This window comes from Mesorhizobium caraganae (assembly GCF_016836705.1).
Lineage (GTDB): Bacteria > Pseudomonadota > Alphaproteobacteria > Rhizobiales > Rhizobiaceae > Mesorhizobium > Mesorhizobium caraganae.
In genome coordinates this window covers 1-55,423 of sequence record NZ_JAFCGY010000009.1, presented here as the reverse complement: position 1 = coordinate 55,423, position 55,423 = coordinate 1, and the positions used below count along the sequence as shown (strand labels likewise).

Here is a 55,423-nt window from a genome sequence, read left to right as displayed (position 1 = left end):
CGGAAATCGCCTACATTGAAAAGTTGAAACGGTAGGTGGTCGAGACACCGACGGTGAACTGGTCACGCTGGCCGCGCTCCTTGACCAGGCTGGAATCGGCGGCCGGCCCCATCAGGCGGGAATATTCGCCGAACAGGCTGGCGGTCATCGGCTCCGTCACCTTCCAGGTGATGGCGCCGCCGAGACCGGTCGATTTCAGGCCGCCGCCGGGATGGTATTCGCTGAGGCCCGAGGCCGCGGCCTCCTTGGCGTTGACGCCGTAATAGGAGTCGAAATAGCCCGACGAGGCGAACGACACGCGCGGGCCGCCCGAAATCCTGACCGTCGGCGTCACATCGTAAAACGCATCGGCGGCGATGTCGGCAACAAAGCCGTCATGGGCACGGATGCCGTGGCGCAGTTCGGCGCGGGCGCGCAGCCAGTCCGTCGGGTAGAATTCGAAGAAACCGCCGACCTCGCCGCCCCAGCGCACCGGGTCGAGGCCTTTCAGCTCATCCTTGCTGCTGCGCGAAAACAGGAACTTTCCAGTCAGGCCGGCGCGGACGCCGCCGTCGTCGACCAATGCCAGCGAAATGTTGTCATTGCGCGAGGCGAAGCGGGCGGCGGGGCCGACCTTGCCCAATGAGATGATCGGCGTGGCGCTGAGCAGAAGACTGTTGGAGCCCTCGAATTTCGGCGCGACCATGCCGGTTGCGCCAAGCGTCAGATACCAGTCGCCGTGGAACCAGCCGAAGGTCCCCTCGCCTGCGTTTGCTACCGTCGGCGCACCCAGCATGATAACCGCCACAATCGCAGACATTTTCCTGACCGGACTCATGGTCACTCCACTAACACAACACAGCCGCGCCCCGGCCACAGCTTTGACGGCCGTTTGGTAAAATTTGATTTAAGTCCGAGACAGAGATCGCGGTTGTCCGCAGTCGCTAGACGGGTGCCGACGCCGGGACTAACCTCAGGGACGGCGACAAGCCAGGCGATCTTTGATGCAAAGTGACTTTGAGGAGATGCGGCTATGACCCTGCACGGCGACACCCTGAAAGACGCGATCGGCCGGACACGAGACAAATGGGGGTGGTTCGTCGCGCTCGGCGTGCTGCTGCTCATTTTCGGCGGCATTGCCTTCGGCAATCTGTTCATCGCCACCGTCGCCTCGGTCTATGTCGTGGGATGGCTGATGCTGATGGCCGGCATCATCGAGATAATTCATGCCTTCGGCGTGAAGACCTGGAGCCGCTTCTTCTATTGGCTGCTCAGCGGCCTGCTCTATGCCGTTGCCGGCTTCTTCGCCTTCGACAATCCGCTGCTGGCATCGACGGTGCTGACCTTGCTGCTGGCGGTGGCGCTGGTCGCCTCAGGCGCGCTCAGGGCCTGGGTCGGCTACAGCCACCGGCCCGAAAATGGCTGGGGCTGGGTCGTCGCGGCGGGCCTGATCAGCGTGCTGGCGGGCCTGACCATCGCCATGGGCTGGCCCGTCAACAGCCTGTGGGTGCTCGGGCTGTTCCTGGCCATCGACCTGATCTTCCAGGGCTGGAGCTTCATCGCCCTCGGACTGGCCTTGAAGAGGTAGGCAGCCGGACGCTCAAAAAGCGATCGCGCTGTCCAGGTCTGAAAGTGGCCTGACGCCGGCCAGCAGCGCGCGCGCCTCCGCCTCGTCGCGCTTGATCTGCGCCACCAGCGCGTCGAGCCCGTCGAACTTCACCTCGGGGCGCAGGAAGCCGAAGAACGAGACTTCGCAAATCTCGCCATAGAGATCGCCGGAAAAGTCGAAGACGAAGGTTTCGAGCAGCGGCGCGCCATTGTCGTCGACGGTCGGGCGGCGGCCGAAGCTGGCCACGCCGTCATAAAGCGTTCCATCGGCGCGGCGGAAGCGGACGGCATAAATCCCTTCCTTCAGTTCAGCTTCCGCAGAAAGCCTCATGTTGGCTGTCGGGAAGCCGAGCGTGCGGCCGAGCCGCTGGCCGCCGATGACTTCGCTTTCGACGGTGAAGCGGTAGCCGAGCAGGCCAGCGGCCTCCGCGGCTTCGCCCTCGCACAACAATGCGCGGATGCGGCTCGACGACACCACCTCGGCGCCTTCGTCGCGAAAAGCGTCGACCAAAGTGACGCCGAAACCGTGGCGCTCGCCTGCCGCCATCAGAAAGGCCGGGCCGCCTTGCCGGTCCTTGCCGAAGTGGAAATCGAAGCCGGTGACGGCATGGGTGATGCCGAGGTTCCTTTCCAGCACATCGGTCACGAAAGCCTCGGCCGACAGGCCGGCAAAGGCGCGCGTGAATGGCTGTTCGACGAGTGCTGCAAAGCCCAGATGCGACAAAAGCCGCGCCTTCATCGGCGGCGGCGTCAACACGAACAGCGGCATATCGGGCCTGAACACCTGGCGCGGATGCGGCTCGAAGGTCAGCACCAGCGCCGGCACGCCGCGCCGCCTTGCTTCGGCAAGCGCGCGTTCGAGCACGGCCTGGTGGCCACGATGAACGCCGTCGAAATTGCCGATCGCCACCACGCCGCCACGCAAGTGCGCCGGCAGCGGCGCGGTCGCGGAAATATGTTCGAAGGCTGCGCTCATGGAAGCGACCCTACTGCAGTCTCGGAATGACGGCGACCGGCCGGTAGCCGTGCTTTTGCAGAAAGGCTGCAAGCCTGGCGGGGTCCGGCTGCATAGGATCGCCATAGTCGCGCGCGTGAATGCCGCCCGACACGTAAAGCACGTCGATGCCATTGTCGGCGGCGCCCTTGACGTCGGTCATCATGCCGTCGCCGATGGCCAGCACCTCCGAGCGCTCGACGTCACGGCCAAGAAGCAAGGCGATCTCCCGCATTGCTGCGTCATAGACCGGCGCATAGGGTTTTCCGGCAATCAGCGTGCGGCCGCCGAGCTGGGCATAGTCGCGGGCCAATGCCCCGGCGCACCAGATCATGCGCTCGCCGCGCTCGACCACGATGTCGGGGTTGGCGCAGACGAAAGGCAGGTTCCTGGCCCGCAGCCGGCGCAGCAGTTCGGCGTAATCCTCAGGTGTTTCCACCTCGTCGTCGAACAGGCCGGTGCAGACGACGCCGGAGGCTTCGAACTCCTCGACGAGATCGACGTCGAGGCCGTCATAGAGGGTGAAGTCGCGGTCGGCGCCGATATGGAAGATTTTTCGCGGGCCTTCGGCGATGAGGTCGCGGGTCACATCGCCCGAGGTGACGACACGGTCGTAGGCAGCGGCGGGGACGCCGATCGCATTCATCTGCGCCACCACATCGGCATTGCGGCGTGGTGAATTGGTGATAAGGACAACCGGAACCTTCGCAGAACGCGCAGCGGCAAGCGCCTCGGCGGCCGCCGGGAAATGCCATTCGCCATTGTGGATCACGCCCCAGACATCGCACAGGATGGCCGAGTAGGCTCCCGACAAATCCCCGAGCGAGCCGATGATGTCAGGCGAATCCGCCATGCCGTTTTCCTGATGTGACGATCGTTGCGAGAGCTGCAGCCGACGGTCCGCCGCAACCGGCCCCGCATTAACCGAAGCGTTTCATCCTGTCACCAGCTTTCGGCGTTTTCGACGCCGTCGCGCCACGGGCTGATGGCGATTGCATCTCGATTCAAGCGCCCCTTCCCCAAGCTTCGGTCGATCGAAAAATGTTGCTTCGCCGATCACCAGGGCCGAGTGGTTAACGAGCCGTGACATGATGGGCCGATCTTGAACGCATTTCAGCAACCTGAAATTTAACGATTTGTGGGCATCTTCGCGCCGATTTTCGATATTTGGATCCTGGCAGGGGTGCTGAAGGCATGATCCGCAGATTTCTACGCGACAGACGCGGAAATTATGCCTTGATGACGGTGATAACCTTGGTGCCCTTGATGGGCGCCCTGGCACTCGCCATCGACTACACCGAACTGATCCGCCAGCGCCAGGACACGCTGAACGCGCTCGACGCCGCGGGCATCGCCACTGCCCAGCAGATCGTTTCCGGCGCGACCGACGATGCGGTCAAGGCCTATGCCAAGGACTTCTTCGAGGCCAATCTCGGCCACGTCCAAGCGGCCAATACGGCGTTGACCGTGACATTGCCCAACAACAACGCCGGCGGCGGCACGCTGAAACTTCAGGCGACGCTGACGTTCAAGCCATACTTTCTGCCAGTCGCGGCCTGGATGCTTGGCAAATCGTCGAGCGACACCGATGTCCATATGACCGCCACCTCGGAAGTTCGTCTCAAGAACACGCTTGAAGTTGCCTTGGTGCTCGATAATTCCGGCTCGATGAGCATCAACGGCTCTGGCACCGGGCAAGAGCGGATAGAACTGCTCAAGGACGCGGCGACCGAACTTGTGAACACGCTGGCCAACCAGGCCCAGCAGATGAAGCAGGCCACCAAGCCGGTGCAGTTCGCCCTCGTTCCATTTTCGGCTTCGGTCAATGTCGGTGTCCCGCCCCCCTCGGCTCCAATGCCGACGTGGATGGACACGACCGGCATTTCACCGATCCATCATGAGAACTTCGATTGGTCAACAATGACATCAGCAGCCAATCCAAACAAATATATCGAAAAAGTAGGCAGCATGTACTACCAGCGCGGTACGGGCTGGGGCGCGGACCAAGACAAGCCGATGACGCGCTTCAGCCTCTATCGAGACATGATGGCCCAGACCTGTACGAAAATGAACTCGAACGGTACTTGCCAGACTTCTGTGGTCGCCCCGTATGAAGCCTGGAAGGGCTGTGTGGAAGCAAGGCCGTACCCCTACAATGACGACGACACGACGCCGACCACAGGAACGCCCGCCACCCTGTTCGTGCCGATGTTCGCGCCGGACGAAGCCGGCAACTTCTGGCGCGACACCAATGGTGACGGCAACAACGACGTCAACAGTACATCCTGGGGTTACCCGAACAACTGGTGGGTCGATTCGTCCGACTTGTTGACGAAAGCTGCCCCGCGCCAGAAAGACATGCGCAAATACTTTATGGTCAAACCCTGGAACGCACGAGTCGCGGCTGCCGATGATGGTCCCAACGCAGCGTGCACGACCGGTCCGATCACCCCACTACAGGACATAACCACCACCGCCGGCAAGAAGGCCATTACCGACGCGATTCAAGCCATGGTGCCGACCGGCAATACCAATGTTCCGGAAGGCCTTGCCTGGGGCTGGCGAACGGTCTCGAGCAAAGAGCCCTTCACGGGAGGTCGGCCAGAGACTGAGAGAGGCAACGACAAAGTGGTCATCGTGCTGACCGACGGCGCCAATACCTATAGCATTGGCCCTACCAACGACATGACCGCCAACTATGCCAACAACGGATCGACCTACGCCGCTTACGGTTACACCGGCCCGAAGGTGGGCGAAACCGCGACCCGCATGTTCGTAAACACGAGCGTCGCCAAGACCACTTATACCGCGGCCAATTACACCGCCGCGCTGGACCAGCAGATGCAAACGCTCTGCTCCAACGCGAAGGCCGGCAACATTCTCGTCATGACCGTTTCTCTCGACTTGGTTGACACGAAGCCTGCGGAAAAGAGTGCAATGGACGCGCTGAAGAAATGCTCCTCGGATTCGCGTTTCCGCAAGGATAAGACCGACCCGACGGGCAAGACCCCCGCCAAGCTCTACTGGAACGCGACCGGTGCCACTCTGTCGCAGAGTTTCAAGGAAATTGCCGACGAATTGTCCAACCTGCGCATCGTCGGCTGACCGGCGCAAGTCTTTGGCGCCCCATCTCCGGTGGGGCGTTTCTGCGAGCAGCGATCATCCACCCGCCGGCCCCCATTTGGTTAGCGCTTGGTGAAGCGCTCAGCGCACAATCGAGCGGTTTCCCAAACCCGTCCTTCAGCGTTTTGTGAAAGTGTGGCGGCATTGAAGAATCCGCAGGCGGGGGCCGCTTACATCACATGCGCAAATTCTGGCGTGACTTCTGGCGCGACCGGCGCGGCAATTATGCTCTCATGACCGTTCTGGCCATGGTGCCGCTGATGGGCGGCGTGGCGATGGCGGTCGACTTCAGCGGCATGGTCAGCGAGAAGCAGAAGGTGGTCAACGCGCTCGACGCCGCCAACTTCGCCACAGCGCGCCGGCTGGTGGAAGGCGCCACCGACGACCAATTGCGGGCCTATGCGCTCGACTTCTTCAAGGCAAACCTCAACGACGTCGATCCCGCCAACACGACGCTTGACGTCACGCTGCCCAGCAGCACCGCCGGCGGCGGCATCGTAAAGCTTTGCGCAAGCCTGGTCTACAAGCCCTATTTCCTGCCGGCAGCTTCGATGTTGATCGGCAAGACGTCAGGCGACATCGACTACTCCGTGTGCTCGCAGGTGCGGTTGAAGAACACGCTGGAAGTGGCCATGGTGCTCGACAATTCGGGCTCGATGTCGAACAACGGCACCGGCTCCGGACAAAAGCGCATCGACCTTCTCAAGCAGGCCGCAAAGCAGTTGGTCGACACGCTCGCCTCGCAGGCGGCGATGATCAAGCAGATCGACAAGCCGGTGCAGTTCAGCCTGGTGCCGTTCGCCGCATCGGTCAATGTCGGCGCCAGCAACGACAATGCGTCATGGATCGACGCCTATGGGCTGTCGCCCATCCATAATGAGAACTTCGACTGGTCGACGCTGAACGCCGCTGACAAATATGCCCAGAAGATCGGTGGCATCTGGTACAAGAAAGGCACCGGCTGGGGTGAGCAGGAGGGACAGATGCTGACCCGCTTCTCGCTTTACCGTGACATGAAGGTGGTCACCAGCCACGAACGAATCGTCGGCAGCAAACGCGTGGTCTGCGACAAATACCGTGCCAATCATACATGCTCGGACAGCCACGACGAATACGACTACACCGACACATACGGACCGTTCGCCAGTTGGCAGGGCTGCGTCGAAGTCCGTCCCTATCCCTATAATGTCAACGACGCGCCGGCCTCTGGCGGACCGAACAACACCGGCACCGGCGTCGGCGACCCCGCGACCATGTTCGTGCCGATGTTTGCGCCAGACGAGCCGGGCAACCACTGGTATATCACGCAGGATCCGGATGAGCCGAAGCCGGTGACCTATGGCGCGGTCAACAGTTGGTGGAACGACGATCCGTCGAGCACCACCGGCAAGACCAGACAGTCCAACATGGCCAAGTATTTCCAGCCGCGGCCGATCAATGCGCCGGTGCTGTCGAAAGGCGCCGGGCCTAATTACAGCTGCACCACGACGCCGATCACGCCGCTGACCGATGTCACCAACGCCGACGGGCTGGCCAAGATCAAGGCTGCGATCGACCTGATGGCACCCAACGGCAACACCAATGTGCCGGAAGGCATGGCGTGGGGCTGGCGCACCGTCTCCAGCACCGAGCCCTTCACCGAGGGACGCCCGGAGACCGAGCGCGGCAACGATAAGGTGGTCATCGTGCTTACCGACGGCGAGAACACCTATTCGGTGCCCAACAGCGATCCCGCCGGCAACAAGTCGACCTATGCCGGCTATGGCTATACCGGCGTCGGCTACAACGGCACCGCGGTCACCCGCCTGTTCGGCGGCACGTCGAGCGCCATCGGCCAGCTCAACTATTCGTCGAGCAACTACACCGCCGCGCTCAACGAGCAGATGGCGACGTTGTGCAACAACGCCAAGGCGGCCAACATCATGGTGATGACGGTGGCGCTCGACATGTCGACGACCGATGCCGGCGACAAGAGCGCGATGGACGCGCTGAAGACGTGTTCGTCCGACTCACGCTTCCGCAAGGATCCAACCGACCCGAGCAAGCCTGCGAAACTGTTCTGGAATGCGACGGGCGCCACGCTGTCGGACAATTTCAAGGAAATCGCCAACGAACTGTCGAACCTGCGCGTGGTGAGCTGAGGCAGAAGCTGCTCATCTCCCCTCGAGGGGAGATGTCGCCAAAGGCGACAGAGGGGGTCGGTTCGACGGGACGCGACCCCCCTTCGTCGACAGACGAGGCTGGCTCTCCACGCGAGACGACCCCCTCTGGCCTGCCGGCCATCTCCCCCTCAAGGAGGGAGATCAACAGCGTCGCAGCCCTCGCCAATTTTCGACGCTGGCGCAAAGGCTCCCGCCATCATGCCCTTGCGGTGAGTCAGAGCGCATGGTGAGTATCGTCACCGATTCCCGGAGACATACCCGTGCCCGAAACCGCCAACCATCTCGCCTTCGCGCTGGTCTGCCTTGGCATGGTGCTGACGCCCGGGCCGAACATGATCTACTTGATCTCGCGCTCACTGTCGCAGGGCCCGAAGGCCGGGCTGATCTCGCTCGGCGGCGTGGCGGTCGGCTTTTTGTTCTATGTCGTATCGGCTGCGCTGGGCATCACCGCACTGCTGCTTGCCGTGCCGTTCGCCTATGACGCGCTGCGTATTGCCGGCGCGCTCTATCTGTTGTGGCTCGCCTGGCAAGCGGTGCGGCCCGGCGGGCGCTCGCCGTTCCAGGTGCGCGAACTGCCGAAGGACAGGCCGCGCAAGCTGTTCGCCATGGGCCTGATGACCAATCTCCTCAACCCCAAGGTGGCGGTGCTCTATCTGTCGCTGCTGCCGCAGTTCATCTCGCTGGGCAAGGGCCATGTGCTGTCGCAGCTTCTGGTGCTCGGCGCCACGCAGATTTCAATCAGCCTGACCGTCAATGCGATCATCGCGGTGACGGCCGGTTCAATCGCTACCTTCCTCGCCGGGCGGCCGCTATGGATGGTCATCCAGCGCTGGATGATGGGCACGGTGCTTGCAGCGCTGGCGCTGAAAATGGCAACCGACGCCCAACGCTAGGGTGCGTTGCCATCCGGGTGATGTCGGCCTGACCTGGATATCAAAGCACGCTATGGCTGGGTGAATGCTACATCGGTCGCCGTGTCTGCTGCGCGCGCTCCGGCTCCACCACCTTGCGATAGAGGTGCCAGGTGGCATGGCCAAGCACCGGCATGACGACAGCGAGCCCGGCAAACAGCGGGATCGAGCCGATCACCAGCAACACTGCGACGAGCAGCCCCCACAGCAGCATCTGCAGCGGATTTGCCATCACCGCGCGCGCCGAGGTCTCGATCGCCGATACGGCGCCGACGTCGCGGTCGAGCAGCAGCGGAAAGGCAACCACCGTCGTCGCCAGCACGATCACGGCGAAGACGAAACCGGCGGCATTGCCGAACAGGATCAGCGTCCAGCCCTTGCTGGTCGTCAGCACCTCGCTCAGAAATCCGGCGATCGAAGCCGGCGGCTGATCGCCGAACAGGCTGGTGTAGATCGACTGTGCGGTGAACATCCACAACAGGAACAGCACCATCAGCATGGCGCCGATGACCGCGATCGACGGCAGCGCCGGCGAGCGGCGCACGTCGAGCGCATGCCACCAGGAGGTGTTCATGCCGAGTTCGCGCCGGCGGCTGATCTCGTAGAGACCAATTGCCGCGAACGGGCCGACCAGGGCGAAGCCCGACATCAGCGGATAGACCAGCTGGATAGCGTTGGAGCCGGAGGTCCACCGCGTCAGGATCAGGCCGACGACGGGATAGATCAGGCAGAGGAACACGTAATGCGAAGGCTTGGCCCAGAAATCGTCGAAACCGAGCTTGAGCGCATCCCAGAGGTCCGCGGTGGTGATATGGCGCACCGTGGGCTGCACATGCATACCGTGCGCGTCCGCCATGACATGAAAGCCGGCCATAACCTTCCTCCCTTATGTCGGGGCGGTCACCGCCTGGATGGCCGCCCGCAGCTGCCACATATACCTGTGGCAGCATAGCCGATTTGCCAGGGGTTGTCCTCGCGGGGATGGCATTTCGCCGGTCCTCACGCGATTTTCATCGCCCTGCCCGGCAAAAGACATGATCACCGGTATCAGAGGTCGCATGAGCATAGCGACCATCGAAGCCGACCAGCCCCAGATCAATTTCGAACGACGCACGCTGCTAAAGGCCGCCGGCCTTGCCGCGCTGGCCGGGCTTGCCGCCTGCAGCACCGTTTCTCTGCCGACCGGCGAAGGCGCCGGCGTGTCTTCCTCCGCCACGGCCACTTTGGCTGGCATCCGCGCCTCGGCCGGGCTCGGCCCGCTGGCGCCGGATGCGCAGCTCGAACAGGCAGCGCTCCAGCAGGCCGGCTACATGGCCCAGCGCGGCCGCATGAGCCACACCACCGGCTGGGGCAAGGATTTCGCCTCGCGCGCCAGGGACAATGGCATAGCGGGCGCCGCCGGCGAAAACATCGCCGAGGGCCGGTTCGACCAGCGGAAACTGTTCGACATCTGGATGCATTCGGCTGGCCATCGCCACAACATGCTCGACCCGGATTTCTCCCGCTTCGGCCTCGCCTATGTGCGCGACGGCCGCGACTCCAGCCTGCGCTACTGGAGCCTGGTGCTCGGCAAATAAAGGTCTTCAGGCAAACGGTTCAGGGTTTCGCTATTTGGTCGTCACCTTGAACCAATATCAAAGACACGCTTCGGCAGCTTATAAACGCGTCATCATCGGCTGCGGCGGTTGCTTTTAAGACATTGCTAATTGCTTAATAGGATTGATTAGCTGGTATGCTAAGCAACCGTCTGGCTGGTCAGAATGCGCTATCATCGCTGGCGAGAGAACGCCTTCCTTGGTCGGTCAGATTTTCTTTTCTCGAAGGTGCCGCATATCGTTGCCGGCATTTATGCGCTGGTCAGCGCGGTATGGATTGCGTTCAGCGATAGGGTTCTGGTCAGCCTGGCCGGGGGCTACAGCCAGTATCAGCACCTGCAGACGTACAAGGGATGGCTCTTCGTTTCCGTTTCGGCGCTGGTAATGCTTCAGTTCCTCCAAAGCGCGTGGAAAGCTATCTTTGCCGCCTATGAAACCGCGCTCGAAAGCGAGCGCCGTCTTGAACTGGCGCTGGCCAGTGCGGATGGCGGCGTCTGGGAACTGAACCTGGCTGAAGGTCAGGAGACGATTGCTTTTGTCTCTCCGCAACTCACCGCTCGACTGGGACTTACATCCACTCAGCGGCTTACCATGGACGAGTTGCTGCGCAGAAGGCATCCCGATGACGTCGAACGAGTCGACCAGACCTTTGAGGATTTCATCAAGTCTGGCGGCACGCGTTCGTACGATGATCGCTATAGGGTGCGAGCAAACGACGGATCCTTCCGCTGGGTGCATTCACGCGGAAACATTGTCTCCGATAAGGACGGCATCGCCCGACGGATGGTCGGCGTCTCCCTGGACATTACCGGACAGATGGAGACCGAAGAGCGCGTCCGACAGCTTCTGCGCTATGACCCTCTGACCGGCTTGGCAAAGCCGCAGAAGTTTCTTTCGGATATTGATGACGCGCTGGCCAAGATGAGTCCCGGCGGCATGCTTGGAATTGTGCAGGTAAAGCTGCTCGACTTGGACAAACTCATCGGCGACTCGGAGACCCTGGAGGACGCAACGATCATTCGGATCGTCGGCGATCGTCTGCAGGCGCTGGCGGAAGCCGGCTTCATCGCGTGTCGCGTTTCAACGGACATTTTCGCAGTCGCCACACCTGCAATGAAGACCCCAGAAGCAGTCCAAAACTCGACACGACAAATTCTGAGCGTCTTTTCGAAGCCACTGCAAGTGGACGACAGATGCGTGCGACTTCGTTTTCAGATGGGCGGTGCGCTCTCTCGGCAGGACGGCGACAATGCGCACATTCTTCTGCGCAACAGCGGCCATGCCCTCGGTAAGGCCGACCGTACCACCGACGCCGGCATTCGATGGTTCACCGAAGGACTGGACACCGAATCGCGGAAGCGAAACGATCGTCTGCGAGATCTCGCCAGTGCTGTGCCCAATGGCGAGATTGAGTGTTATTTTCAACCCATTGTCGACCTCGCGACAGGCCAAACAGCCGGGTTTGAAGCGCTGGCACGTTGGCATAGAAGGGATGAGGGGCTGGTGCCTCCTGATCAGTTTATCGGCGCCGAGGAGTTCGGTCTCATATCGGAAATCGGAGAAGAGGTTCTCAAGCAGGCATGCCATGCCGCGGCACAAGTGGCATGCGGGTTCGGAACAGGCGCCGTTCGTGGCGGTCAATGTCTCACCCATTCAACTCGACGACCCTGTTTTCCCCGCCGTCGTTGCGCGCGTTCTTGCCGAAAGCGGGTTGTCTCCCAACCGACTGGAACTGGAGATCACGGAGAGTGCCCTGTCAAGCAACCCCACGGTGGCGGCGCAACGACTTGCGGCCTTGAGGCAGCTGGGTATTTCGATTGCGATCGACGATTTCGGCACCGGATACTCGTCCCTGGCGCTCTTGAGTAGATTTCCCTTCACTCGGTTGAAGATTGACGGGTCCTTCGTCGCCGGCTACGGCCAGCGGCATGAGGCCACAACCATTGTCGACATGATCATTGATCTTTGTCGACACCTCGATCTGTCTATCACCGCCGAAGGAGTGGAATCGAGCAGGCAAGCCGAACTGCTTTCCGCCAAGGGCGTTGCCCTCGCGCAAGGCTATCGATTCAGCCGTGCTGTCCCAGTTGAGAACGTGCAGGCTCTTCTTCGTAGAAGATGGCGGGTCCAAATGGCGCTTCCAGCGCGCGATCGGCAACTTCTCGCCTATAAGAGCTGAAAAATAGCGGCGAGAGTGCACGCCGAGTTAGAGCGAGAAGCGGTTGGCCTGCCAGGCGGTACGGCCTGCCATGCCCAATCCATATGCGCTCAGGCGCACCGTGCCCTCATTCCTTGCGCGCGCCGCCGAGCAATTTCGCGATCTCGGGCGCGGAAATGGGTTTGCTGAAATAATTGCCCTGCATTTCGTCGCAATTGTTCTTGCGCAGGAAGGCAACCTGGTCATCCGTCTCGACGCCTTCGGCAAGGACCCTCAGGTTCAGCTTTTGACCCAATGAGATGACGGCACTGGTAACCGCCTGATCGTTCTCGTCGGTCGCGAGGTCGTCGATAAAGGACTTGTCGATCTTCAGCCGCTGCACAGGAAAGGTCTTGAGCGCGCTGAGGCTGGAATAGCCGGTTCCGAAATCGTCGATCGATATCTGCACGCCGAGCCCTTGCAGCCCGTTCATCGTTGCGACCGCCAACTCGAAATCCTGCATGATCAGGCTTTCGGTCACCTCGAGCTCGAGATACCTGGCCTCCAGGCCACTTTCCTTCAATGCGTTGACGACGCGGTCGATCAGATTCTTCTCCCTGAACTGCCGCGCCGACACGTTGACGCAGACGGTGACGGGCGGCAGACCGGCACGCTGCCAGGCTTTGTTTTGCCGGCAGGCTTCGTGCAGGATCCAGTCGCCGATCGGCACGATCAGCCCGGTCTCCTCGGCGGTCGGGATGAACATCATCGGCGACACCAGGCCTCGCGCGGGGTGGTTCCAGCGTACCAACGCTTCGACGGCCAGGATCAGACCCGACCGCAGATCGACCTGCGGCTGGTAGAGCAGCGCGAATTCCGAACGGGCGAGCGCGTTTCGCAATTCCCCCTGAAGCAGGAATTTTTCGTGTGCGCTTGAGTTGAACTCGGGGGCATAGAACTGGAAATTGTCGCGGCCGAATTCCTTGGCGCGAGACTTGGCGGCATCGGCATTGGCCAACAGCTTGTCGGGGCTCGTCCCGTCCTTCGGGTAATTTGCGATGCCGATGCTGGCCGTTAATCGCAGGCGGTGCTCGGCGACAGGAACCGGCTCGGCAATCGCATCCCTGATCGTCTGCAGGGTTTCCGAAATGACATCGACATTGGTGGGTTGATCGAACAGGACGATGACAAATTCGTCGCCGCCAACCCGCACGACGGTGTCAGTCGCCTTCACGCATCCAACCAAACGGCTCGCGACAGTCTTGAGCAGTTCGTCGCCGGCATTGTGGCCCAACGTATCGTTCACCAGTTTGAAATTGTCGAGATCGATGAACACCACCGCCACCCAGCGATTGTATCGCTGCGCGTAGAGGACCGCCTGGGAAAGCCGATCTTCCAGCAAAGCGCGATTGGGCAGCCCGGTCAGCGCGTCATGGTTGGCCATGAAGTGGATCTGGTCTTCAGCCCGTTTGCGCTCGATCGCGATACCGGCAATGTGGGTGGTGAATTCGATCAGGCGAGTCTCGGCCTCGGTCGGCTCGCGCACGCTCATCGAATACATGGCAAAGACGCCCAGCACGACGCCCTGATGCGACAGGATCGGGGTCGACCAGCACGAACGGTAGCCATAGGGCGCCGCGAGTTCGCGGTAATCCTCCCAGAGCGGATCCTGCAGGATGTCGGCGACGACGACCGGCTCGCGCCGGTAGGCGGCGGTTCCGCACGACCCTGTCTTGGGGCCGATGGCAGATCCATCGATGGCGCTCATATAGGCTTTGGCCAGGCTCGGCGCCGCACCGTGCCGCAAATGGATGCCATCCTTGTCGAGCAGCAGGACGGAACCGAATATCCCCTTCAGTTGGGACTCGACCAGCCGCATGAGGCTGTCGAGCACGTTCTCGAGCGGAGCGCTCGTCGCAATCATCTCCAGGATGTTTGCCTGTCCGCTGCGCAGGACATCGGCCTGCTTGCGGGCCGTAATGTCGCGGGCGATGCCGACCAGACCGAAAATTTCGTTTTGAGCATTGCGCAACGGCACCTTGGTCGAGGAGAACCATTTTACGGTGCCCGACGCATCGACGACAAACTCCTCCGCATCGATCAAGGGTTGTCCGCTTTCGAGCACCGACTGTTCGACTTGCCGGAACCTCTGCGCAACTTCCGGGGGATGGATATCGAAATCGGTCAAGCCGATCATGTCGGCGGTCTTGTCGCGGCCACTGTCAGTCGCAAGTGCGCTGTTGACGACGACGAAGCGGCTTTGCGTGTCCTTGACCCAGAGATAATTGGGCACCCAGTCGATCAGCGCCTGCAACGAGATGCGCTCGTCGACGATCTGTCGACTGGCGGCAAGATCGGTAATGTCCTCATGTGTAGCTACCCAGCTGCCGTCGGGCATCGGCTGGTTGTAAATCTGGATGGCCCGGCCGTCGGCGAGTTTGGCGGTCCAGGTCCTTGGAGCCTTGCCGGAATTGACCGATCTGGCCATCGCCAGATAGGCGTCGGTGGCCAGCGCCGCCGTGCCGGCGGCGCTGCGGCGCTCGACGATTTCGCTCAGCGTCAGACCGGGCCGCAACTGCTCGGGTGCGAGGCGGTAGATTTCCGCATAACGGCGATTGCTCAGGATCAGCCGCTCATCGCGGTCGAAAAAGCAGATGCCTTGCGAAATGTTTTCGAGCACCGTCTCGAAGCGCAGCGCCTGTGCTTCGAGTGTCGTGATCGTCGCCCGGAGGTCACGCTCCAGCGACTCATAGGAAACATCGGCCAGTTTTGCCAACGCGGCCAAGCCGACAGGCTGAGTCGTTTCCGCGGATTTCCTGGATGATTTCGTAGCCAAACAGACCTTCTCCCAGCTGGGTCTGAAGGAACGCAACGATCATTTATGTGCCATGCGACAGTCTGTTGATAGTGTTAGATATGTACTAACAGCATACAAGCCGAACCGAAATCAGACGAGAGGGTTTCTGGTTACCTGAAACTTAAACGCCATTTCCAAATCACCATCGCAGCTACAGAATCGACATTCTTGGATATCTGGAGAGTTTTGCGATCATCCCGGCAACCGTCCGACCTTGCATATTCGCAGGCGCCCGCGACAACGTCATCTGATATCGACAAATATCGACGCGCGTCTCAATCCATATGTGCCGCCGGCGCGGCGCCGGCAGCCGGGGCCGTTTTCGGCTTGCGCAGCAGAAACACAAACGGGATGGCAATCAGCGTCATCATCATCAGTATTTTGAAGTCGTTGACGTAGGAGATCATCATCGACTGGATGTTGACCATGCGATCCATCTGCGAAAGCGCCATCGGGTCGCCACCAGCTGCCGCCGGGGAGAGCGCCCACAGATTTGGGTTGAACGGGTTGATGAAGGCCGACAGCTCGGTGTGATTGACCTGCGTGTTGCGCACCAGGAGAACCGTCACCACCGACACACCGATCGAGGAACCCAGATTGCGCACCAGGCTGAACAGCGCCGTGGCGTCGGTGCGGAAGCGCACGTCGAGCGTGGCGAAGGCCACCGTCGACAACGGCACGAACACCATGCCCATGCCCAGCCCCTGGATGACGCCGGAGCTGAGGATCAGCCAATTGTCCATCTGCGGTGTAAAGCCGGCCATGGTGTAGAGCGACTGGGCCGTGAGCAGAAAGCCGATGACGACGAGAATCCTGGCGTCGATCTTGCTCATGAGCCGCCCGACGACAAGCATCGAAATCATCGTGCCGACACCGCGCGGCCCCAAGACGATACCGATAGTGATGGTCGGATAGCCGAAGATGGTCGACAGCATCGGCGGCAACAGCGACATCGAAGCCAGGATCAGCACGCCCATGACGAAGATGAACGCCAGCCCGGTGACGAAATTTTGGTCGAGGAAAATCTTGGGGTCGATGAAAGGACGTTCCGCCGTCACCGTGTGAATGATGAACACCCAGAATCCGGTGATCGAAAGAGCAAGCTCGATCCAGATTTCGACCGAGGAAAACCAGTCGACCTCGCCGCCGCGGTCGAGCAGCAGCTGCAGCGCGCCGACGCCGAGCGAGATCATGGCGAAACCGAAGAAATCGAAGCTGCGCACCCGCCGGGCAACGACCGGCAGATAGGCGGCCATGCCGAGAAAGGCGATGATGCCGACCGGCAAGTTAATGAAGAACACCCAGCGCCAGTTGAAATTCTCGGTCAGCCAGCCGCCCAGCGTCGGGCCCAGGATCGGCCCCAGCATGATGCCGGCGCCCCAGATGGCCATCGCCTGGCCGTGGCGTTCCCTGGGATTGATATCGAGCAGGAAGGTCTGCGACAGCGGCACGATGGCAGCGCCGAACACGCCCTGCATCAGCCGGAAGAACACTATGCTCTCCAGGCTCCAGGCGATGCCGCACAGCATCGAGAACACGGTGAAGCCGACCACCGCCGCCAGGAACAGTTCCTTGCGGCCGAAGCGGTCGGCCAGCCAGCCGGTGACCGGCGTCATGATGGCGGCGGCAACGATGTAGGAGGTCAACACCCAGTTGATGTTGTCGGGCGAGGCGCCGAGATCACCGGTCATGGTCGGCAGCGCGACATTGGCGATGGTCGTGTCGAGCGCCTGCATGATCGTCGCCAGCATCAACGCCACGGTGATCAGGCCGCGATGCGGCACTTCCTTGAACGGCTCTGGCGTGCTCATGATACGGAACTTCCGACAGGTAACAAAAACGTGTACACTAGGCTTCCGGGCGGCGAGGCCTTCTCTGGTGAAGAGACCCTCATCGCGGTGGGACGCGATCTATCGATGTGGGGGTTACATCGACCGAACGTCTCAACACATCAGGCGCTTGCCGCCCGGAAATCCAAGGACCGAAGGATCAGCGTCGAGATGGCCAGGCGCTGGTCAGGCCGCGATGCGGCCCGGTCCAACCCCACCCGTCGCGCAACCTGCCATCGGACCAATCCTGTCATCTCATCTCGCCTGAGCGAGCATTCCCTGCCCGGCCGTGATCCTGCTTTTCAGGATCACGGTCCATTCACAGTCTATTGTGCCTCGCCCGCGGTGGCGTGGCCGAAGATGGCCGGCAACCCGCGGGCAACGCCGGTGTCCACCGTAACCGAGGCGCTCATGCCGGTGCGCAACGCCATCTTGGCATCGGCATCGGTGAGTTCCAGGCGCACGGGAATGCGCTGGGTGACCTTGACCCAGTTGCCGGTGGCATTCTGGGCCGGCAACAGCGAAAACTCCGCGCCAGTGCCGGCGCCGATTGCCTTGACGGTGGCTTCGAACGTGCGGCCCGGATAGGTGTCGACCACGATCTCGGCCTTCTGGCCGGTTTTCATGTGGGTAAGCTGGGTTTCCTTAAAATTGGCATCGATCCAGGTGTCGCCGGTCTCGACCAGCGCAAACAAAGGCGTGCCGGAACCGACATACTGACCGACCTTGAAAGACGAGGCCTGGCTGACGACGCCGTCAGCCGGCGCCTTGACCGTGGTCTGCGCCAGATCGTAGGCGGCCTTGTCGCGCGCGGCGAGTGCGGCCATCACCGTCGGGTGCTTGTCGGTCTCGATATCGGGATTGCCGGCGAGAGCGGCCTTGGCGCTGATGATGCCCTGCTCAGCCACCGCCAGCTGCTGCCTGGCCTTGTCGAGATCGTTCTTGGCCTGATCCAGCGAGGATTTGGCGTTGATGCCCTTCTGGGCAAGGTCGGCCGCGCGGTCATACTGCGACTGCGCGTAGTCGACTTCGCTGGCGTCGGACTTCTCCTGCGCCATCGCCTGGCTGTAGGCAGCGCGCAACTGTTCGATGCCGACGCGTGCGACCGCAACCGCCGCATCGGCCTGGGCCAACGCGATCCGGTAGGGCTCGGGATCGATGGCAAACAGCACATCACCTTGCTTGACCAGCTGGTTGTCTGAAATGTCGACCTGAACGATGCGCCCGGCCGTATCCGAGGCGATCGACACCTTGGCCTGCTGCAAATTGGCGTTCTCGGTCTCCTGATAGCGGCCGCCGGTCACCCAGACATAGCCGCCGCCAATGGCCAGTGCCGCCGGCAGGACGACCATTAGAAGCAAGCGGCCGAGGCGGCGCGGCTTTTTCGGAGTGGGAGCGGGCTGCGCGGACGGAGCCACCGCGACCGGCGCGGCGGTCGGCTGGACCGGCGCTTCGGCGGCCGGTTGTGCCGGCGTTTCGAGCTTGGTCACATTCTCGTCTATCTTGGCTGCCGCGTTCATGACGCTGCCCCTTCCGTACTCTTCAAGGACGACGTCTCACCGTCCGCAAGGTTTTGCACAATGGTGTCCAACGCCCGGATCAGGACGCGGCGATCTTCCGGCGAAACGCCGACCAGCGATTCCTCATAGACCTCGCCGGCAAGGCTTTTGACATTGGCATAGGCCGCATTAGCCTTGTCGGTCGGGAAGATCATGCGCACGCGCCGGTCGGTTGCGTCAGGTCGACGTTCGATCCAGCCGCCCTCCTCCATGCGGTCGACCAAGCGCGAGACGCTGATCGGCTCGATTTCGAGCAGTTCGGCAAGCCGCGCCTGAGCGACGCCCGCTTCCTTGGCAACGCGGACCAGAAGCCGCCATTGCGCCGAGGACAGACCAAGCCCGCTGGCGCGCGCCTCGAAGCGCTTGCGCATCAGGCGCTGCACGTCGTGGATCAAAAAGCCCAGCCTATCTATGCCGTCGGAAACCATGAGCGGTATATATTATAAGCGTGCTTACCATTCAAGGTGCCGCATTGCGCCAGAGCTGCCAAACAGGGAAGCCACGCCGCTCGTCAGGCGGCAAAGGTGCCTATTTCCCCAAAACCGTGTTCCGCTCTTCCCAAGAACGGATCCTGCTTTGCCTCTAAGGCAGGCCCTCAATGGTCGTCGCCACGCGTGGAGCGATTCAGGCCAAAGCGGTTAAGTGAGCGGAGCAGACCAATGCAACCCTTGAACTATGCGATCGTCGGCGCCGGCATAGGCGGCATTGCGGCCGCGCGGCTCGGATCTGTTCACTAGCGATCTCGGCTGGGTCGAGGGCGCGGTTGCGAGCGCCGAAAGTGCGGCGACCTTTTTGGCCCGCGAATCCATGCGGGTCTGCAAGGCAGACATTACGGCGGCCGCATGCTGAGCAGCGGCTTCGCCATCTGATCCCAGGCGCCAGCGCGAGCCGCCCCGTACCTACTCCACGAAAGCAAAATCCTGCTCGCTCGCATGCAGTATGCCGGCCAGCGTGCGCAGGGCCTCCTCGAGCCGCTCGATCGGCGGCGCGGCAAGCGCCAGCCGCACGGCGTTCGGTGCATGTCCCGGAGTCACGGCGAAGGCACTGGACGGTGTGATCGCGATGCCGCGGCGCGCGGCGACGGCGACGAAGGCCTGTGATCGCCAGTGTTCCGGCAGGCTGAGCCACAGATGATAGGCGCGCGGGTCGGCGTGCACCTCGAAGCCTGAGAGGCAGTCGGCGGCGAGACGCTGGCGGCGCTTGGCATCCTCGCGCTTGGCTGCGACCAGCTCGCTGACAACGCCATCGGCGATCAGCCGCTGCGCGGCGTTGAAGGCGAAACCACCGGCGCCCCAGCCGCCCGAGCGGATCGAAGCCATGACGCTTTCCCTGAGTCGCGGCGGCGCGCTGACGAAGCCCAGCGTCAGCCCCGGCGCGACGCGCTTCGACAGGCTGTCCAGCACCACGCCATGGTCCGGCGCCAGCGCCGCCAGTGGCGCCTCGTCGGCGAGGAACCCGTAGATCGCATCCTCGATTATGACGAGGTCCAGGGTCTCGGCGAGGCGGGCCAGCTCTTCCCGCCGGCTGGCTGGCATGGTGACGCCGAGCGGGTTGTGCAGGACCGGCTGCACGTAAAGCGCCGACAGCCGCGCCTCGCGATCCGCCTTCTCGACGGCATCTGGGCGCACCCCGTGCTCATCCATGGCCAGCGGCACCAAGATGACGCCGAGCCGCGCCGCAATGCCTTTGACCAGCGGATAGGTCACCGCCTCGACGCCGCAGCGCGCGCCGGTCGGAACCAGGGTGGCGATCGCCGTGGCAATTGCCTGGCGACCGCCGCCGGTGAAGGCGAGCCCATCGGCGCGCGGCGACCAGCCGCCTCGCGTGAGGAAACGGGCACTGAGCTCACGCGCCGCCGGCGTGCCGCCGCTGGTCGCCGGCCTCAGTGCCATCTGCAAGGTGTCGGCATCGGAAAGTCCGGCGAGGCTCTTCGCCATCAGCTGCGATTGCCCCGGCAGGATGGGGAAATTGAACTCCAGGTCGACACGGGCCTCGCCAGGATCAGTGGTCGCCGCGGCGCCGCGGCGCGATTGCCCCGAGACGTAGGTACCGCGACCAACCTCTCCGACGACGAGGCCGCGCTTCAGCAACTCGGTATAAACGCGGCTCGCGGTCGATGCGGCGATGCCGCGCTGATAGGCGAAGCTGCGCTGCGGTGGCAGCCGCTCGCCCGCTTTCAGACGGCCTTCCGCAATGTCCAGGGCGACGCCGTCCGCAAGCTTCAGATATTCGTTTACCGACATAATTGCACCGAGAGCAATGTTTCTATTGCACCGAGACAATTAGCATGCGATTTCCATAGTCGCAATACAAACATTGCACCGAGGTCGAGATAACTCGAAGCCAGATGCAGTGCAAAACCCCTTGATGAACCGGCCGCGGCGGCGGCCAATGGGCGTCGTGCCAGCGGCACGCGCAACCCCCGCGCTCGTTCTGATGGCGGCGCCGATACCAAAGGAGAAAGGACATGACCCAGATCGTTCGGACCACCACCGCAAGGCACGCTCCGCTGCACCGGCTCGCGCAGTCGATAGGGTGCAGCCTCGGAGCAATTCGTCACGAGATGCGAGCGCGCAAGGCAATGCGCGCGCTTCGGGAACTCGACGATCACATGCTGACCGACATGGGCCTGGTGCGCAGCGAGATCGCCCTCGCCGTGCGCGAGGGCCGCTAGTCAGACCAATTCCAAACCGCTTGAGGACCCTGCGAGGTCGCCATGATCACCCTCATCTTTGCCGCCGAGCTTGCCGCCGCCGTGCTCGCAACATCGTTCATTTCTGGCATCTTCGGCATGGCCGGCGGCATGATCCTCATCGCGGTGCTGATGGCGATCATGCCATTGACGGTGGCGATGGTGTTGCACGGCATCACCCAGCTCACCGCCAACAGCTGGCGGGCATGGCTCTGGTGGAGCGCGATCCGGTGGCGCATCGCAGCCTGCTATGCCGGAGGCGCGCTCACTGCCGCGCTGCTGCTTGCGGCAGTCGAACTGGTGCCGAGCAAGCCGGGCGCGCTGATCACGCTGGCGCTGCTCTCCTTTGCGGGGCTCTGCGTGCCGCGCACCATTGCGCCCGACATCCGCAAGAGCGTCCACGGTGTCTGCTGCGGCTTCCTCTGCACAGCGCTGCAGCTCACCGCCGGGGTTTCCGGGCCGGTCCTCGACGTCTTCTTCGTCCGCTCGGGTCTCGACCGGCGACAGACAGTGGCGACCAAGGCAGCCATCCAGGCGCTCGGGCACTTCCTCAAGGTCGTCTATTTCGGTCAACTGCTCGTGGCCGGAACCGACGTCCTGGCGCCCACGGCGGTGGCCCTGGCGATCACGCTGGCGGCCATCGGAACGCAGCTCTCTCGGCGCGCCCTCGATGCCATCAGCGACACGCATTTCATGCGTTGGAGCCGTTGGCTGATCGTTGCCACCGCCGCCACCTGCCTGATCCAGGGCATTGCCCAGCTTGGCGCCGATCTCGGGCCGCTCGCGACGCCGGCGCAAGCTCAGACCGGTCGCGACGACCAGACCGCAGCACCGGCGCCCGCCGGCGAACACCGGCCTCGGTCGCTCCAGACATCCGACCTCAATCCCCGCACCTGCGGCGCACGGACCCTTACTCGGTCCGCCTGAAACAGCGCCGGGCACGACAAGAAGGACAACGGAAATGAACCTTGGAAAGCAATCGAGCCGACGGGCTGCCGCCTGGCTCGCCTTTCAGGCAGCGGCAAAGCTGAGCTAAACGTCCGACGTGCGAAACAGCGCTGAGTTGGCAAATACTGCCCCGGAATGAAGCGAACTGCTTTTCGCTTAAACATCAGAAAATTTTCAGAAACCGATCGGGATTTCGGCGACCAAAAAACCGATTGAGAACGTGCTGGTGAAACGAGCCGACCGACCGAACGTTTTCAGGCAGGACGCGCCCCTTCTCCAGCCAGGATCATTGCCGGCTGCCGCGCCGTCCTGGCGCTGGCTGCAACATGGACAGGAGACGAAATGACTGCCGTACCTCGTAACAGATTGAAGCGTGGCCTCCTTGGCGTATCGGTCGCGGCCCTGGCCTGCGCTGGCGCCGTCACCTGGCACGCCGCCCAGGGCGAGGCCGCCAACGCAAAGCCGGAGGCGCCCGAAGCGAAGCTGGTCAAGGCCGTGAGGGTCAAGCCGGCGCCACAGGCCGACAGCCGCATCGCCATCGGCGAGATCCGCCCGCGTCGCGAAAGCGATCTCGGCTTTCGCATCTCCGGCAAGCTGGTGAAGCGCTTTGTGTCGGTCGGCCAGAGCGTCCGCAAGGGTGACATCCTCGCCCGTATCGACGACCAGGATTGCCGCAACCGGCTGCGCAGCGCCGAGGCCGATGTCGCGGCCGCACAGGCGGTGCTGGTCGAGGCCAGCGCCGGCGAGAGCCGTATCGGCGCGCTGCTGCGCAAAGGCTATGCGACGCGCGCCAATTACGATGCGACCTTGAAGAACTTGCGCTCGGCGCAGGCCAAGCTGGACTCTGCCAGGATCGGCTACGAGATGGCCAAGGATCAGCTCGCCTATACCGAACTGCATGCCGATTTCGACGGCGTGGTGACGGCGACCGGCGCCGAGGAAGGCCAGCTCGTCAATGTCGGACAGATGCTGGCGCGCATTGCCGATCCGCAGGCTCGCGACGCCGTGTTCTCGATCGCTGAGGCGGTGTTCTCCGATGAACACAGGTCCGGACAGCCGCCGGAGATCACAGTCTCGCTGCTCAGCAAACCGGCGATTTCGACCACCGGCATCGTGCGCGAAATATCGCCGGTGGCCGATGCCGCGACCCGCACTTTTCAAGTCAAGGTCGCGCTGCAAAATCCACCTGATGAAATGCGCTTCGGCTCCAGCGTTGCCGGCCGCGTAAACGAGGCCGGTGCGCCGGTCGTGGTGCTGCCGGGAAGCGCGCTGTTCGACAAGGATGGCGAGCCGGCGGTGTGGGTCGTGAGCGCCTCATCGGCCGTCGAGCTGAAGAGCGTCGTCATCGCCCGCTACGAGACCGACCGCGTCGTCGTCAGCGACGGCCTTTCCGAAGGCGACATCGTCGTCACCGCCGGCGTCAACCGCTTGCGCGAGCATGAGAAAGTCCGCACTCTCCAGGGAGAAGCAAAATGAGCACGGCTCAAACAAAGGTCCTCATTGCCGGCGCCGGCCCCACCGGCCTGACGCTTGCGCTTTGGCTTACCCGTCTCGGCATTCCGGTCCGCCTCTTCGACAAGGATGCCGGCCCCGGCGAGACCTCGCGCGCGCTCGCCGTCCAGGCCCGCACGCTGGAATTCCATCGCCAGATCGGCATCGTCGATGACATGATCGCCGCAGGCGTGAAGATCGAACAGCTTACCGTGCACACGCCAGCCGGCGTTGCCGCAAAATTGCCGCTGGCCGATTTCGGCCGCGGCATCAGCCCTTACCCGTTCGCCTTCGCGCTGCCGCAGGACATCCACGAGCGCATCCTGATCGTGCATCTGGAGCGCGCCGGCGTCCAGGTCGAGCGCGACACCGAGCTTGTCGCCTTCGAAGACAAGGGCAATTCGGTCATCGCCACCTTGCGCAAGAACGGCACGGACGAGATCGTCAGCGCGGCCTATCTCGCGGGCTGTGACGGCGCCCGCAGCGCGGTGCGCCACGGGCTCGGCATCGGCTTTCCCGGCGGCACTTACGAACAGGCCTTCTACGTCGCCGATGTCGATGGGCGCGGCGACGTCACCCGCAACGGCATGGACACCGTCATCAGCGCCTATGGCTTTGCGATCGTCATGCCGGTGCGGCAGTCGGGCTCGCTGCGCCTGATTGGCATCGTGCCGAAGGCGCATGAGGCCGAGGAGACGATCACCTTCGAGGCGATCCGCGCCGATATCGAGCGCGATACCGGCGTGACGATCGCCAAGGTCAACTGGTTCTCGACCTACCGCGTCCATCACCGCGTCGCCGACCGCTTCCGCGTCGGCCGCGTCTTCCTCGCCGGCGATGCCGGCCACATCCACAGCCCGGCCGGCGGCCAGGGCATGAACACCGGCATGGGCGACGCGGTCAACCTCGCCTGGAAGCTCGCCGCCGTGGTGCAGGGCCGCGCCGATCAGCGCCTGCTCAACAGCTACGAGCCGGAGCGCATTGCCTTTGCCCGCAAGCTGATCCACAGCACCGACCAGGCGTTTCGGGTCGCCACCAGCGGCTCGCGGCTGGTCGGCCTGTTCCGCCGCTATCTGATGCCGAAGATCCTGCGCTTGGGCCTCGGGACGACATTGGGGTCGCGCAGGTTTTTCGGACTGATTTCACAGACCCGCATTCAATACCGCGAAAGCGCGATCAGCAGCGGCAAGGCCGGCACGATCGAGGGCGGCGACCGCCTGCCTTATGTCCCGGCGGCGAACGGCGACAATTTCGAACCGCTGCGCTCGCTCGACTGGCAGGTGCATGTCTATGGCGAGGCCAATGGGGAATTTCGGGCGATGCTCGCCTCGACCGGTATTCCCGTCCATGTCTTCGCCTGGTCGGACATTGCGGAAGCCGCCGGCCTGCAGCGCGACGGCGCCTATCTGGTGAGACCGGACGGCCATGTCGCGCTGGCCTCGCCCGTCCAGGAGGCGGCGGCCTTCCAGCGCTATCTCGCCGGACTGGCGATCAAGCCGAGGCTCGCCGAGCGCGCGCCCTATCGTATCACGGGCACCATGCACAGCCTGGCCTAATTGCTAGCGCCGGCCGAAACGGCCGGCGCTGACCAAAAATCCGAAACCCGAAACGTCAGCCGGCGCAGCCCGGCCGCGCGGGAAAGCGCGCGCCTAGACACAGGAGTTGCATCATGACCAGCTTCAACCTTTCCGAATGGGCGCTGCGCCACAAGAGTTTCGTCATCTATCTGATGGTGGCAGCCGCCCTTGCCGGCCTCTTCGCCTATAGCGGTCTCGGCCGCGAGGAAGACCCGCCCTTCACCATCAAGACCATGGTGGTGAAGACGATGTGGCCCGGCGCCACGACCAGCGACACGGTCAAGCAGATCACCGACCGCATCGAGAAGAAGCTCGAGGAGCTTCCCAAGCTCGATTACGTCAAGAGCTACACCAAGCCTGGCGAGTCCGTGGTCTTCGTCAACCTGAAGGACACGGTCGCCGCCGACGAGGTGCAGCCGCTCTGGTACCAGGTGCGCAAGAAGCTCGACGACATCAAGCCGATGATGCCGTCCGGCGTCCAGGGTCCGTTCTACAATGACGAGTTCGGCGATACCTATTCGCTGATCTATGCGCTCACCGCCGACGGCATCAGCCATCGCGAGCTGAAAGATCTCGGCACCAGCCTGCGCGCTGGTCTGTTGACCGTGCCCGACGTCGCCAAGGTCGAGCTGATCGGCCAGCAGGACGAGAAGATCTATCTCGAATTCTCGACGCAGAAAGTTGCAGCCCTCGGCCTCGATGTCGGCGCGCTGACACAGGCGCTGCAGGCGCAGAACGCGCTGGCGCCGAGCGGAACGGTCGACGCCGGTCCCGAGCGCATTGCCATCCGGGTGTCGGGCAGCTTCACCTCCGAGGAGAGCCTGAAGGCCATCAACTTCTATGCCAATGGCCACTATTTCCGGCTGGGTGACGTCGCCGAGGTCAAGCGTGCCTACTCGGATCCGCCGCAGCCGATGTTCCGCTTCAACGGCAAGCCAGCGCTTGGCATCGCGGTCTCGATGACCGCCGGCGGCGACGCGCTGGCGCTGGGCGAAAACGTCAAGGAGAAAATGCATGAGATGTCGGCCGGGCTGCCGCTCGGTGTCGAACTTGGCCTGGTCGCCGACCAGTCGCAAGTGGTTGAGGAATCCGTCGGCGAGTTCACCAAAAGCCTCGGCGAAGCCGTCGCCATCGTGCTCGCGGTCTCGTTCCTGGCGCTGGGCTGGCGTCCAGGCATCGTGGTCGCCGTCGCCATCCCGCTGGTGCTCGCCATCACTTTCGTCACCATGGCCTATTTCGGCATCTCGCTGCAGCGCATCTCGCTCGGCGCGCTGATCATCGCGCTCGGCCTGCTGGTCGACGACGCCATGATCGCTGTCGAGATGATGATCTCACGCATGGAGGAAGGCTACGACAAGATTTCGGCCGCGACCTATGCCTACACCTCGACCGCCTTCCCGATGCTGACGGGAACGCTGGTGACGATCGCCGGCTTCGTGCCGGTCGGCTTCGCCAAGAGTGGTGCCGGCGAATACTGCTTCTCGCTGTTTGCGGTCGTCGCTATCGCGCTGGTCGTCTCGTGGATCGTGGCGGTGCTGTTCACGCCGCTCACCGGCGTGGCGCTGCTGCCAGACCGCCTCAAGGGCCATGACAGCCACCAGCCTTCGCGCATTGCGCGCGGCTTCCAGTCGCTGCTCGAAGCGGCGATGCGGGCGAAGTGGCTGGTGCTGTCGGCAACCGCTGGGCTGTTCGCACTCTCGGTCGTGGCGATGGGCTTTGTTGGCCACGAGTTCTTCCCGAAGTCCGACCGGCCGGAAGTCATGGTCGACCTCACTTTGCCGCAGACGGCGTCGATCAAGGCGACGGATGAAGTGGTTGCGCGTGTCGAAAAGCTGCTCGCGGCCGATCCGGATATCGACCATTGGAGCTTCTATGTCGGCCAGGGCGCGGTGCGCTTCTATCTGCCGCTCGATGCCCAGCTTTCGAACGATTTCTTTGCCCAGGCCGTGGTGGTCACCAAGGGCCACGCCGTGCGCCAGGCGGTGATCGACCGGCTGGAGAAGGAGCTGTCCGACGGCTTCGACAATGTGATGGCCCGCGTCACGCCGCTGGAGCTTGGCCCCCCGGTCGGCTGGCCGCTAAAATTCCGCGTCAGCGGTCCGGATGCGGACAAGACACGCAGCCTGGCGCAGCAGTTTGCGCAGGTGCTGGGTAGCGATGCCGCCGTGCGCAACATCAACTACGACTGGAATGAACCGGCCAAGGTCATCAAGGTCGAAGTCGACCAGGACCGGGCGCGGGCGCTGGGCATCTCTTCGCAGCAGCTGTCGGAGACCATCAACGCGGTGCTGTCGGGCTCGACGATCACGCAGATGCGCGACGACACCTATCTCGTCGACATCGTCGCCCGCGCCGTCCAGTCGGAACGCGCCGATATCGACACGCTGCGCACGCTGACGATCAGCGCCTCCGGCGGCCGCCGCGTGCCGCTCGATCAGGTGGCTGTTCTGAGCTACCAGACCGAGCCGCCGCTGATCTGGCGCCGCGGCCGGCTGCCGACGGTGACGGTCCAGGCCGACATCGTGCCGGGCACCGACGCCGCCTCCGTCACCAAGAAGCTTGGCGGCGCAATCGCTGCCTTCAAGGCGGAGCTGCCGGCGCGCTACAGCGTCGAACAGGGCGGCGTGATCGAGGATAGCGCCAAGGCGCAGGCCAGCATCTTCGTGGTCTTCCCGCTGATGCTGTTCATCATGACGACGGTGCTGATGGTGCAGCTGATGAGCTTCCAGCGCCTGGTGCTGGTGCTGCTCACCGCCCCGCTGGCCCTGATCGGCGTCGCTGGTGCGCTACTGATGTCGGGCGCCCCGATGGGCTTCGTCGCGATCCTGGGCGTGATGTCGCTGATCGGCATGGTGATCCGCAACTCGGTCATCCTGATCGCGCAGATCGACCAGCACATCGCCGCCGGCGAGGAGCCGTGGGCGGCGGTGATCAGCGCCACCACGCACCGGTTACGGCCCATCCTGCTCACGGCGGCCGCCGCCATCCTCGGCATGATCCCGATCGCGCCGACCGTGTTCTGGGGGCCGATGGCCTATGCGGTGATGGGCGGCCTGATGGTGGCGACCGCGCTGACGCTGATCTTCCTGCCGACGCTCTACGTCGCCTGGTTCCGCATCAAGGCCCCGGCTCAAACCCGGCAAGCGGCGGAAGCCATTGAGGTGTCTGCCGAGCCACAGGCCATTGCCGCCTGAACCCCAACGCATCCTGACAAGCCACGGCGGAAACGCCGCCGTGGCGACCCCACTCAACCAAAAGGAAATCGACCATGGACCCCTTCTTTGGAAAGATTCTCGTGCGCTTCAACGCCGGCTTTCTGATCCTGGCATCAGTCGGCGGGCTCGCCACCGACATTGCCGGCTCGTTCTTCGGCACCGGTGCCGAAGCCGTCCTGCTTGGCAATGCGCCGGGCACCGGCATCGGCTTCATCGAGGCGCACGGCCTGGCCCTGATCATCGGCGTGACGCTCTGGCGCATCGCCTACTCCCGCACATGGCATGCCTTCCTGGCTGCCGTGCACCTGCTGCTTGGGACCGCAAACCTCGCCTTCTGGCAGTTCTTCATCGCCGCCGACGTGCTCGTCGTCGGCTACGTCACAACCGCGGCGCACTTTCTGTTCGTGGTTGCTCACCTGGCGGCATTGGCGGGCTCGGCCCGGCTTGCCGCTTCCCACTAGACTTTCAACATCTGGAGAAATGAAAATGTCTATGAATTCCCTAAAGAAAATCCGCTCCCTGGCTGCCGTTCTGGCCATAACATTCAGCGCCCTCGAGACCGTCGGCGCCGCCGTGCCAGCACTCGCGCTGGTCGGCGAGGCGCAGGCCCGTGTCGGTGCGCCGTGGACACCGCGCAGCGCCGCCGGCGTTGCTCGCCGCACCACCGCATGGCGCGTGCTGCGCCACACCACGGCTTGGGTCGCCACGCTGCCGGCAGGCTGCGTGCGCACCAAGGTCAACGGCTTCGACGTCTGGCGTTGCGGCGGCACCTATTACAGGGCCTATCAGGGCCGCTACATCGTCGTGGTCGTTGATTGACCCGGCTCGATCTCGCCGAGGGCCAGCCTGACGCCCTCGGCGAGATGCTCGGCATCGGCCTTGTTCTCGAACGGCACGCCACGCAGCGCATAGTCGATCGGCGAAAATGGATCGCCCTCCTCGATCAGGGCGATCTGCCGCCGCGCCTTCTCCATCTCGCCCATCTGGGCATAGCAGGCAGCCAGCCTGGTGCGGATCCAGGGCGCCGGGCGCGTTGCAAGCTCAAGCGCATCCGCCGCCTGCCGGTATTCCCCCATCATGTAGAGCGCCAGCGCGCGGTCGAACTGGTACCAGTGCGGGTGCAGGGGATCGATGCGGATGCCCCGCGCCAGCCAGGTCAGCGCCTCGAGCGGCCGGCCGCGCATGGTGAGCAGCATGCCCATCTGCTCGATGCTGTCGGCGTCATAGGGGTTGAGCTGCAGCGCGATGCGCATGTGCTGCTCGGCGGCTTCATGCTCGCGCATATAGAGCCGGATCAGCGACTGCACGCGATGCCCGGTCGGCTGGTCCGGAGATAAGGCCAGGCCCTTGTCGGCGAGATCGCGCGCATTTTGCAGCACCGCATCGCTGGCGCGCCCGAACTCTCCATCCAAGGCCCGCACCAGAGCGAGATAGGTGTAGGCAAGGCCGTAGCCTGGATCCTTGGCGATCGCCGCCTCGAACAGGATTTCGGCGCTGCGTTGGTCGGTCTGGGCCGGATCGCGCAACATCGCAAAACCGCGCAATAGAAGCTCATAGGCCGCAAGGCTGGTCACCGGCTTGCGCGAGGCCTGTTCGAGACCGGCATTGGTGACGCGCGTGACCAGCCGGCTGACAATCTGCTCGACGATCTCGCGCTCGATTGCAAACAGGCCGTCGCCCTGCGACTGGAACCGGTCACCCCAGAGCTGGCGGGCGGTGGCGATGTCGACGAGGCTGACGGCCACGACGACATGCTCGCCCTGGCGGCGCAGCGACCCTTCGACCAGATAATCTGCGCCGATGCGGGCGCGGATTTGCGACCATTCGGAACGGCCGAAAGAAGCGAAGGAAAAGCTGGAGTTCCGCGCAAGCACGGTAACCGTGCCGAAGCGCGCGACGCCGTTGATGAGGTCCTCGGCAAAGCCATCGACCATAGCCTCGTCGGCCGGATCGCCGCTTTCGTTGCGGAAGCGCACCACCGCCACCACCGGCTGCGCGCCGATCTCGGGCGCGGTCTGCGCTTCGGCGGCAAGCATATAGCCGCGCTTGGAAACGGTGCGCACCATGTCATCGCCCAGCACCTTGCGGATTTCGCGCACCGACTGGGTGAGCGAATCCTCGGTGACGAAGACGCCCGGCCACACCACATCCATCAGCTCCGATTTCGGCACGACGCGGCCCATGTTGCGGGCGAGATGCGACAGCAACGCGTAGGCCTTGGGGCGCAGGAACAGCGGCTCGTTGACACCGCGCAGCGTGCCCATGGCGAGGTCGAGCGTGAACCCGCCAAACCGGAAAAGCTGATCGGCAGCCGTCGCTGTCATCGGGAACACCCCTCCCCGGATCGGGCCGTCTCGATTCCCACATCGACACGGCATGGACATGCTGCATTATTGCCCAGTGCGCAATTTCGATCAAACTGTCGGTTGGCGCGATGGATAATGTTGGTCCGCCAAATGCGAGGTGCCATGAACCCGACCGAGAAAGCGCTGTGGTTTGTCGAAAGCCATCTGCCGGAAGCGATCTCGCTCGACGATGTCGCGCACAGCAGCGGCGTGTCGCGCTTTCATGTGACGCGCGCTTTCGGCGCCGCCACCGGCCGTTCGGTGATGGGCTATATGCGCGCGCGCCGGCTGACCGAAGCGGCGCGCAAGCTGGCCGGTGGCGCGCCCGACATCCTCTCAGTCGCGCTTGATGCCGGCTACGCCTCGCATGAGGCCTTCACCCGTGCCTTCCGCGACCAGTTCGGCACCACGCCGGAACTGGTGCGTGCGCAGGGCAGCCTCAGCAACCTCGACCTCGTGGAACCGATCCTGATGGACCAGTCCTTTCTCGCCTCACTGCAGCCGCCACGCTTCGAGGCTGGCCGGCCGTTCCTCATCGCCGGACTCGGCGAGCGCTACAGCTGCGAATCCAGCGCCGCCATTCCGATGCAATGGCAGCGCTTCGGTCCCTATATCGGCAACATTCCGGGCGAGACCGGCGATGTCGCCTATGGCGTCTGCGTCAACGGCGACGATGCCGGCAATTTCGATTACATCGCCGGCATCGAAGTCCTGGATTTCTCCGACCTGCCGAAAGAGCTTTCCCGGGTGCGGGTGCCGGCACAGAAATACGCAATCTTCACCCATGCCGAGCACATCTCGACCATCCGCCGCACCGTCAACACGATCTGGAACAAATGGCTGCCGGCCTCCGGCCACGAGATAGCGGACGGCCCCGAATTCGAGCGCTACGGGCCGGAGTTCGATCCACGCAGCGGAAATGGCGGGCTGGAGATCTGGATCCCGGTCAAGGGCTAGCCGGGCTTCGAAGTGCCCAGGTTTCTCGAAACGTTTTTGGGCGCGCATCTGAAGGGCCGAGGCCTAGCAGGGCAGGAAAAATGAAATACTGAGAAGACATGATGTCGAAGCTAGCGATCTTTCTGGATACAAGTTACTTGATGGAAGTTGCTTGGAACTGAATTCCAGGAGATTATCGCCGCGATGACACAGTCTCGAAACGAACGGGTCTGGGCCAGTCGCGCCTTCATGGACTCATCACGGATCAAGGGGTTCACCGCTGACCCGTTGCCGACGGGAATGAACCTTGGCCAGATGGCCGAGGCGAACGAAGCGGGCGAACGGATGTCGGCCGAGCATTTCCCGAAGGAGATATTCGCCAACTACCCGGACAAGAAAGAAAAGAAGCAAGCGGATCTCGTGCTTGCCGCCGGCGCGGTGGTGGTTTCGGCAGCCTGCGCCGATGTGCTGCGGCAATTCGATCTCGGCCATTCCTCACTTTATCCGATCAAGCTTTTCCAGCATGACCGCAAGACGCTGGTGGAGGGGGGGTATTTTTGCCTCAACATCGGCGAGCGCAAAGATGCTTTTCTGCGCGAACATTCACAGAGGGTTATTGAATATGGTATCGGCGGTTTCAGAATGCCGCCAAATCTTCATGACGATGACGTTGCGGTTAGCCGGGCCGCCCTTGGGGGCCCCGATCTGTGGGTGAGTCCGCCCTTAAAACGGATTTTTTTCCTGAGCGACAAGCTGACCCAGGCGCTACGAGCGGCAAAAATGGGCAGGGTCTTTGGTTTCCACGCCTGCCGTATTGTCGAAGGCGACTAAAATCATCCGATGGGAAGGGAAAGACGCTACAGCTCCAGGTTCCAGTTCTGGCCGACCAGATCCTTGCCGAAGGCGTGGTGGCGCTCTTCGTCGGCCAGCTTGAAGCCGGCGCTCTCATAGATGTGGCGGGCTGCGGTCAGGATGTCGTTGGTCCACAGGGTCAGCATCTTGTAGCCTTTGGCGCGGGCAAAGCCGATGCACTCTTCGACCAGCCGCTTGCCGATACCGAGGCCACGCGCCGAAGGCTCGACATAGAGCAGGCGCAGTTTTGCTACGTCGTCCGACTTGCGCACGACGAAGACCGAGCCGACCACCTCGCCTTGCCGCTCGGCGATCCAGCTGCGCTCCCATTTTGGATCGAAGGATTTTACGAAGGCGCCGAGGATTTCGGCGACCAGCGCCTCATAGGTTTCGTCCCAGCCATAGTCCTGCGCGTAGATCTGGCCCTGACGGCGGACAATCCAGCCGATGTCGCCGACCTGCAAGGGCCGGAGCATATAAGGGACTTTGGGCTCTGTGCTCTCGCCCAGGAGCTGCTGCACCGTCTGCATGGCCTTGACCAGCCGGTCCTGTTCGGCAGCCGGGAGCCGCCCCAGCAAGGCCGCGACCTGGTCGTGCGAACCCCGGTTCAGCGGCGCGAAGGCCTGCCGCCCCGCCGGCGTCAGCGTGATCGACGATTGCCGCGCATCCGACGCCAGCGCCGTGCGCGAAATCAGCTGCAAGTGCTCGAACTTCTTCAGGAGCCGGCTGATATAGCCGGCGTCGAGGCCGAGATCGCGAATGAGATCCGTGGCCGTCAGGCCGTCGCGATGCGCCAGTTCGTAAAGCACCCGCGCTTCGGTCAACGAGAAGGCACTTTTCAGCAGGCCTTCGTCGAGCAGACCAATCTGGCGGGTGTAGAAGCGGTTGAAAGCCCGTACCGCGTCGATGCGTTCCTTGCCGGGTTGATGATGGATCGTCATGGTCAGCCTCCTGCCCCAGAACGATCGATCATTTATTTGACTTAGTCAAGTATCGTGACTGAACGCTCACGCCATCGTGTCTTCGGAACGAATGGTTTCGGTCAGGCGATGGCGCGGCGGCGGCGCGCGACCAGTATGAACAGGCCGAGCATTGCGACGCTGGCCGCGGCACTCGCGGCGGCGAATTCCGGTACCGGCCGAAAATCCTTGCCGTCGATCAGCAGCGATGCCGCGATCGGCCCGATGGCCAGACCGAAGAGTTGGGCAGCCGGCACCAGGAGCACTGCAGTGCGCGTCTCGTCGGCGGTGATCGCCAGCCGGATCTGATAAGGCACGATGAACAGAAGAATGAAGCCCATGACCAGCGCGGCGGCCCAGAATATCGTCAGGGTTGGACTACTGGCCAGCACCGCGGAACAGGCGACAGCTACCACGCCGATCGCCACTATGGCGAAGCGGTAGCCGATGCGCGCTTCGAAGACGGTCGCCGTCATCGCGCCCAGCACCTGGATCGCAAGGCTGGCGGAGACGATCAAGCCGACGGTGCGCCCGTCAATGCCGTATTGCGCGCCGAGCGGCTCGAGAAAGGCCCAGACCGAGCCGAAGAACATGAAGTAGCAGAAGACGCACAGCAGAGCGGTGAGCGAAGGAACGGTCAGCACATTGCCCAAATTCTCCTCCTTCGGCAGGTCGGCATAGTTGTCCGGGACGATGAAGGCGACCGCCAGCGAGGCGATGCAGACGACGGCAAGAACGATGAAGCCGCCGGCCGATCCGGCAGCCGGGATGACGTAAAGCGCCAGCAAGAGCGCCAGCGCGCATTGCGCCAGGGTCTGGATGGTGACGAAATAGCCGCCGATGCGCTCGGCCCGGCGCGATCGGGCGATCAGTTCGGTGGCGACCGCCACCAGGCCACCTTCGGCGAGACCGGCGACAGTGCGGGCGCCAATCAGCGAATTCGGGCTGACCGCATAGGCGGTTGCCCAGTTCGCCAGCGCCAGCAGGGCCAGAAGGACCGCACTCTTCCAACGCATATTGCGCGCGGAGAGCAGCATCGCGATGACCGCCGAGCCGATGCCGATGGCGATCATCTCCGCCGTGGCGACCAGCGCGAGTTCGTCGCCGCTGACATGGCCCTCGGTGTAGAGCGCGCCGAGCAACACCGGCTGCAGGCCGAGGATGAGCAGGCCGACCGAACCGATCCACAGCGCCGAGGCCAATTGCGCGGCGGTCGGATTGCCGACCAGCCAGTCGCCGTTTCCGGCATCGGCGTTACCAACAGAAGTCACGGGCGTCTCCCAAACGTCCTTGCCTGACGGCACAAAAACTGACAATCTGTCAGTATTTAGAAACTGATACTCGATCATATTCGTTTGTCAATCATTGGTGAGGCGCGGCATCAGCAAGGCTGGGGATCGAATGGACTTGGCGATCGAGAGGGTGGCGGCATGAACGAAGCAGTGAGAACGGCGACCGAACCGAGGCGCAGGCCGAAGCAGGAGCGCAGCCGCGAGCGTATCGACGCCATCCTGTCGACGACCATGCGGCTGATCGGCGAAAAGGGCATCGACGCCGTCACCATGAAGGAAGTCGGCGCGCTGGCCGGCGGGCCGATCGCCACCGTCTATCATTACTTCCCAAACAAGTCGGCGATCCTGGCGATGCTCTACGAGCGTTTCTCGGAAGTGAGCCGCGCCCGGCTTGCCGTGATCGTTGCCGACATTGGCGGACTGAGCGACGTCATCGCCGCCGCCGACCGGCTGCTCGACGATTACTATGAACGTGTCGCCGGTGACCCGGCCATCCAGGACCTGCAGAATGCCATCCAGGCCGACAAGGCGCTGCAAAATCTAGATATCGCCGAGACCCGGCGCCAGGCGGCGATGTTCTGCGACCATGTCGGCCCGTTTCTCGCGGCCGAACGGCGCCAGGAGTTCGGGCGCATGGTCTTCCTGATCTTCCAGCTTGCCGGAGGCGTCGTGCGCATGGCGCTGACCCAGGACGAAACGGAAAGCCGCCATACGATCGAGGACTATCGGTCGATCATTCACACGCAGCTGCGCCAGTTTCTTTAGGCGAGAAGGCCTATCGCGCCCGGTGCATGAGGCCCTCGAAGCCGTCGGCCAGATGGGCGGCGCCGGCCGCAAACATTTTCACCAGGTTTTTGGGACGGCCCGGCGTCTTGTTGGCATCGAGCAGGATCGCCCTGCCCTCATGCATGACGAAATCGAATTTGCCGTAGTCGAAGCCGAGTTCTCGTCGCCGCTCGCGGATCTCGTCAGGAACAGGGACAGGCTCACGTCGGATCGTTTCAGATGCCTTGACGAGGCCGTTTGGTGACACGTAGCGGGTGCAACGCTCGCTCTCTCCGCAAAACACCCAGAACCGCATTGCGAAGCCATCGGGTTCCCGTTCGGCAATGAACTTTTCCACGACCAGATCGTCGTCGCCGAAGACGCCGTCCGGGACGTCGCCAACAGACTCGTAGACCTCGTAGGGCTGCAGCCCCTGCACATCGGGAAAAGGTGGCTGCTTGCCCGCGCGCCTGGATCGCCGGTTGAGGAACGTCTCCGGAATGCCCTGATTGTTGAGATTGGTTTTGACGATGACCGGGCCTTGCCAGGCGTCGTCATGCGTTAGCAACGCGCCGCTGACCCGTCGCTTGGAGATGTCGGCCGTTGCGAGATTGAGGCAGAGTGGAAAACCCCGCGCATAGTCGAGATAATCCGCCGGTGTGACGGTTGCATCGACATGTAGAATTGCGATGTCGGCACTGTGCGTCATGGCCGGGCCTTGCTGAACCCGGACCGAATGGCCGCGCCTTTTCAGTTCTTCGAGAACATCGAAAAGCATATAGGGGCTCGACCTGCGCAGTAAGAGGTTGCGACCGCTCTGGAACCGATCGTGCTCATGCGTTACGACGACAATTCGTGCCACAGACAGCCTTTTGATTTCCTGCAATTTTCTAATAGGCGACTGTGAACACCAAAAGCCAGACGTCTCGGACTCTGCAAAGGCAGCATGACAAATCATTGGGACAATTATCACCGTCACTGGAGGCTTCTGGACGCGCCGCTTCGGCCGACGCCGGAAACCGTTGGTATATTCGAGCGCGAAGTCAGCCTGGCAAATGCCGATGTCCTGCTCCTGGGGGTGACGCCGGAACTTGCCGTGCTCGGCAGATCGATGCTGGCAATCGACCAATCGGCGGCCATGATCTCGGGCGTATGGGCAGGCGACAATGCCTCGCGCAGCGCGATGGCTGGAAACTGGCTGGATCTGCCGGTTGCCGGGGCCAGCACCGAGGCAGTCATTGGCGACGGATGCCTGTCCGCCGTCGCCTCGAAGGCGGCGCGCAATCGCCTGCATGGCGAAATCGCCAGGGTCCTGAGACCCGGCGGGCGTGCCGCGATCCGCGTTTTCGCCGCCCCGGAAACGACCGAGGATCTGGCCAGCATTGAAGCCCAGGTGCTGGCCGGTGCGATCGAGAATTTCCACGCGCTCAAATGGCGGATCGCCATGGCGTGCACCACGGGCGGCCCGGATTTCGCGATCCAGGTGCGAATGATCCGCGAGACATTCGACGGCCTGTTCCCCGACCGCGAGGCCCTTGCCGCGCGGACGGGATGGAGCATCGCGTCGATCAACACGATCGACGTCTATGCCGGCTCCGACGTAGGCTACAGCTTCGCGACGCTGGCCGTGCTGGTCGATGAGGCGAGTGCGTGGTTCGGCGACGTGCGCGTCGTGCCGAGCGGCTCCTATCCGCTGGCGGAACGATGCCCTCTGCTGGTGCTTGGATCGCCGAGGCGTCGCTAGGCTTCCCGTCAGACCACGGCAGGGCTCAAATTGGAGCAAATTGAGCCCACCGCTCGCCTTGACTCTCGAAAGCCACGCGCCTATTTCAGCGCCACGTTAGCACTCTCCCTTGGTGAGTGCTAACGCATGTCCGGCATCGCCGGATGGAGGAACTGTTCTCACCGTTCTCATTCGAGGAAGAAAAAATGGCAAAGTCGAAGTTCCGCCCGCTTCATGACCGCGTGGTCGTTCGCCGGGTCGAATCCGAATCCAAGACCGCCGGCGGGATCATCATCCCGGATACGGCAAAGGAAAAGCCGCAGGAAGGCGAGATCATCGCCGTCGGCTCCGGCGCTCGTGACGAAGCTGGCAAGCTGGTTCCCCTGGACGTCAAGGCTGGCGACCGCATCCTGTTCGGCAAGTGGTCGGGCACCGAAGTCAAGCTCAATGGCGAAGACCTTCTGATCATGAAGGAATCCGACATTATGGGCATCATCGGCTGATTATCGGCCTCACCGTCAACTGAATTTCGGGCTTGATCGCAAGCCCCTGCCAGGAGCTAAAACATGGCTGCCAAAGACGTAAAATTCTCCCGCGACGCCCGTGAGCGCATGCTGCGCGGCGTCAACATCCTCGCCGACGCGGTGAAGGTGACGCTCGGCCCCAAGGGCCGCAACGTCGTCATCGACAAGTCGTTCGGGGCCCCGCGCATCACCAAGGACGGCGTCACCGTTGCCAAGGAAATCGAGCTTGAAGACAAGTTCGAGAACATGGGCGCGCAGATGGTCCGCGAAGTTGCTTCGAAGACCAACGACATCGCCGGCGACGGCACCACGACCGCGACCGTTCTGGCGCAGTCGATCGTCCAGGAAGGCCACAAGGCTGTTGCCGCCGGCATGAACCCGATGGACCTGAAGCGCGGCATCGATCTGGCTGTGAGCGAAGTCGTCGCGGCTCTCGGCAAGGCTGCCAAGAAGATCAAGACCTCCGAGGAAGTTGCCCAGGTCGGCACGATCTCGGCCAATGGCGACGAGTCGGTCGGCGCCATGATCGCCGAAGCGATGCAGAAGGTCGGCAACGAAGGCGTCATCACGGTTGAGGAAGCCAAGACCGCCGAGACCGAGCTGGAAGTCGTCGAAGGCATGCAGTTCGACCGCGGCTATCTCTCGCCCTACTTCGTCACCAACGCCGACAAGATGGTTGCCGAGCTCGAGGACGTCTACATCCTCCTGCACGAGAAGAAGCTCTCCAACCTCCAGGCCATGCTGCCGGTTCTCGAAGCCGTCGTGCAGACCTCCAAGCCGCTGCTCATCATCTCGGAAGACGTCGAAGGCGAGGCTCTGGCCACGCTGGTCGTCAACAAGCTGCGCGGTGGCCTGAAGATCGCCGCCGTCAAGGCACCGGGCTTCGGTGATCGCCGCAAGGCCATGCTGGAAGACATCGCCATCCTCACCGGTGGCCAGGTCATCTCGGAAGACCTCGGCATCAAGCTCGAGAATGTCGGCCTCAACATGCTCGGCCGTGCCAAGAAGGTGTCGATCTCCAAGGAGAACACCACCATCGTCGACGGCGCCGGCAAGAAGGCCGAGATCCAGGGCCGCGTTGCCCAGATCAAGCAGCAGATCGAAGAGACCACGTCGGACTACGACAAGGAGAAGCTGCAGGAACGTCTCGCCAAGCTGGCGGGCGGCGTTGCGGTGATCCGCGTCGGCGGCGCGACGGAAGTCGAAGTCAAGGAAAAGAAGGACCGCGTCGATGACGCCCTCAACGCGACCCGCGCGGCCGTGGAAGAAGGCATCGTTGCTGGTGGTGGCGTCGCTCTCCTGCGCGCTTCGGCCAACATCAAGGCTGCCGGCGTCAATGCCGACCAGGCTGCCGGCATCAACATCGTTCGTCGTGCTCTGCAGGCTCCGGCCCGCCAGATCGCCTCGAACGCCGGTGCGGAAGCTTCGATCGTTGCCGGCAAGATCCTCGACAACAAGGGCGCGACCTACGGCTACAACGCCCAGACCGGCGAGTATGGCGACATGATCGCCATGGGCATCGTCGACCCGGTCAAGGTCGTTCGCACGGCTCTCCAGGACGCGGCTTCGGTCGCCGGCCTGCTCGTCACCACCGAAGCCATGATCGCGGAGGCTCCGAAGAAGGAGTCGGCTGGCGGCGGCATGCCCGGCGGTATGGGCGGCGGCGGCATGGGCGGCATGGGCGGCATGGACTTCTAAGAAGTCCATAAAGCACGCCCATGAGCTAAAATTGCTCAAGCCCGCAAGCGGGCTTGAGTGGCGGCATGGATTTCTAATCCAAACCCTATCAGCCTTCAGATACGGAAAGGGCGCCGAAAGGCGCCCTTTCTGCGTTTAGGTTGGCTACCGAGGTTCAGACGGCGGCATCCGCACGTCGCTGCGTCTCTCCTCTGGTCAGCACAGCGCTTTTAACGAGAGCCGCGACCTCGTCGGCCACCACCATCACCGGGGCGCGGTCGCGGGTGGCCCGCGCAATCACCATCAGCCCTTCCAGCGAGGATTCGACCAGCAGCGCCAAAGCATGCGCGCGGCGCTCGGTCACCCCTGCTCTGACAAAGGCCTGTTGCAGAAGACCTATCCATTGCTCGAAAGCCGATCGGCAAAGTTCCGCCAGTTCCGGCACGTCGGTCGGCGAATCCAGCACCACAGGCGCGATCGGACAGCCCAGTGAAAACTCGTTTTCCTCCAGCATGCGTCCTACCGACTGATAGATGTGGTGGACGGCCACCGCCGGGTCGCTCTCGGCGGCAAGCGCCTCGCCCAGCCTTTTCGTCACGTCGGCGACGCTGTCGCGCGTCACCTCGATGACCAACTGGTCCTTGCCGCCAGGAAAATGGAAGTAGAGCGAGCCGCGCGGTGCAGCACTGGCGCTCAAGATATCGTTGAGCGAAGTGCCGTGATAGCCGCGCTGCCTGAGCAGCAGCGCCGTCGTCTCGAGTATGCGGGTGCGGGTGTCGTTTGCCATGTCAGCCTCTGTCAGGAGCGGCCATTATAGGCCTTGCGCAAAATATGACAACCGGTCTACATAATATGTAGATCAGTCTACATACTTTTGGAGAGCGACATGCGCAGCTACCGTCTCGAAGGATCCGGCGGGGCCGATTCCTTGGCGATGCGGGACGAGGCTCGGCCAGAACCGAAACCGCATGAGATTGTGATCCGCGTTCGTGCCACCTCGCTCAACCGCCGTGACACGATGATCCTGGGCGGAACCTATCCGCTGACGCCGCGCCAGGGAGTCGTGCCGCTCAGCGACGGCGCCGGTGAGGTCGTCGCTATTGGCGATCAGGTCACGCGCTTTGCCGTCGGCGACCGTGTCACCGGCAGTTATTTCGCCCGCTGGATCGACGGCCGCATCAATGCCGGGCTGATCGACCAGCTCGGCTGCACGCTGGACGGCATGCTGGCGGAATATGCCGTGCTCGATGAGCAATGGGCGGTCCGGTTGCCCGACCATCTAAGCTGGCATGAGGGGGCGACGCTGACCTGCGCCGGCGTGACGGCCTGGAATGCAGTGACGAGTCCCGGAATTCTCAAACCAGGTCAATGGGTTCTGGTCATCGGTTCGGGTGGCGTCGCGCTGTTTGCGCTGCAGTTCGCCAAGCTCGCAGGCTGCCGCGTCGTGACTGTCACATCGCGCGCCGAGAAGGCCGACAGGCTGCGAGCGCTGGGCGCCGACCTCGTTGTCTCCAGCACCGACACGGCGGAATGGGGCGGCTGGGTGCGCGAACAGACAGGCGGCATCGACCTGGTCGTTGAAACCGGCGGCCCGGCCACCTTCGCGCAGTCGCTGATTGCCAGCACGCTTTACGGGCACATCGTGCTGCTGACGCTGCAAGACGCCAAAGGCAGATCGATAGAGATGCCGGCAGCGCTCTATCAGCGCAGCCTCGTCACCATCAGCCGCCTGTTCGTCGGCAGCCGGACGAACCTCGAAGCAATGCTGCGCGCCGTCTCGCAGCATCGCCTGAAGCCCGTCATCGACAAGGTCTTCCCGTTTCCCGAAGCCGGCGATGCTTACCGCTATTTCCAGCAGGGCGACGTGTTCGGGAAGGTTGTTATCGACGGCGCCTGACCCGTTCGCCAGCTCATCATATTGAACCCAACGAAGGAGAACGACCATGACAATCCGTGAAGCTTTCGCAGAATGGCAAGGCACGCTGAAGGAAGGCGGCGGCCGCCTGCGGCTTGGCAGCGGCGTCTTCGAAGGCGCTTATTCCTTTCCGTCGCGCTTTGAAAACGGTCCAGGCACCAACCCGGAAGAACTGATCGCGGCAGCCCATGCCGGCTGCTTCTCAATGGCGCTGACCTTCATCCTCGGCCAGGACGGCCATGTTGCCCGGAGCATCCGCACCGTCGCCAAGGTGCATCTCGGTGCGACCGCCGCGGGGCCGACGATCACCCGCATCGAGCTCGAAACGCAAGCCAATATCCCGGGCCTCGAGCCTGCCGAATTCCAGCGCATGGCGGAGACGGCGAAGACGACCTGCCTCGTCTCTCGCGCTTTGGCCGGCGTTACAACAATAGCGCTTAAGGCCGAGCTCGTCGCCACCACTGCCACGGAACAATGAAAACCAGGAGATATGAGATGAGCCAGAACAGCATCACCAGCATTCATCCGGACGACCAGTCCAGGCAGACAGCCGAAATCATGCAGCGCTTCAACGATGTGTTCCAGTTGCACGATCCATCGGCGCTCGGCGAACTGGTCGCCGAGGACTGCGTCATCGAAAACACGGTGCCGGCGCCTGACGGCGCCCGGCATGCCGGCAAAGAGGCATGCGTCGCCCTATGGTCGGCAATCGCCACCCAGCCCGGCACGCGCTTCGACCTCGAGGAAACGTTTGTCTCCGGTGAACGGGGAACGATCCGCTGGCGCTATTTCATGGCCGACGGCAACTCCATCCGCGGCGTCAACCTGATGCGCGTCGCGGACGGGCGGATCGTCGAGGCGATGGGCTACGTGAAGGGGTAGCGCAGCGCCCAGTCTTTCTTAGCGATCCGCCAGCGCCAGCTTGGCGCCGAGCATGACGAAGGCGCCGGCGAAGGTGCGGCGCATCCAGGTCAGCACCATCGGCCGCGACACGACGTGGCTGCGAATCGAGGCGGCGAAGATGCCGTAACCGACGAACACGACGAAGGTCAAAAGCATGAAGACGCTCGAGAGTTCGAGCATCTTGCCGAAGGCGTTCGGTTCGGTGGTGCTGACGAATTGCGGCAGGAAGGCAAAGAAGAAGATCGACAGTTTCGGGTTGAGGATGTTGATCAGAATGCCTGAGGTAATGACCTTGGCGGCGGAGCGGGGCGCTACGTTTTCATCGACGCTCAAGCCGCCCTTCTCCTTCAACGTGTTCCAGGCCATGTAGAGGAGATAGGCAACGCCGAGATACTTTAGGGTCTCGAAGGCGACAGCACTGGTGTGGAGCAGCGCCGCGAGGCCGGTGATGGCGGCGGCCATATGCGGGATGATGCCGAGCGTGCAGCCGAACGCGGCAATGATCGAGGCGCGCACGCCGCGCGAAAGCCCGGCGCTCAGCGTGTAGAGAACGCCGGTGCCGGGCGAAGCCACGACGATCAGCGACGTCAACAGGAATTCGATGCTCATGGATCCTCCAACGCCCTGCCCGGCGTGGAAGCTATCGGGTGACGTGAGGTTGGGCAAGCGGGCGTATTCTCCCCCCTCGAGGGGGAGATGGCCGCGAAGCGGCCAGAGGGGGTCGTCTCGCATAGAGCGCCGACGCCCTCTTTCCGTCGCGAACGATGCCGGCGCTTCACGCGCGGCGACCCCCTCTGTCGCCTTCGGCGACATCTCCCCCTCAAGGGGGGAGATTAATAAGGGGCATCCCGTGCGCCTTGCGCGCCATCAGGCAATCGTCGTCGCCAGGCATGCAGGCGCGGCAGACATCAGGGCGGATATCGTAAATGCCGCAGGCCGTGTGCTTGCCGACCTCGCCGGTCAGCGCCGTACAGCGGACACCGTCGCAGCGCATGCCGGACAGGTCAGCCGCCACGAATTTTTCCGGGATCCGGTCGAGCTGCGCATCGTCTTCCATCGAGAAGCGTGGCCATTCGGCGGAGTAGGAACAGCAGGCGCCGCAGCTCTGACAGTCGAAGATTACGACCGCGCCCTCATCGCCAGACAAAAAATCTGGTGCGTCAGCCAGATCGGCGGGCGCGATGGCGGGATGACCGGCAGCTTGCGGCGGCAAGGCGCTATTTCTTCTTGCCTGCCTTGCCCTTCGGCGCGTCCGCCGGCGACTTGAACAGGTCGGTCGCGGCCTCCGTGGCCCCAGCGGCCTTCGGCGCGGCAGCGGGCTTGGCCGGCTTTGCAGAGGCAGCCGTCGCTGCCGGCTGGTCCTTGGCAGAGAATTTTATGGCCATGTCAGTCCTCGTCGGAAAAACGCGATGATGGTGCGCGCGGATTGCGCAAGCGGCCGATCAGCGCCGAGACCGCCGTGATGTTCATTTCCTCGGGCGACCAGTTCCTGGCCTCGGCGATGTGGTGTGCCGCCAGCTCGCGATGCGTGCTGCCGCTGTAGGCGGCATCCTGGTAGGTCACCCGCTCCAGGGTCTTTTTGTCCTCGCGGACATATTCGATCAGGTAGTTCGGGGCTTCCGCGCGGCCGCGCACGCCGACGCGCACCTGGGCATCGCCATGCGCGCGCTTGCAGCGCTCGAGTTTTTCCAGCACGCGGCGGACATATTCGACCGGCTTGTCCAGGCCTTCGACCATGGACGCAATGGTCGAATCGGCATCGATCGGTGTAGGCGGTACGCGCTTGGTAGCCATCAACGTTTACCTGCCCGCTTCGGCAGCGCCGCAAGGGCGGCGGCCGCTGCCATTTCGTCGGCTTCCTTCTCCTTGCGCAATTCGCGCAAGCGTGCGGTCTTGGCTTCGCGGGCCTCGCTGACGGCATCACGCTCGGACAGGATGCGGTTGAGCGACATCGACTGGGTTTGCGTCTTGCTGAACAGCGAGCCGGCCTGGTCGGCGGTCTTCGATTGAGTGGTCAAAACTTTCTCCTGTCGGGAGCCTGATGCCGATAGAGCGAGACCGGTCTTCGGTCACGACCAAAGCAGTACGGCATCGGGGCAATACGGGCGGTTCAGATTGCTGGAGCGTCCCTTAGCACGTTCCGGCCGGCGTGCAGCGCACTTTTAGCGGCATGACACGCAAAATGAAAAAGGCCAGGCACCGCCTGACCTTCCATGGAAGCGCCGCGCATCCAAGTTGGATGCGCAAGGCACTCCTTTCAGCCTTTCACCGGTGCCAGTACATCCGTGGTCACCGGAAGGCCGAATTCGTATCAGGCCGCCTTCAACTGGTCGGCGGACATCTTGCCCGACTTGTTGTCGCGGGTCATCTCGTAGCCGAGCTTCTGACCCTCGACGATGTCACGCATTCCGGCGCGCTCTACGGCCGAGATGTGGACGAAAACGTCGGCGGAGCCGTCGTCAGGCTGAATAAAACCAAAACCTTTGGTGGCGTTGAACCATTTCACTGTGCCGGTGGCCATGAAGAACCCTTTCCCTGGCAAATATTCGTTCACCATTGTGCGACTGCACAACAGCGTTTGTCTCGATTTTTGATGGGGAAGTTCGTCAAAGGCGCGCATGCGTGCGCGGATAACAAAAGTCGGTCAAACAAATATCGACATATGTCTTGTAGACTTCTTTTGGCACCGAGTCAATTTCTGGTTTTCCTGCGGCCAAAATTCAACCTGGGGATGCCGAGCCGTGACGCCTCAACTGGCGAGCCGGCGCAGCGTAAGGCGGGCGTAAAAAAAAATTCACCGGGCGCGGAACCAATCCCAAGTCGGCGCATTTTTATGCTGTCAGCACTACAGAGAGCAATCTCAGAATGCTGGCAAAAGGACGCCTCCCGCACATTAAACGGTGCGAGAGGCGTTCTTGTATGTGCCCTAAGCCCTTTCCCGGGTCATCGCGATCCCCGGCGGCCGGGCGGGGCTCGCTTGCAGTGGCACCGGGCGGCGGGCGATGCGGTAGACCGCCGCCGGCGGAACGTTCCTCAGTGTCTGCCCCATGCGCGTCGCTTCTAGGCCGAGCCCTTCCAGGAGCTTGCCCGGGACCGGGCAGCGCGGACCGTAGGTGAACTGGTAAAAGCAGCCGTCGTCGCGCAGATGCGCGAACGATCCGGCGAGGATCGCCGACACCATCTTTGCCGGCATGGACAGCAGCGGCAGGCCGCTGACCACCGCGCCGGCCTGCGCCGGGTTCGGACCGATCGCGGCGCCGATTTCGGCCGCGTCGATGCACAGCAGGCGGGCTCGGGGAAAACGCTGCCCAAGCATGGCAGCGAACTCCGCCCCTTTCTCGACCAGGATCAGCTTGTCCTCACTGACGCCTTGGCGGACCAGAGCATGGGTGAAGACGCCCGTGCCTGGCCCGAGTTCGATAACCGATCCGGTCGAGGCGGCGATCTCGGAGACCATCAGCCTTGCCAGCGCAGCACCTGACGGCGTGATCGAGGCGACACGCAGCGGATCGAACATCCAGGCGCGGAAGAAGCGAAGGATGTCAGACGCCATGGGCCGCCCCCGGGTTCGCGAGGTTGAAGCGGATGCCTGTCAAATCCTCTGAGAGCTGCCACAGTCTTCTGGCGAGATCAGGGTCGCGTGCCGCGTCGATCGGCTGGACAACCGAGGGATAACCGCTCTTTTCACCTCTGCCGTCCGGTCCAATGAACTGGCCGCTTGCTGCGGTCGGTGCGGTTGCCGCGTAGAGTTGATTGAGTGCGCCCATCGCCACGTCCTGCGCAAAGAAGCGGTTGCCGAAGCGCATGAACAGTTTGAGGATGCCGGTCGGGCCGCTCAGTTGCAGATTGGTGGCGGAATAGCCGGGATGGGCAAGCAGGCTACGCACCGGCAGGCCCACGGCCTTCAGGCGGCGATCAAGCTCCAGGGCAAACAGCACATTGGCGAATTTCGACTGAGCATAGAACGACACGCGGCCATAGTTCCGCGCGCCGACAAGGTCGTCGAAATGGATATTTCCGCGCTTGTGCAGGTCGGAACTGACGGTGACGACCCGGCCGTCGCTGCTTTGCGCCAGGCGCTCGATCAGCAGCGCCGTCAGCACGAAATGTGCGAGATGATTGACGCCGAACTGCAGCTCGTATCCCTGGCGGGTCAGACTGCGCGGCGGCATCATGACGCCGGCATTGTTGACCAGCACATCGACGGCCAATCCGTCTGCGATGATGTCAGCGGCAAAGCGCTTCACATCGTCGAGATCGGCAAGATCGAGCTTGCGCAATTCGAGCGAGCCGCGGACACGCTCGGCTTCGATACGGGCTTTCGCGGCTCGGCCTTTGCTTTCGTCACGCGCAGTCATCACGACATGGGCGCCGTGACGTGCAAGTTCGAGCGCCGTCTGGAAACCGAGACCGCTGTTGGCGCCGGTGACGATGACCGTGCGCCCGGACTGGTCGGGAATATCGGCGGCTGTCCAGCGACTTGGTGCAGGAGGATCATTGACGGCGGCATGCGGGATTGCCGACAAGGCTACAGACGAGGGCTGGGTGGCTAAGTTGTAAGTGGATAAGGACTGGGTAGACATTGGGGGATGTCTCCTAGGGTTGATATGCGGTCATCTTAACAGTGTTAAGTGACAAATAGCGCAAAATCTGTACATTGTAAAGATTGGGCTGCGGGAGAAATGAAATGGCTGGCGAAACCGCGCGTGAAGCCTATCACCATGGCGACCTCAGGGACGCCCTGATCAAGGCGACGGACGCTATACTCGCCGAGCGCGGCCTCGAAGGTTTTTCGCTGCGCGAGGCGGCGCGGCGCGCCCATGTATCGCCTGCAGCCCCCGCGCACCATTTCGGCAGTTCCGCCGGGCTGCTGACCGAAGTCGCCATTCTCGGCTTTGAGGAACTTGCCCGCCATATCGAGATTGAGGGGTCGGCCGAGAGCGCGACGGCGCGGCTGAAACAGCAGGCGGCCGGCTATGTGCGTTTTGCACTCGCCTATCCCGGCCGCTTCCAGCTGATGTTCCGGTATGACCTGCTGCTGCCCGATGATGCGCGGCTGGCGGCTGCGTCCGAACTGGCCAAGGTACCAATCGCCCGCACGATCCTTGCCTTGCGCGGACTGCCCGAGGATGCCGAGCTTGACGCGCCAACGAGCGCCACGATGTTGGCAGCCTGGTCAACCGTGCACGGCTTTGCCCATCTGGCGCTCAGCGGCAAGTTTTCGAAGCTCACACCGGAGGCGAAGTCCCAGCACCTGCTCGACGAGCTTTTGCCGCAGATGCTGGACATATTGTGGCCGGAGCCGAAACGCTAACTCACTCTATCTCTTATTTTTTTGCAATTTCCGGACGGAAAACCGTTCACACTTTTCCGGGAATTGCTCTAGCGGCCTACAGGATCGCGCTGATCATCGGCAGGATCTCGTAGTGGAAACCACGGCCCGAGCTCGACACCGGATCGCCGTCGGTCACCGCCCTCGCCTCGGCTTCGCTCCCGACACGCAGGATCAGCAGACCCCAGGGGCCGGCCGGGTCGGCGACCGGACCAGCCAAAATCATGGTGCCCTCGCGCAGCTTGCCGCGCAGATAGTCGGCATGCCGGCCCATCAGTTCTCTCTCCTCCTCCGTCATGGTGAAGGCGAAGTCCGGCCGAGGCGGGATCAGCCGGCAATGGAAGATTTTTGGCGCCCTGGTTTCGCTCGATCCGTCATTGCTGGCCATCGGTCCCTCCCCAGGGATGTCGTCAGTCTACCATCTGTCGACCTATTCGTCCGGGCCGGGTTCCGGCCACGTCTCCTTCGCCGCTTCCGCATACCAGTGCCGCATCGCCGGTGTTGCCAGCACCGCGTCGACATAGGCGCGTGTATCCGGCGCCAGTTCGCCGCCATAGGTATCGAATCGGGTGACGACCGGCGCATACATGGCATCTGCCGCGGTGAAATGGCCGAACAGGAACGGGCCGCCCTTGCCGTGTTGTTCGCGGCACTGGCGCCAGATCGTTTCGATGCGCGCCCGCTGCAGCTCGCCTTCGGCGTCGAGCTGCTTGTGGCCCTTTGGCCGGCGCAAATTCATCGGCCAGCCAGCGCACCTCGCGAAAGCCCGAATGCATCTCGGTCGCCACCGAGCGGGCCAAGGCACGAGCGCCGATATCCTGCGGCCAGAGTTTTTTCTCCGGAAACAGATCGGCCAGATATTCAAGGATGGCAAGGGTTTCCCAGACGATCCTGCCATTGTGATTCAGGATCGGCACGAGGCCGGTCGGCGACACTTTCGCCAGATTGGCAAAGGTCTCGGGCGCGCGCAGGCGCACGAAGCCTTCCTCGAACGGTATCTCCAGATGCTTCATCGCCACCCAAGGCCTGAGCGACCAGGACGAAAAACATTTGTTGGCGATGATGAGCGTAAATTCGGCCAAGACGGTCTCCCCAAGATTTTCGTCACACTAGCCACACGATACGACGGCGGCAAAGCGTTTCGACGACCATATAAGCGACCAATGCGACGATGATTTGCGTTCTCATCGGAACCTAAGCCAGCCGGCTCCGTTTGCTTCTGGCGAGACGAAATCCCTTAATCCCAGGAGATGCAAAGATGGTGAACAAGGATCAGGTCGCCGGCGTGGCAAAGCAGATCAAGGGTTCGGTCAAGCAGGCTGCCGGCAAGGCGACCGGCAACAGGCAGACCCAGGCCGAAGGCACGGCCGACAAGATCGCCGGCAAGGTGCAGAAGGCCTACGGCGACGTGAAGGACAAGGTCAAGAAAGCGCTCTGATCCGATCTTCGCAGGCAACGAAGAAGGCGGCTCTAGGCCGCCTTTTTCGTGCGCGCTGTCAGAAGGTCAGTTTCTTGCTGAAGGCATTGGTGAACTTGACCTCGCCATGGTCACCGGTGGCCTCGCCCAGCACCACATCCATGGCCTCGCCGGTTACTTTCGCCAGCGCAAAGCCACCCATATAGGCGGCCTTCGGCTTGAACAGGTCGAGACCGTCGCTGTTGTAGATCATCGGCACTTCGTGCTGGTGGCCATGGAAGATGGCGATGACATTGTAGCCTTTCAGCGCTGCAAGCAACGCCTGCCGGTCGGCCTCGCTCCACCAGTGCGGCGCGCCTGAGCCGTCATCGTCATAGGTGCTCTTGGCCGGGTCCCAGCGCTCGACCGAAAAAGTATCCCAGCCATAGTGCTGGAACAGGATGACGGGACGGCCGTCCGCGGCGTAGGTTGCCAGATCCTGCTTCAGCCATGGCAGGCTGCTCACCGCGCCGTGGCCGGTGTCGCCGGCAAATCGATGCGTCTGGACCAGATGCAGGCCGCCCCAATCCCAGGAATAGCAGTCGGTGTCGACATCGTATTCGGTGGCCGGCACTGGCGGTTTGAAGAACACGCCCGGGCGGTGGTTGACCTCGACATAGTCGCGCAATTCACGCCGGTACCAGTCGACATGCGGCGGCGAGCCGTTCTGGTCGAGATCGTGGTTGCCCAGCCCGACATAGACCGGCATGTGCACACGGTCCGGGCCGATGCCCTGGCTGTAGCGCTGGCTGAACTGCAAGAGCTGCGTGCCTTCGCTGGGCTCGGTGACCTGGCCGCCGCCATCGTCGGTGATGTCGCCGCCGACGGCGAGGCCGAGCGGCGGACCGATGCGGCTGCCGGCCGAACGCAGGCCGGTCGCAACACCATCGATCTCGGCCGGCCATTGCCGGTCGGCCAAGCCATTGAGGGCCGCGACATTGCGTAACAGCGCGGCATCGGTCTTGCCTTCCTGCAGGCAATTGGGGCTCAGGCCGCTCGCCATGCGACAGGCATGGACATCGGCGATGAACAAGAAGGTGGCGTCGATCGGCTGGATACGCTTTCCGGTCTGGCCGAGAGCGGCGCGCGGCAGCATGCCAGCCATGGCAAGGCCGGCTGCCTGTGCGAGGAATTTGCGCCGGGTCGAGATGCGATTCATGGTGTGAGTTTCAGCACAGCCGGCGCCCCGCCGTCCAGTCGCCACGCATGGCAGGTCGACACAGCACTGTGGCTCTGGCATTTTTTCCGCGCCGGTGCACATTGCGCGGGCAGAGGAGGACTTCATGAAAGGTGCTTCGATAGGCATGGTGCTGGCTGGTTTGCTGCCGGCGGGTGCGGTGCATGCCGCCGATTGCGTCGACGCAAAATCGGCCAAGGCCGGCTTCGTGCTGGAAATGCCCGGCATCCGTAGCGAGTTTCGACCTGTGGCCGGCGGCATGGTCTCCGTCGCCAACACCTATGAATCGCAATCGCCGCAGACACAGTTCCTGTTCGGCGGCCTGGTCGAAGTGTTTCGCGACAGCGATACCGGTCGGGTGGCCATGATCCCGTTTTCCGATCTGCGAAAACTGTTTCCGCTGAAGACGGGGGCAAAGAGCACGATTGAATTCGTCGAGTTGTCGCCCAACAAGCAGCCGAAGAGCACCAAGACGCTGAGCCTGGTCGTCAAGGGCAAGGAGACATTCAGCGTCGGCGGTTGCAAATACAGCGTACTGGCGGTCAAGGAGACCTTCAAGAACGGCGCTGGCGAGACGCTGGACACATTCACCGCGCTCTATGCGCCCGATCTGCAGGCGGCACTCGCCCGGCGCTACGATGAAGGCACCAGCGCGGAATCGGTGAACGGTTACACGACGATCAAACCGCTTTCCAACTAGAACAGCGCTGGTCAAGGTTTTCCCGGCCGCAGCAGAATCCTGCGACGCCGCTTCGCTCTGCTCGGGAATGGCGGTGTTTGGCTGCCCTCAAGTTCGGCCAGGCAATCGCGCAATACGCTGGCGTCCTGCGCCGTCTTGGCCATCGACATGGCGCCGGAATAGGCGGCGACGGCAAGTGCCGCAAAGCGTTCGGGATCGGTGCCTTGCTCCCTTCCCGCCTGCTGATCGGCCCTGATCTTGTCGGCGATCGCCTGACGCCATTCGGCGAAGATTCGTGCAAGGGCGGCACGGAAATCCGAATCGGCGAGCGACAATTCATGCGCCAGATTGTTGAGCGGACAGCCGCGAACGAAGCCCTGCTGCTCCAATTCAGCCGCCACCGCCTCGAAGACTGCGCGCACGCCTTCGCGCGCCGTATCAGCCGCCCTTACCGGACCGATCCAGGTCTCCTCCAGGGCGGCAGCCACCCGCTCCTCGATCACCGCCAAGGCGAGCGCCTTCTTGGTGGGGAAATGGTGATGCAGCGCGCCGCCGGTGACGCCGGCAGTAGCCATCAGCTCGCCAAGGGCGGAGCTATGATAGCCGCGCGCCTGGAACGACGCTTCGGCGACATCGAGCACCTTGTTGCGCAGGCCTTCGGGATCGTTGATGCGTTTTCGCGGCGGCCCTTTTGGGACCTGAGCAATCTCTGCTGACATTTGCGAACGATAGCAGATTGACAAAACAGGACAACCGGTCTGTTTTGTAAACCGGATGATCATCCTGTTTTGGAGACGACACAATGCCCCTGTCCCTCAATGCGCGTGCGACGGCAAGTCTGCTCGCCTCACCGGTCGTCGAGTTGCGGCAATACACGCTAAAACCAGGCCGGCGCGAGACGCTGATCGATATCTTCGACAGTCGGTTCATCGAGGGCCAGGAAGATGCCGGGATGACCATTATCGGCCAGTTTCGCGACCTCGACCGGCCCGACATGTTCGTCTGGCTGCGCGGTTTTGGCGGTATGGAAGCGCGGAAGGAGGCGCTGACCGCCTTCTATGACGGGCCGGTATGGGCCGCGCACCGTGACGCCGCCAATGCGACGATGATCGATTCCGACGATGTGCTGCTCTTGAAGCCGGCCTGGCCAGGCGCCGGTTTCGACCTGTCGGGCGCGCAGCGAGGCGCTTTGCCGGATCATGGAAAGCCGAGCACAGACAATCGCTTGACCGGTATTGTTGTCATCCGGATTCATCATCTGCGGCCTGGCGCCAAGGCCGATTTCGCCGGCAATTTCGAAACGGATACCGTTCCGATCCTTGCCGCCGCCGGCGGGCGGTTGCTCGGCGCCTTCATCACAGAACATGCCGAAAACAGCTTTTCCCGCCTGCCGGTGCGCCTGGGCGAAAACGTCTTCATCGCCGTCACGGGTTTCGACAGCGTCGAAGCGCATGGTCGCCATGACGCAGCGCTTGCCGCCTCGCCATGGTGGCAGTCGTTTCAGCAAGCGGCCGATACGACAAGGCCGACTGAAACTTTGCGCCTGTCGCCGACGTCGCAATCGCTGCTGCGGTAACTGGATCGGGACGGGACCTACCGAAGTTCATACTGAGCGATAGGCCGGCGGCTTGACCGCAATCGCCGATCGGCATTGCTTTCCCGACCTGGAACAGCGGGAGCATCCGATGCGACTTGGCCTTCAATGAGACTTTCTGGCAAACGGGCACTGGTCACCGGCGGTTCGGATGGCATCGGCCTGGCCATATCGGAAGCCTTTTTGCGTGAAGGCGCCGAAGTACTGATCGTTGGCCGCGACACCAAAAAGCTCGAAGCGGCACGCCAGAAACTGACGGTCGCAGGCAGCGTGGAGACCCAGTCGGCCGATCTTTCAACCTCTTCCGGCATCGATGCCGTGGTTGAGTGCGCGAAAGCAACCGGCCCGCTCGACATCCTCGTCAACAATGCCGGCGTTGCCTATCTGGTGCCGTTCGAGACCGTCACCGCGGACCAGTTCCAGCAATCCTTCGCCCTCAATGTGACGGCGGCGTTCTTCCTTACCCAGCGGCTACTGCCGCAGTTCGGCGCGGGCGCCTCGGTGATCAACATCTCGTCCTACTTCGCCAACAAGATGATCCCGAAACGACCGTCGAGCCTCTATTCGCTATCGAAAGGCGCGCTGAACTCGCTGACCAAATCGCTCGCCTTCGAGCTCGGCCCGCGCGGCGTTCGCGTCAACGCGATCGCGCCCGGCACCGTCGACACCGCCATGCGGCGGAAGTCGATCGTCAACCTGCCGGCCGAGGCGCAAGCCGACCTCAAAGCCTATGTCGAGCGCAGCTATCCGCTCGGCCGCATCGGCAGTCCCTCGGATATTGCCGGCATGGCGATCCATCTCGCCAGCGATGAAGCGGCCTGGACCAGCGGCGGCATATTTGCGGTCGATGGCGGCTATACGGCCGGTTGACGCCTACGCCTTGGAAACAGCGCCATCCCAGTCCTTGAACCCGAGCCTTCCCACTTCGTCGAGGATCTGCTCGCGAATCCAGCGATGCGGCGGCTCGTCGTCGCGGCGGGCGTGCCAATACATCCTGACCGCGGGCGAAGGAATCGAGATCGGCGCTTGATAAATGCCGATCGGCAAGGATTTTGCGGCCGCCGCCGCGAACTGTGTCGGGACGACGGCCAGGCAGGGTCCGCCCGCCACCGCCAGCGCGACGGCCTGGAAATGCGGCAAGGCGAGCGTGACCCGGCGCGTCCGGCCCATCCGGCCCAGCGCGTCGTCGGTGAAGCCCGCCATCGAGCCGTCGATGGAGCGCAGCGCGTGCGGCAGCGCGCAGAAGAGTTCGAGCGGCACCTGCCCGCCCTCGGCCACGCCAGCCTGCCTGAGCGCCGCATTGTCCTTCGCCGCGATGACAGCGAAGGGCGAGGCGAACAATGGGACGCTCGACACCCAGTCCGCGACCTCCAGCGGACGCTCCAGCGCCACGTCGATCTGATCCTCCTGCAGCAGCCTCGAGACATCGCCGATGGCGCTGTCGAGGAAGCGAAAGGATACGCGCGGCGCCACCACAGCGATGCGCGCGGCAAAGGGCGGCATCAGGAGCATGGAAAAGAAATCGGCGCCCATGAAGGTGAAGGTTCGTTCCAGCCTGGCCGGATCGAAATCGGTCGCCGGCTGGAAGGCGCGCTCGATCTCGCGCAGCGCCGCGCGAACCGGCTCGGCCAAGCTTTCGGCGCGCGGCGTCGGTACCATGTCGTTGCCGCGCCGCACGAAGAGCTGGTCGTTGAGCGCGTGGCGCAGGCGGTTGAGCGCGGCACTCACAGCCGGCTGGCTGAGGCCGATCTGCTCGCCGGCGCGCGTCACGCTTTTCTCGCGCAGAAGCGCATCGAGCACCCTCACCAGATTGAGATCGAGCGCATTCAAATTCATCGCATCAATCCGCCCCCATACGATCATTCGATTTCCATCGCCCGTCCGTCCTTGATTAGGTCGCCGTCAAAGCCGCTCCGTCGGCGCCCAACGAAGGGAGAGGAATTATGACAATGATCAACAGCGCCTTCGCAGGCAAGGAACTCCTTTGGTTCAACAATACGCTCATCGCCATCCAGGTCTCGTCGGCCAACGGCGAGGACGGCATCTGCGTCATCGAGCATCGTGTGCCCTATGGCGACTCCCCGCCGCTGCATGTGCATCGCAATGAGGACGAGGTGTTCCACATCCTGGAAGGCCGCCTGCGCTTTCAGATCGACGGCCGCGAGCGTATCGTCGGCGCCGGCGAGACGGTGCTCGCGCCGAAAGGCCTGCCTCATACCTATATAGTCGAGTCTCCCGAAGGCGCGCACACGCTCACCGTCACGCGCGGTTCGGATTTCGAGACGATGGTACGCAAGGCAAGCCGCCCGGCCGAATGGCCGGACCTGCCGCCGATGGCGGCGCCGACGCCTGAGATGATCGCGGCGCTGACGAGGCTTTGCGCTGAAAACGGCATCGATATTCTCGGACCGCCGATGGGGTGACTGCTTATCTCCCCCCTCGAGGGCCTGTTGCGTAATTGGCTGGTTGTGATTCTCTGAAGGCGAAAGTCGGGAGAGTCGCAATGGCGGTTAAGCGGACGGGACAATTGAGCCTGGTTGAGGCATTTCTGGGTGACAGGCTTGCGAGCGGTTCTTCGCCGCTCGATCGTCTGTCGGGGCTGGTGAAGTGGTACCGG

At 62.9% G+C, this 55,423-nt stretch carries 54 protein-coding genes and 2 pseudogenes; 29 read left to right on the top strand and 27 right to left on the bottom strand.

Features of this window, described 5'->3' with window-relative positions:
- Positions 1–10 precede the first annotated feature (10 nt).
- Positions 11–799 carry a MipA/OmpV family protein gene (locus JQK88_RS17760; protein WP_376740430.1) on the bottom strand — a complete coding sequence of 263 codons (789 nt, stop codon included), beginning with the start codon at positions 797–799 and terminating at the stop codon, positions 11–13.
- A gap of 213 nt (positions 800–1,012) precedes the next feature.
- Here JQK88_RS17760 and JQK88_RS17755 point away from each other — a divergent pair, with 213 nt between their 5' ends.
- Positions 1,013–1,567 (top strand): HdeD family acid-resistance protein, encoded by a 555-nt coding sequence (locus JQK88_RS17755; RefSeq protein ID WP_192252845.1) that lies wholly within the window; start codon positions 1,013–1,015, stop codon positions 1,565–1,567.
- 12 nt (positions 1,568–1,579) lie between these two features.
- On the opposite strand, the gene JQK88_RS17750 is transcribed toward JQK88_RS17755, so the two are convergent.
- Positions 1,580–2,563 (bottom strand): bifunctional riboflavin kinase/FAD synthetase, encoded by a 984-nt coding sequence (locus JQK88_RS17750; protein WP_203278970.1) that lies wholly within the window; start codon positions 2,561–2,563, stop codon positions 1,580–1,582.
- Between the two features lie 10 nt (positions 2,564–2,573).
- Entirely contained in the window at positions 2,574–3,434 is an 861-nt protein-coding gene (locus tag JQK88_RS17745; RefSeq protein ID WP_192252839.1) for a TIGR01459 family HAD-type hydrolase, read from the bottom strand.
- A 341-nt stretch (positions 3,435–3,775) separates the two neighbouring features.
- Here JQK88_RS17745 and JQK88_RS17740 point away from each other — a divergent pair, with 341 nt between their 5' ends.
- From JQK88_RS17740 to JQK88_RS17730, 3 genes are all read left to right on the top strand, one after another.
- Positions 3,776–5,686, top strand: coding sequence for a pilus assembly protein TadG-related protein (locus tag JQK88_RS17740; protein ID WP_203278969.1), 1,911 nt, complete (start codon positions 3,776–3,778; stop codon positions 5,684–5,686).
- Positions 5,687–5,883: 197 nt separating this feature from the next.
- Positions 5,884–7,845 carry a pilus assembly protein gene (locus JQK88_RS17735; RefSeq protein ID WP_203278968.1) on the top strand — a complete coding sequence of 654 codons (1,962 nt, stop codon included), beginning with the start codon at positions 5,884–5,886 and terminating at the stop codon, positions 7,843–7,845.
- A gap of 281 nt (positions 7,846–8,126) precedes the next feature.
- The gene (locus JQK88_RS17730) at positions 8,127–8,759 is read left to right on the top strand and encodes a LysE family translocator (RefSeq protein ID WP_023742986.1); all 633 of its coding nucleotides are present in this window, start codon (positions 8,127–8,129) and stop codon (positions 8,757–8,759) included.
- A 67-nt stretch (positions 8,760–8,826) separates the two neighbouring features.
- On the opposite strand, the gene JQK88_RS17725 is transcribed toward JQK88_RS17730, so the two are convergent.
- A complete protein-coding gene (locus JQK88_RS17725) occupies positions 8,827–9,651 on the bottom strand; it encodes a DUF2189 domain-containing protein (RefSeq protein WP_192252830.1) in 825 nt (274 codons plus the stop codon).
- Positions 9,652–9,835: 184 nt separating this feature from the next.
- On the opposite strand from JQK88_RS17725, the gene JQK88_RS17720 reads away from it, so the two are divergent.
- The 3 genes and pseudogenes from JQK88_RS17720 (at position 9,836) to JQK88_RS37480 (ending at position 12,551) form a co-directional block, all read left to right on the top strand.
- Positions 9,836–10,354, top strand: a complete 519-nt coding sequence (locus tag JQK88_RS17720; RefSeq protein ID WP_192252827.1) for a CAP domain-containing protein — start codon at positions 9,836–9,838, stop codon at positions 10,352–10,354.
- A 183-nt stretch (positions 10,355–10,537) separates the two neighbouring features.
- A pseudogene (locus JQK88_RS17715) lies at positions 10,538–11,965 on the top strand (PAS domain-containing protein); the annotation flags it as partial.
- Positions 11,865–12,551: an EAL domain-containing protein gene (locus JQK88_RS37480; protein ID WP_376740431.1), complete on the top strand. Its 687-nt coding sequence runs from the start codon at positions 11,865–11,867 to the stop codon at positions 12,549–12,551. The pseudogene JQK88_RS17715 and the gene JQK88_RS37480, both read left to right, overlap by 101 nt.
- 106 nt (positions 12,552–12,657) lie before the next feature.
- Here JQK88_RS37480 and JQK88_RS17710 read toward each other — a convergent pair whose 3' ends face one another.
- From JQK88_RS17710 to JQK88_RS17690, 5 genes are all read right to left on the bottom strand, one after another.
- The gene (locus JQK88_RS17710) at positions 12,658–15,345 is read right to left on the bottom strand and encodes an EAL domain-containing protein (RefSeq protein WP_203278966.1); all 2,688 of its coding nucleotides are present in this window, start codon (positions 15,343–15,345) and stop codon (positions 12,658–12,660) included.
- Positions 15,346–15,641: 296 nt separating this feature from the next.
- The gene (locus JQK88_RS17705) at positions 15,642–17,177 is read right to left on the bottom strand and encodes a DHA2 family efflux MFS transporter permease subunit (protein ID WP_203278965.1); all 1,536 of its coding nucleotides are present in this window, start codon (positions 17,175–17,177) and stop codon (positions 15,642–15,644) included.
- 344 nt (positions 17,178–17,521) lie between these two features.
- On the bottom strand, positions 17,522–18,715 hold the full coding sequence (locus JQK88_RS17700) for an HlyD family secretion protein (RefSeq protein ID WP_192252812.1): 1,194 nt from the start codon (positions 18,713–18,715) through the stop codon (positions 17,522–17,524).
- On the bottom strand, positions 18,712–19,182 hold the full coding sequence (locus JQK88_RS17695; protein ID WP_192252809.1) for a MarR family winged helix-turn-helix transcriptional regulator: 471 nt from the start codon (positions 19,180–19,182) through the stop codon (positions 18,712–18,714). Before JQK88_RS17695 ends, JQK88_RS17700 begins: the two co-directional genes overlap by 4 nt.
- Positions 19,183–19,653: 471 nt before the next feature.
- A complete protein-coding gene (locus JQK88_RS17690; protein ID WP_203278964.1) occupies positions 19,654–20,997 on the bottom strand; it encodes an aminotransferase-like domain-containing protein in 1,344 nt (447 codons plus the stop codon).
- A 224-nt stretch (positions 20,998–21,221) separates the two neighbouring features.
- Between JQK88_RS17690 and JQK88_RS17685 the strand changes: the two genes are divergently transcribed.
- From JQK88_RS17685 to JQK88_RS17655, 7 genes are all read left to right on the top strand, one after another.
- Positions 21,222–21,428 (top strand): DUF1127 domain-containing protein, encoded by a 207-nt coding sequence (locus tag JQK88_RS17685; protein ID WP_192252803.1) that lies wholly within the window; start codon positions 21,222–21,224, stop codon positions 21,426–21,428.
- A 42-nt stretch (positions 21,429–21,470) separates the two neighbouring features.
- On the top strand, positions 21,471–22,373 hold the full coding sequence (locus tag JQK88_RS17680) for a TSUP family transporter (protein ID WP_192252800.1): 903 nt from the start codon (positions 21,471–21,473) through the stop codon (positions 22,371–22,373).
- A 363-nt stretch (positions 22,374–22,736) separates the two neighbouring features.
- Positions 22,737–23,870, top strand: a complete 1,134-nt coding sequence (locus JQK88_RS17675) for an efflux RND transporter periplasmic adaptor subunit (RefSeq protein WP_203278963.1) — start codon at positions 22,737–22,739, stop codon at positions 23,868–23,870.
- A complete protein-coding gene (locus JQK88_RS17670; protein WP_192252796.1) occupies positions 23,867–25,441 on the top strand; it encodes an FAD-dependent monooxygenase in 1,575 nt (524 codons plus the stop codon). Before JQK88_RS17675 ends, JQK88_RS17670 begins: the two co-directional genes overlap by 4 nt.
- A gap of 113 nt (positions 25,442–25,554) precedes the next feature.
- Positions 25,555–28,656 (top strand): efflux RND transporter permease subunit, encoded by a 3,102-nt coding sequence (locus tag JQK88_RS17665; RefSeq protein ID WP_210388323.1) that lies wholly within the window; start codon positions 25,555–25,557, stop codon positions 28,654–28,656.
- 74 nt (positions 28,657–28,730) lie between these two features.
- Positions 28,731–29,138, top strand: coding sequence for a hypothetical protein (locus JQK88_RS17660; protein WP_203278962.1), 408 nt, complete (start codon positions 28,731–28,733; stop codon positions 29,136–29,138).
- Between the two features lie 25 nt (positions 29,139–29,163).
- Complete coding sequence (locus JQK88_RS17655) at positions 29,164–29,496, top strand: hypothetical protein (protein ID WP_203278961.1); 333 nt, start codon at positions 29,164–29,166, stop codon at positions 29,494–29,496.
- Here the strand turns inward: JQK88_RS17655 and JQK88_RS17650 are convergent.
- Positions 29,472–31,001, bottom strand: a complete 1,530-nt coding sequence (locus JQK88_RS17650; protein WP_203278960.1) for a winged helix-turn-helix domain-containing tetratricopeptide repeat protein — start codon at positions 30,999–31,001, stop codon at positions 29,472–29,474. The two genes, JQK88_RS17655 and JQK88_RS17650, sit on opposite strands and share 25 nt — an antisense overlap.
- A 144-nt stretch (positions 31,002–31,145) precedes the next feature.
- Between JQK88_RS17650 and JQK88_RS17645 the strand changes: the two genes are divergently transcribed.
- Together JQK88_RS17645 and JQK88_RS17640 are read left to right on the top strand one after the other, a co-directional pair.
- Positions 31,146–31,979 carry an AraC family transcriptional regulator gene (locus tag JQK88_RS17645; RefSeq protein WP_203278959.1) on the top strand — a complete coding sequence of 278 codons (834 nt, stop codon included), beginning with the start codon at positions 31,146–31,148 and terminating at the stop codon, positions 31,977–31,979.
- A 147-nt stretch (positions 31,980–32,126) separates the two neighbouring features.
- Complete coding sequence (locus tag JQK88_RS17640; RefSeq protein WP_203278958.1) at positions 32,127–32,789, top strand: imm11 family protein; 663 nt, start codon at positions 32,127–32,129, stop codon at positions 32,787–32,789.
- Between the two features lie 26 nt (positions 32,790–32,815).
- Here the strand turns inward: JQK88_RS17640 and JQK88_RS17635 are convergent, their stop codons facing one another.
- Positions 32,816–33,751 (bottom strand): bifunctional helix-turn-helix transcriptional regulator/GNAT family N-acetyltransferase, encoded by a 936-nt coding sequence (locus tag JQK88_RS17635; RefSeq protein WP_203278957.1) that lies wholly within the window; start codon positions 33,749–33,751, stop codon positions 32,816–32,818.
- A gap of 101 nt (positions 33,752–33,852) precedes the next feature.
- The gene (locus JQK88_RS17630; RefSeq protein WP_192252782.1) at positions 33,853–35,040 is read right to left on the bottom strand and encodes an MFS transporter; all 1,188 of its coding nucleotides are present in this window, start codon (positions 35,038–35,040) and stop codon (positions 33,853–33,855) included.
- Positions 35,041–35,199: 159 nt separating this feature from the next.
- On the opposite strand from JQK88_RS17630, the gene JQK88_RS17625 reads away from it, so the two are divergent.
- Positions 35,200–35,826: a TetR/AcrR family transcriptional regulator gene (locus tag JQK88_RS17625; protein WP_203278956.1), complete on the top strand. Its 627-nt coding sequence runs from the start codon at positions 35,200–35,202 to the stop codon at positions 35,824–35,826.
- Positions 35,827–35,836: 10 nt separating this feature from the next.
- Here JQK88_RS17625 and JQK88_RS17620 read toward each other — a convergent pair whose 3' ends face one another.
- Positions 35,837–36,604, bottom strand: a complete 768-nt coding sequence (locus tag JQK88_RS17620; RefSeq protein WP_246749894.1) for an ATP-grasp domain-containing protein — start codon at positions 36,602–36,604, stop codon at positions 35,837–35,839.
- Positions 36,605–36,772: 168 nt separating this feature from the next.
- On the opposite strand from JQK88_RS17620, the gene JQK88_RS17615 reads away from it, so the two are divergent.
- The 3 genes from JQK88_RS17615 to groL all read left to right on the top strand — a co-directional run bounded on the left by JQK88_RS17615 (position 36,773) and on the right by groL (position 39,771).
- Positions 36,773–37,570, top strand: a complete 798-nt coding sequence (locus tag JQK88_RS17615) for a class I SAM-dependent methyltransferase (RefSeq protein WP_203278954.1) — start codon at positions 36,773–36,775, stop codon at positions 37,568–37,570.
- Positions 37,571–37,755: 185 nt separating this feature from the next.
- The gene (groES, locus tag JQK88_RS17610; protein ID WP_006203049.1) at positions 37,756–38,052 is read left to right on the top strand and encodes a co-chaperone GroES; all 297 of its coding nucleotides are present in this window, start codon (positions 37,756–37,758) and stop codon (positions 38,050–38,052) included.
- Positions 38,053–38,115: 63 nt separating this feature from the next.
- Entirely contained in the window at positions 38,116–39,771 is a 1,656-nt protein-coding gene (groL, locus tag JQK88_RS17605; protein WP_192252772.1) for a chaperonin GroEL, read from the top strand.
- Positions 39,772–39,925: 154 nt separating this feature from the next.
- On the opposite strand, the gene JQK88_RS17600 is transcribed toward groL, so the two are convergent.
- Positions 39,926–40,537: a TetR/AcrR family transcriptional regulator gene (locus JQK88_RS17600; RefSeq protein ID WP_203278953.1), complete on the bottom strand. Its 612-nt coding sequence runs from the start codon at positions 40,535–40,537 to the stop codon at positions 39,926–39,928.
- Positions 40,538–40,636: 99 nt separating this feature from the next.
- On the opposite strand from JQK88_RS17600, the gene JQK88_RS17595 reads away from it, so the two are divergent.
- From JQK88_RS17595 to JQK88_RS17585, 3 genes are read left to right on the top strand one after another with little or no spacing between them, the layout of a single operon-like run.
- Positions 40,637–41,647 (top strand): zinc-dependent alcohol dehydrogenase family protein, encoded by a 1,011-nt coding sequence (locus JQK88_RS17595; protein ID WP_203278952.1) that lies wholly within the window; start codon positions 40,637–40,639, stop codon positions 41,645–41,647.
- 46 nt (positions 41,648–41,693) lie between these two features.
- Positions 41,694–42,143 carry an OsmC family peroxiredoxin gene (locus tag JQK88_RS17590; protein WP_203278951.1) on the top strand — a complete coding sequence of 150 codons (450 nt, stop codon included), beginning with the start codon at positions 41,694–41,696 and terminating at the stop codon, positions 42,141–42,143.
- A gap of 17 nt (positions 42,144–42,160) precedes the next feature.
- A complete protein-coding gene (locus JQK88_RS17585) occupies positions 42,161–42,547 on the top strand; it encodes a nuclear transport factor 2 family protein (protein ID WP_203278950.1) in 387 nt (128 codons plus the stop codon).
- A gap of 18 nt (positions 42,548–42,565) precedes the next feature.
- Here JQK88_RS17585 and JQK88_RS17580 read toward each other — a convergent pair whose 3' ends face one another.
- The 8 genes from JQK88_RS17580 to JQK88_RS17545 all read right to left on the bottom strand — a co-directional run bounded on the left by JQK88_RS17580 (position 42,566) and on the right by JQK88_RS17545 (position 47,151).
- Complete coding sequence (locus JQK88_RS17580; RefSeq protein ID WP_203278949.1) at positions 42,566–43,177, bottom strand: LysE family translocator; 612 nt, start codon at positions 43,175–43,177, stop codon at positions 42,566–42,568.
- A gap of 211 nt (positions 43,178–43,388) precedes the next feature.
- Positions 43,389–43,781: a YkgJ family cysteine cluster protein gene (locus JQK88_RS17575; RefSeq protein ID WP_203278948.1), complete on the bottom strand. Its 393-nt coding sequence runs from the start codon at positions 43,779–43,781 to the stop codon at positions 43,389–43,391.
- A gap of 4 nt (positions 43,782–43,785) precedes the next feature.
- A complete protein-coding gene (locus JQK88_RS17570) occupies positions 43,786–43,953 on the bottom strand; it encodes a hypothetical protein (RefSeq protein ID WP_203278947.1) in 168 nt (55 codons plus the stop codon).
- A gap of 1 nt (position 43,954) precedes the next feature.
- The gene (locus JQK88_RS17565; protein WP_192252739.1) at positions 43,955–44,362 is read right to left on the bottom strand and encodes a hypothetical protein; all 408 of its coding nucleotides are present in this window, start codon (positions 44,360–44,362) and stop codon (positions 43,955–43,957) included.
- Positions 44,362–44,586: a hypothetical protein gene (locus tag JQK88_RS17560; protein ID WP_112562407.1), complete on the bottom strand. Its 225-nt coding sequence runs from the start codon at positions 44,584–44,586 to the stop codon at positions 44,362–44,364. Before JQK88_RS17560 ends, JQK88_RS17565 begins: the two co-directional genes overlap by 1 nt.
- 293 nt (positions 44,587–44,879) lie before the next feature.
- A complete protein-coding gene (locus JQK88_RS17555; RefSeq protein ID WP_023671502.1) occupies positions 44,880–45,089 on the bottom strand; it encodes a cold-shock protein in 210 nt (69 codons plus the stop codon).
- Positions 45,090–45,494: 405 nt separating this feature from the next.
- The gene (locus JQK88_RS17550; protein ID WP_192252736.1) at positions 45,495–46,121 is read right to left on the bottom strand and encodes a class I SAM-dependent methyltransferase; all 627 of its coding nucleotides are present in this window, start codon (positions 46,119–46,121) and stop codon (positions 45,495–45,497) included.
- Entirely contained in the window at positions 46,111–47,151 is a 1,041-nt protein-coding gene (locus JQK88_RS17545) for an oxidoreductase (protein ID WP_192252733.1), read from the bottom strand. The genes JQK88_RS17550 and JQK88_RS17545 overlap by 11 nt, the downstream gene beginning before the upstream one ends.
- A gap of 104 nt (positions 47,152–47,255) precedes the next feature.
- Here JQK88_RS17545 and JQK88_RS17540 point away from each other — a divergent pair, with 104 nt between their 5' ends.
- Positions 47,256–47,882 carry a TetR/AcrR family transcriptional regulator gene (locus JQK88_RS17540; RefSeq protein WP_192252730.1) on the top strand — a complete coding sequence of 209 codons (627 nt, stop codon included), beginning with the start codon at positions 47,256–47,258 and terminating at the stop codon, positions 47,880–47,882.
- A 76-nt stretch (positions 47,883–47,958) separates the two neighbouring features.
- Here the strand turns inward: JQK88_RS17540 and JQK88_RS17535 are convergent, their stop codons facing one another.
- Both JQK88_RS17535 and JQK88_RS17530 read right to left on the bottom strand, forming a co-directional pair.
- Positions 47,959–48,288, bottom strand: coding sequence for a YciI family protein (locus JQK88_RS17535; protein WP_192252727.1), 330 nt, complete (start codon positions 48,286–48,288; stop codon positions 47,959–47,961).
- Positions 48,289–48,330: 42 nt separating this feature from the next.
- A pseudogene (locus JQK88_RS17530) lies at positions 48,331–48,982 on the bottom strand (glutathione S-transferase family protein).
- Positions 48,983–49,158: 176 nt separating this feature from the next.
- On the opposite strand from JQK88_RS17530, the gene JQK88_RS17525 reads away from it, so the two are divergent.
- A complete protein-coding gene (locus tag JQK88_RS17525; RefSeq protein WP_142867047.1) occupies positions 49,159–49,338 on the top strand; it encodes a CsbD family protein in 180 nt (59 codons plus the stop codon).
- A 58-nt stretch (positions 49,339–49,396) separates the two neighbouring features.
- Here JQK88_RS17525 and JQK88_RS17520 read toward each other — a convergent pair whose 3' ends face one another.
- Positions 49,397–50,515, bottom strand: a complete 1,119-nt coding sequence (locus JQK88_RS17520; RefSeq protein ID WP_203278946.1) for a metallophosphoesterase — start codon at positions 50,513–50,515, stop codon at positions 49,397–49,399.
- 124 nt (positions 50,516–50,639) lie between these two features.
- Between JQK88_RS17520 and JQK88_RS17515 the strand changes: the two genes are divergently transcribed.
- On the top strand, positions 50,640–51,233 hold the full coding sequence (locus tag JQK88_RS17515; protein WP_192251386.1) for a hypothetical protein: 594 nt from the start codon (positions 50,640–50,642) through the stop codon (positions 51,231–51,233).
- Positions 51,234–51,244: 11 nt separating this feature from the next.
- Here JQK88_RS17515 and JQK88_RS17510 read toward each other — a convergent pair whose 3' ends face one another.
- A complete protein-coding gene (locus JQK88_RS17510) occupies positions 51,245–51,931 on the bottom strand; it encodes an LmrA/YxaF family transcription factor (RefSeq protein WP_192251389.1) in 687 nt (228 codons plus the stop codon).
- Between the two features lie 83 nt (positions 51,932–52,014).
- On the opposite strand from JQK88_RS17510, the gene JQK88_RS17505 reads away from it, so the two are divergent.
- Together JQK88_RS17505 and JQK88_RS17500 are read left to right on the top strand one after the other, a co-directional pair.
- Positions 52,015–52,788: an NIPSNAP family protein gene (locus tag JQK88_RS17505; RefSeq protein WP_192251391.1), complete on the top strand. Its 774-nt coding sequence runs from the start codon at positions 52,015–52,017 to the stop codon at positions 52,786–52,788.
- A gap of 126 nt (positions 52,789–52,914) precedes the next feature.
- Positions 52,915–53,676 carry an SDR family NAD(P)-dependent oxidoreductase gene (locus JQK88_RS17500; protein WP_203278945.1) on the top strand — a complete coding sequence of 254 codons (762 nt, stop codon included), beginning with the start codon at positions 52,915–52,917 and terminating at the stop codon, positions 53,674–53,676.
- A 3-nt stretch (positions 53,677–53,679) separates the two neighbouring features.
- On the opposite strand, the gene JQK88_RS17495 is transcribed toward JQK88_RS17500, so the two are convergent.
- A complete protein-coding gene (locus JQK88_RS17495) occupies positions 53,680–54,642 on the bottom strand; it encodes a LysR family transcriptional regulator (protein WP_203278944.1) in 963 nt (320 codons plus the stop codon).
- Positions 54,643–54,749: 107 nt separating this feature from the next.
- Between JQK88_RS17495 and JQK88_RS17490 the strand changes: the two genes are divergently transcribed.
- Positions 54,750–55,229 (top strand): cupin domain-containing protein, encoded by a 480-nt coding sequence (locus JQK88_RS17490; protein WP_246749893.1) that lies wholly within the window; start codon positions 54,750–54,752, stop codon positions 55,227–55,229.
- Positions 55,230–55,423 lie beyond the last annotated feature (194 nt).

Excerpts from the sequence above, each read along its gene's own strand:
- JQK88_RS17760 (WP_376740430.1), bottom strand. The coding sequence starts at position 799 with ATGTCTGCGATTGTGGCGGTTATCATGCTGGGTGCGCCGACGGTAGCA.
- JQK88_RS17755 (WP_192252845.1), top strand. The coding sequence starts at position 1,013 with ATGACCCTGCACGGCGACACCCTGAAAGACGCGATCGGCCGGACACGA.
- JQK88_RS17750 (WP_203278970.1), bottom strand. The coding sequence starts at position 2,563 with ATGAGCGCAGCCTTCGAACATATTTCCGCGACCGCGCCGCTGCCGGCG.
- JQK88_RS17745 (WP_192252839.1), bottom strand. The coding sequence starts at position 3,434 with ATGGCGGATTCGCCTGACATCATCGGCTCGCTCGGGGATTTGTCGGGA.
- JQK88_RS17740 (WP_203278969.1), top strand. The coding sequence starts at position 3,776 with ATGATCCGCAGATTTCTACGCGACAGACGCGGAAATTATGCCTTGATG.
- JQK88_RS17735 (WP_203278968.1), top strand. The coding sequence starts at position 5,884 with ATGCGCAAATTCTGGCGTGACTTCTGGCGCGACCGGCGCGGCAATTAT.
- JQK88_RS17725 (WP_192252830.1), bottom strand. The coding sequence starts at position 9,651 with ATGGCCGGCTTTCATGTCATGGCGGACGCGCACGGTATGCATGTGCAG.
- JQK88_RS17720 (WP_192252827.1), top strand. The coding sequence starts at position 9,836 with ATGAGCATAGCGACCATCGAAGCCGACCAGCCCCAGATCAATTTCGAA.
- JQK88_RS37480 (WP_376740431.1), top strand. The coding sequence starts at position 11,865 with ATGAGGGGCTGGTGCCTCCTGATCAGTTTATCGGCGCCGAGGAGTTCG.
- JQK88_RS17705 (WP_203278965.1), bottom strand. The coding sequence starts at position 17,177 with ATGAGCACGCCAGAGCCGTTCAAGGAAGTGCCGCATCGCGGCCTGATC.
- JQK88_RS17700 (WP_192252812.1), bottom strand. The coding sequence starts at position 18,715 with ATGAACGCGGCAGCCAAGATAGACGAGAATGTGACCAAGCTCGAAACG.
- JQK88_RS17695 (WP_192252809.1), bottom strand. The coding sequence starts at position 19,182 with ATGGTTTCCGACGGCATAGATAGGCTGGGCTTTTTGATCCACGACGTG.
- JQK88_RS17690 (WP_203278964.1), bottom strand. The coding sequence starts at position 20,997 with ATGTCGGTAAACGAATATCTGAAGCTTGCGGACGGCGTCGCCCTGGAC.
- JQK88_RS17685 (WP_192252803.1), top strand. The coding sequence starts at position 21,222 with ATGACCCAGATCGTTCGGACCACCACCGCAAGGCACGCTCCGCTGCAC.
- JQK88_RS17680 (WP_192252800.1), top strand. The coding sequence starts at position 21,471 with ATGATCACCCTCATCTTTGCCGCCGAGCTTGCCGCCGCCGTGCTCGCA.
- JQK88_RS17675 (WP_203278963.1), top strand. The coding sequence starts at position 22,737 with ATGACTGCCGTACCTCGTAACAGATTGAAGCGTGGCCTCCTTGGCGTA.
- JQK88_RS17670 (WP_192252796.1), top strand. The coding sequence starts at position 23,867 with ATGAGCACGGCTCAAACAAAGGTCCTCATTGCCGGCGCCGGCCCCACC.
- JQK88_RS17665 (WP_210388323.1), top strand. The coding sequence starts at position 25,555 with ATGACCAGCTTCAACCTTTCCGAATGGGCGCTGCGCCACAAGAGTTTC.
- JQK88_RS17660 (WP_203278962.1), top strand. The coding sequence starts at position 28,731 with ATGGACCCCTTCTTTGGAAAGATTCTCGTGCGCTTCAACGCCGGCTTT.
- JQK88_RS17655 (WP_203278961.1), top strand. The coding sequence starts at position 29,164 with ATGTCTATGAATTCCCTAAAGAAAATCCGCTCCCTGGCTGCCGTTCTG.
- JQK88_RS17650 (WP_203278960.1), bottom strand. The coding sequence starts at position 31,001 with ATGACAGCGACGGCTGCCGATCAGCTTTTCCGGTTTGGCGGGTTCACG.
- JQK88_RS17645 (WP_203278959.1), top strand. The coding sequence starts at position 31,146 with ATGAACCCGACCGAGAAAGCGCTGTGGTTTGTCGAAAGCCATCTGCCG.
- JQK88_RS17635 (WP_203278957.1), bottom strand. The coding sequence starts at position 33,751 with ATGACGATCCATCATCAACCCGGCAAGGAACGCATCGACGCGGTACGG.
- JQK88_RS17625 (WP_203278956.1), top strand. The coding sequence starts at position 35,200 with ATGAACGAAGCAGTGAGAACGGCGACCGAACCGAGGCGCAGGCCGAAG.
- JQK88_RS17620 (WP_246749894.1), bottom strand. The coding sequence starts at position 36,604 with ATGCTTTTCGATGTTCTCGAAGAACTGAAAAGGCGCGGCCATTCGGTC.
- JQK88_RS17615 (WP_203278954.1), top strand. The coding sequence starts at position 36,773 with ATGACAAATCATTGGGACAATTATCACCGTCACTGGAGGCTTCTGGAC.
- groES (WP_006203049.1), top strand. The coding sequence starts at position 37,756 with ATGGCAAAGTCGAAGTTCCGCCCGCTTCATGACCGCGTGGTCGTTCGC.
- groL (WP_192252772.1), top strand. The coding sequence starts at position 38,116 with ATGGCTGCCAAAGACGTAAAATTCTCCCGCGACGCCCGTGAGCGCATG.
- JQK88_RS17600 (WP_203278953.1), bottom strand. The coding sequence starts at position 40,537 with ATGGCAAACGACACCCGCACCCGCATACTCGAGACGACGGCGCTGCTG.
- JQK88_RS17595 (WP_203278952.1), top strand. The coding sequence starts at position 40,637 with ATGCGCAGCTACCGTCTCGAAGGATCCGGCGGGGCCGATTCCTTGGCG.
- JQK88_RS17590 (WP_203278951.1), top strand. The coding sequence starts at position 41,694 with ATGACAATCCGTGAAGCTTTCGCAGAATGGCAAGGCACGCTGAAGGAA.
- JQK88_RS17585 (WP_203278950.1), top strand. The coding sequence starts at position 42,161 with ATGAGCCAGAACAGCATCACCAGCATTCATCCGGACGACCAGTCCAGG.
- JQK88_RS17580 (WP_203278949.1), bottom strand. The coding sequence starts at position 43,177 with ATGAGCATCGAATTCCTGTTGACGTCGCTGATCGTCGTGGCTTCGCCC.
- JQK88_RS17570 (WP_203278947.1), bottom strand. The coding sequence starts at position 43,953 with ATGGCCATAAAATTCTCTGCCAAGGACCAGCCGGCAGCGACGGCTGCC.
- JQK88_RS17565 (WP_192252739.1), bottom strand. The coding sequence starts at position 44,362 with ATGGCTACCAAGCGCGTACCGCCTACACCGATCGATGCCGATTCGACC.
- JQK88_RS17555 (WP_023671502.1), bottom strand. The coding sequence starts at position 45,089 with ATGGCCACCGGCACAGTGAAATGGTTCAACGCCACCAAAGGTTTTGGT.
- JQK88_RS17550 (WP_192252736.1), bottom strand. The coding sequence starts at position 46,121 with ATGGCGTCTGACATCCTTCGCTTCTTCCGCGCCTGGATGTTCGATCCG.
- JQK88_RS17545 (WP_192252733.1), bottom strand. The coding sequence starts at position 47,151 with ATGTCTACCCAGTCCTTATCCACTTACAACTTAGCCACCCAGCCCTCG.
- JQK88_RS17540 (WP_192252730.1), top strand. The coding sequence starts at position 47,256 with ATGGCTGGCGAAACCGCGCGTGAAGCCTATCACCATGGCGACCTCAGG.
- JQK88_RS17535 (WP_192252727.1), bottom strand. The coding sequence starts at position 48,288 with ATGGCCAGCAATGACGGATCGAGCGAAACCAGGGCGCCAAAAATCTTC.
- JQK88_RS17525 (WP_142867047.1), top strand. The coding sequence starts at position 49,159 with ATGGTGAACAAGGATCAGGTCGCCGGCGTGGCAAAGCAGATCAAGGGT.
- JQK88_RS17520 (WP_203278946.1), bottom strand. The coding sequence starts at position 50,515 with ATGAATCGCATCTCGACCCGGCGCAAATTCCTCGCACAGGCAGCCGGC.
- JQK88_RS17515 (WP_192251386.1), top strand. The coding sequence starts at position 50,640 with ATGAAAGGTGCTTCGATAGGCATGGTGCTGGCTGGTTTGCTGCCGGCG.
- JQK88_RS17510 (WP_192251389.1), bottom strand. The coding sequence starts at position 51,931 with ATGTCAGCAGAGATTGCTCAGGTCCCAAAAGGGCCGCCGCGAAAACGC.
- JQK88_RS17505 (WP_192251391.1), top strand. The coding sequence starts at position 52,015 with ATGCCCCTGTCCCTCAATGCGCGTGCGACGGCAAGTCTGCTCGCCTCA.
- JQK88_RS17500 (WP_203278945.1), top strand. The coding sequence starts at position 52,915 with ATGAGACTTTCTGGCAAACGGGCACTGGTCACCGGCGGTTCGGATGGC.
- JQK88_RS17495 (WP_203278944.1), bottom strand. The coding sequence starts at position 54,642 with ATGAATTTGAATGCGCTCGATCTCAATCTGGTGAGGGTGCTCGATGCG.
- JQK88_RS17490 (WP_246749893.1), top strand. The coding sequence starts at position 54,750 with ATGACAATGATCAACAGCGCCTTCGCAGGCAAGGAACTCCTTTGGTTC.